Source organism: Streptomyces sp. NBC_01077, from assembly GCF_045162855.1.
In the GTDB taxonomy this organism is placed as follows: domain Bacteria; phylum Actinomycetota; class Actinomycetes; order Streptomycetales; family Streptomycetaceae; genus Streptomyces.
In genome coordinates, this window is record NZ_CP108669.1 from 4609056 (window position 1) to 4666726 (window position 57671).

Genomic DNA, 57671 nt, shown 5'->3' on the forward strand with positions numbered 1-57671 from the left:
CCGCCTTCGGGATTCGAACCCGAGACCTACGCATTACGAGTGCGTTGCTCTGGCCAGCTGAGCTAAGGCGGCACGCCGTCCGAACCCATGGTGGGTGCAGCAGCGACGCCAAGTCTACACAGTTTCGCGGGGTGCTCCGACCACCCCCGGAGAGGGCCTATGAGCAGCGCTTTCCCTCCGCCGGAGGGGTGCCTTCCAGGAGGTAGGTGTTGATCGTCGTGTCGACGCAGTCGCTGCCCCGGCCGTACGCCGTGTGGCCGTCGCCCTCGTAGGTGAGGAGGGTGCCGGAGGAGAGCTGGCCGGCCAGGGACTGGGCCCACTTGTACGGGGTGGCCGGGTCGCGGGTGGTGCCGACGACCAGGATCGGGGCGGCGCCCTCGGCGGTGATGCGGTGGGGGCCGCCGGTGGGCGGCGTCGGCCAGGAGGTGCAGTTGAGGGCTGCCCAGGCGAGGCCCCTGCCGAAGATCGGGGAGGCCTTCTCGAAGGACGGGACGGCCTTCTCGGCGTCGGCGGGGTCCGTGTAGGCGGGCGGCAGGTCCAGGCAGTTCACGGCCGCGTTGGCGAACATCAGGTTGGCGTACGTGCCGTCCGCCTCGCGCTCGTAGTAGCTGTCGGCCAGGGCGAGCAGGCCCGAGCCCTCGCCGCCGATCGCCCCGGTGAGGGCCTCGCGCAGCTGGGGCCAGGCGCCCTCGTCGTACATCGCGGCGATCACGCCGGTGGTGGCGAGGGACTCGCCGAGCGCCCGGCTCTCGCCGGTGGGCACGGGCTCGGCGTCCACGTCGCGGAAGAACTTCTTCAGCGCCGCGCCGGCCGCCGGAACCGACTCGGTGCCGAGGGGGCAGTCCGGCTTGCTCACACAGTCCGCGGCGAAGGCCCGGAACGCGGTCTCGAAGCCGCCGGTCTGGTCACGGTTGAGATCGATCGCCGGCAGCGCGGGGTCCATCGCCCCGTCGAGGACGAGGCGGCCGACCCGGCCCGGGAACAGCTCGGCGTACGTGGCGCCGAGGAACGTGCCGTACGAAGCCCCCACGTAGCTGAGCTTCTCGTCGCCGAGCACCGCCCTCAGGATGTCCATGTCACGGGCCGTCTCGACCGTGGAGACGTGCGGCAGGATCGTCCCCGACTTCTTCGCGCAGCCGGCCGAGAACTCCTTGAAGGCCGCGCTCAGCGCGTTGACCTCCGCGCTGTCGTCGGGCGTCTGGTCGACCTGCGTGAACGTGTCCATCTGGGGACCCGTCAGGCACTCGACCGGCTCGCTGCGCTCGACTCCGCGCGGGTCGACGGCCACCATGTCGTAGCGGGCGCGGACGGGTGCGGGGTAGCCGACGCCCGCGTACCCCTCGAGGTAGCCGACGGCGGAGCCGCCGGGGCCGCCCGGGTTGACCAGGAGCGAACCGAGCCGCTTGCCGGGGCCGGTCGCCCGGGCACGCGAGACGGCCAGGTCGATCTGCTCCCCGCCCGGCTTCGCGTAGTCCAGCGGCGCGCGCAGGGTGGCGCACTGGAAGCTCGTGACGCCGCAGTCACGCCATGTCAGCTTCTGGGAGTAGTACGTCTTCAGGGCCTCGGGCGAGGCGGCGGCCGCGGCCGCCGGGGCCGAATGGGCCGACGGGGCGGCCGATGGCGTGCGGGACGCCGCCGCGTCGCTTCCGCCCGAGCAGCCGGAGAGGATCAGCCCGGCGGCCGCCAGGGCCGTGGCGGACGTACGGAGCAAACGCCTGGAGTCCATTCCCGGAGCGTATCCGGAGCGGTACGCACCGTGTCCAATCGGATGTCGCGGACATCCTTCCCAGTCCCGAACCCAGTCCCGAAACCCAGACCGAGCCCGAACCCAGTCCCGGACCTAGCCCGAACCCAGTCCCGAACCCAGTCCCGGACCTAGCCCCGGAGCGCCATCGTCATCGCCTCCACCGCGAGCAGCGGAGCCACGTTCCGGTCGAGGGCCTCGCGGCAGGCCAGGACCGCCTCGATACGCCGGAGGGTGCGCTCCGGCGTGGTGTCGCGGGCGATCCGCTCCAGCGCGTCCCGCACGTCCGTGTTGGCGAGGGCGCTGCGCGAACGCAGCTGGAGCGCCAGGACATCGCGGTAGAAGCCCGTCAGGTCGGTGAGCGCGAGGTCCAGGCTGTCGCGCTGCGTACGCGTTCTCCGCCGCTTCTGCCGCTCCTCCAGCTCCTTCATCGCCCCGGCCGTGCCGCGTGGCATCCGCCCGCCCTGCGCCGCGCCGAGCGCCGCCTTCAGGTCCTCGGTCTCCTTGACGTCGACCTCCTCCGCGACCTGCTTCGCGTCCTCGGCGGCCGCGTCCACCAGCTCCTGGGCGGCCTTGAGGCAGCCGCCGACGTCCTCGACCCGCAGCGGCAGCTTGAGGACGACGGACCGGCGCGCGCGGGCCCGCTCGTCGGTGGCGAGCCGCCGGGCCCGGTCGATGTGCCCCTGGGTGGCGCGGGCGGCGGTGTGTGCCGCCTCGGGGTCGATGCCGTCACGCCGCACGAGCACGTCGGCGACGGCCTCCACGGACGGGGTGCGCAGGGACAGGTGCCGGCAGCGGGAGCGGATCGTGGGCAGCACGTCTTCGAGGGAGGGGGCGCAGAGCAGCCAGACCGTGCGCGGGGCGGGCTCCTCGACGGCCTTCAGGAGGACGTTGCCCGCGCCCTCGGTGAGCCGGTCGGCGTCCTCCAGGACGATGACCTGCCAGCGGCCGCCCGCCGGTGAGAGCTGGGCGCGGCGGACGAGGGAGCGGGTCTCCTTCACACCGATGGAGAGCAGGTCCGTACGGACGATCTCCACGTCTGCGTGGGTGCCGACGAGGGTCGTGTGGCAGCCGTCGCAGAAGCCGCAGCCCGGCGCGCCGCCCAGGGCGCGGTCGGGGCTCACGCACTGCAGCGCGGCGGCGAACGCCCGCGCCGCGGTCGCCCGCCCGGACCCCGGCGGGCCGGTGAACAGCCAGGCGTGGGTCATCTTCGAGCCCTCGGGGTCGGGGCCTCCGGCGGCATGGGCGGTCACGAGCGCGTCGGCGTCCCGCGCGGCCGCGGCGAGCTGCTCCTCGACCTTCGCCTGTCCGACCAGGTCGTCCCATACGGCCATGTCTGCCCCTCCTCAGGTACGCCCTCCATTGTGGGGCAGTCCTCTGACAACCCCCGCCGGGCGGAGAGAGGGCCGCACGCCGGATGCCGGATGCCGACCGGATGCCGACCGGATCAGGCCTCGGCGCGGGGAGCCGAGGGTCAGCGGCGGTGCCGGGGGGTCAGCGGCGGTGCCGGGGGGTCAGCGGCGGCGCCGGGGGCCCTCGTCCTCGTCGTCGTGCGGGCCGAACAGTTCGTCCGCGAGCGTCGGCAGATCGTCGAGCGGGGTCTCCTCCGCCCAGTCGGAGCGGCGGCGGGGCCGGCCGTTCTCGTCGAGCTGAGGCAGCTCACGGGTCCGGTCGTTCGCGCCCTGCGGCTGCTGCCGAGCGGGCCGCGCGTCCCGGAAGATGCCCTGCGGCACCCGGTCGGCCGGGTCGGACGCCGAGGTGTCCCGTACGGGAGGCAGCACGGCGGTCGCCTCGGTGTCCTTCTCGGTCCGGGTGCGCTTCTCCGTCCCGGTGGCCTGTACGGCGGGCAGGACGGCCGTCTCGTCGGCGCCGCGTGTCTCACGGACCTGGGGCAGGACGGTGGTCTCCGCCTCCGGCTTCGTGATCTTCACGATCGGCGTGGCGACGGTGATCTCGTCGGGCGAAACGGTCGGAGCGTCCGGCTTCCGGTCCTGTCGCGGATCCGTCGGCGCGGCCGCCGTCCGCGGGTCGGCCGTCACCCCCGCGTCCGGCTTCACGATCGGCGTCGGCTGGGTGACCTCGTTCGCCGAGAGTTCGACCGCCGCGGCCGTCTCCCGAGCGGCCTCGGCCTCTGCCGCGGCCTTCGCCTCGGCGGCCGCCCTGGCCTCGGCCGCCGCCTTCCTCTCGGCCGCCGCCCGCTCCCGGGCGACCTTCGCCGCCTCGGCCCGCTGGGCCGCGGCCAGTTCCGCGGCAGCCCGCTCGGCCGCCGCCCGCTCCGCCGCCGCCTTGGCGGCCGCCTCGGCCGCGATCTTCTCGGCGGCGGCCTTCGCCGCGGCCTCCTCCGCCGCCTTCGCGGCAGCCGCGGCCTCGGCCATCCGGCGGGCCTCCTCGGCGCGGAGCAGGGCCTCTTCCGCCTTGCGCTGCTTCTCCAGGCGGCGTTCCTCCGCCTCGGCCCGCAGCCGGGCCTCTTCCTCGGCCTCCTTGCGGAGTCGTTCCTGCTCCTCCAGGCGGGCCTTCTCCTCGGCCGCGAGCCGCCTGCGCTCCTCCTCGGCGGCGGCTTCGGCGGCGATCCGGGCCTCCTCGGCCTTGCGCCGGGCCTCCTCCGCCTGCCGTTCGGCCTCCAGGCGGCGCGCCTCTTCCTCCTCGCGCCGCTTGCGCTCCTCCTCCTCGGCACGGAGCTTGGCGAGCTGCTCCTGGCGCTCGCGCTCCAGGCGCTCCTCCTCGGCCTTGCGGGCGGCCTCCTCCTCGGCGCGGCGGCGCGCGTCCTCCTCGGCCTTCCGGCGGGCCTCCTCGACGGCCTTCACCTCGGCCTCGGAGAGCGGCAGCATCCGGTCGAGCCGGTGGCGTACGACGGTGGTGACGGCCTCGGGCTCCTGGCCGGCGTCGACGACGAGGTAGCGGCTGGGGTCGGCGGCGGCGAGGGCGAGGAATCCGGCCCGTACGCGCGCGTGGAACTCCGGCGGCTCGGACTCCAGGCGGTCGGGCGCCTCGGTGAACCGTTCCCGCGCGGTCGCCGGGGAGACGTCGAGGACCACGGTCAGGTGCGGGACGAGCCCGTCGGTCGCCCAGCGCGAGATACGGGCGATCTCGGTCGGGGACAGGTCACGGCCCGCGCCCTGGTAGGCGACGGACGAGTCGATGTACCGGTCGGAGAGGACGATGGCGCCCCGCTCCAGGGCGGGCCGGACCAGGGAGTCGACGTGTTCGGCACGGTCGGCCGCGTACAGCAGGGCCTCGGCGCGGTTCGAGAGCCCCGCCGACGACACGTCGAGGAGGATCGAGCGGAGGCGCTTGCCGATGGGGGTGGCGCCGGGTTCGCGGGTGACGACGACCTCGTGGCCCTTGGCCCGGATCCACTCGGCGAGTGCCTGGACCTGGGTGGACTTGCCGGCTCCGTCGCCGCCCTCCAGCGCGATGAAGAAGCCGGTCGGGGAGGGCGCCTGCACGGGGTCGGAGCCGCGCAGCGCGTCGCGCAGGTCGCGGCGGAGCGGGACGCCCGCCCGGTCGTCGGTCTTCGCGAGGACGAGCGCGGCGACCGGCAGCAGCAGGGCGCCGATGAGGGCGAGCGTGAAGGCGGCGCCGCCGTGCGCGAAGACGAAGTCGCCGGAGGCGAGGCGGTGCGGTCCGATCGCGGCGGCGAGCAGCGGCGCGGCGAGCGCGCCGATCGCCATGCCGACGCGGGCGGTGGCCTGGAGGTGTTCGGTGGTCCGGGCCCTGCGGGGCTCCTCGGTCTCCTGGTCGACGAGGGTGTGGCCGGTGTTCGCGGCGACTCCCGCCGCGTATCCGGCGAGGGCGGCGAGGAACAGCACGGTCGCCGTGTCCGGTACCAGGCCCATCGCGATCAGCGCGACCCCGGTGACGGCGGTCACGAGTGCGAGCAGCCGACGGCGGGACAGGACGGGCAGGACGGAGCGGGCGGTCCGGATGCCGACGGCGGTGCCACCGCTGAGCGCGAGGATCAGCAGCGCGTACGTGACGGGGCCGCCGCCCAGGTCGTACGCGTGGAGTACGGCGACGGACGCGGCCGCGGCGATGGCCCCGGCGATGGTGGCGCAGGTCAGGACGAGCAGCGACAGGGCTCCCGTGCGGCCCTTCTCTGCGCTTCCCACGGCGCCCTTCTCGGTGCTTCCAGCGGCGCCCTTCTCTGCGCTTGCCGCGCCGCTCTTCTCGGCAGCCGGCCGGCGCAGGCCCTCCAGGGGCGAGCGAGGCCGCGGCGTCTCCCCGCCGGGCAGCGCCATCGCGTACAGCACGGTGACGGAGGCGGCGAAGAGGCCGGCGGCGACGTACGAGCCGAGGGCGGCCTGGTGCAGCGAGAACCAGTCGATCCCGGTGCCGAGCAGATCGCCGATCAGTGTGGCGACGAGCAGCACGGCGGCCGCGGCCGGGACGGCGAGGAAGCCGGTGCGCTGGGAGAGCCGGCGCAGCGCGCCGAGGTGGTCGGGCAGCGGCCGTACGGCCCCGCCCTCGATCGGCGGGGCGGGCAGCAGCGCGGGCGCGGCGCCCTCGCGGCAGATCGTCCAGAGCCGCTCGGCCGCACCGGTGACGAAGACGGTGCCGAGCAGGTACCAGAGGGCGCTGTCGGGGGTCCAGTCGATCCACAGCGGTGCGATGACGAGCAGCGCGATCCGGATGCCGTCGGCGCCGATCATGGTCCAGCGCCGGTCGAGCGCGCCTCCGGGACCGGTGAGCGCGGTCAGCGGGCCGAGGAGGACGGCCCCGAAGAGGACCGAGGCGAGCAGGCGGGCGCCGACGACGGCGGCCACGGCGAACGCGGCACCCCGGTAGCCGCCTCCGAACGCGCCCTCGGACACGGCCGCCTGGAGGCCGAGGAGGACGAGGACGAGCAGGGCGAGCGCGTCGCCGGTACTGCCGACGAGTTGAGCGCTCCACAACCTGCGCAGCGGCTGATGGCGCAGGAGAGCGCGTACGGCACGCTCCCTGGAATCCGCGACGAGTGCGGCGTCGGAATCGCCGAGGCGGTCTGGCTGCTCTGCTCGCGTCATCCGTCCACCCTATCCGGACGGCCTTGCTCCCCGCGGCCTCCGCCCGAACATCCGGACGAGCCTGTGACAGGACGAACGGGAGAACGAACGGTGGGGGTGGAGGCACCTGCCTCCACCCCCACCGTTCTCGTTCTCGGAAGGACTGCTCCTTCTCGGAAGAACTACTCCGGCTTCGCCGCCGCCGTCTTCTTCGCGGCGGTCGTCTTCTTGGCCGTCGTCGTCTTCTTCGCGGCCGTCTTCTTGGCGGTCGTGGTCTTCTTCGCCGCCGTCTTCGTGGCCGTCTTCTTCGCGGTGGTGGCCTTCTTGGCCGGGGCCTTCTTGGCGGTCTTCTTCGCCGGTCCCTTGGCCCGCTTCTCCGCGAGGAGCTCGTAACCGCGCTCCGGCGTGATCGTCTCCACGCTGTCGTCGGTCCGCAGGGTGGCGTTGGTCTCGCCGTCCGTCACGTACGGGCCGAAGCGCCCGTCCTTGACGACCACGGGCTTCTCGCTGACCGGGTCGGTGCCCAGCTCCTTCAGCGGCGGCTTGGCCGCGGCCCGGCCCCGCTGCTTCGGCTGGGCGTAGATCGCGAGCGCCTCGTCGAGGGTGATCGTGAAGAGCTGCTCCTCCTCGGTGAGCGACCGCGAGTCCGTGCCCTTCTTCAGGTACGGGCCGTAGCGGCCGTTCTGCGCGGTGATCTCGACGCCCTCGGCGTCCGCGCCGACGACCCTGGGCAGGGACATCAGCCGGAGCGCGTCCTCCAGGGTGACGGTGTCGAGGCTCATCGACTTGAAGAGGGAGGCCGTGCGCGGCTTCACCGCGTTCTTGCCGGTCTTCGGGGTGCCCTCGGGCAGGATCTCCGTGACGTACGGGCCGTAGCGGCCGTCCTTCGCGACGATCTGGTTGCCGCTGACCGGGTCGGCGCCCAGCTCGAAGTCGCCGCTCGGCTTGGCGAGCAGTTCCTCGGCGAGCTCGACGGTCAGCTCGTCGGGTGCGAGCTCCTCGGGGACGTCGGCGCGCTGGTGGCCCTCGGCCTCCTTCTCGCCGCGCTCGACGTACGGGCCGTAGCGGCCGACGCGGAGCACGATGTCGTTGCCGACGGGGAAGGAGGAGATCTCCCGCGCGTCGATGGCGCCGAGGTCGGTGACGAGCTCCTTGAGACCGCCGAGGTGGTCGCCGTCGCCGTTGCCGGCGTCCGCCGCACCGCCGGAGGCGGCCGTACCGCCTTCGCCGGCCCCGAAGTAGAAACGCTTCAGCCACGGCACGGACTGGGCCTCACCGCGCGCGATGCGGTCGAGGTCGTCCTCCATCCGGGCGGTGAAGTCGTAGTCGACGAGCCGCCCGAAGTGCTTCTCCAGGAGGTTGACGACGGCGAAGCTCAGGAAGGACGGCACGAGGGCCGTGCCCTTCTTGAAGACGTAGCCGCGGTCGAGGATCGTGCCGATGATCGACGCGTACGTCGACGGGCGGCCGATCTCGCGCTCTTCCAGCTCCTTGACCAGCGAGGCCTCGGTGTAACGGGCCGGCGGCTTGGTCGCGTGGCCGTCCACCGTGATCTCGTCGGCGGTCAGCGCGTCGCCCTGGGCGACCTGCGGCAGGCGCCGCTCGCGGTCGTCGAGCTCCGCGTTCGGGTCGTCGGCGCCTTCGACGTACGCCTTCATGAAGCCGTGGAAGGTGATGGTCTTGCCGGACGCGCTGAACTCGGCGTCCCGGCCGTCGGAGGCCCGGCCGCCGATCTTCACGGTGACCGAGTTTCCGGTCGCGTCCTTCATCTGGGAGGCGACGGTCCGCTTCCAGATCAGCTCGTACAGCCGGAACTGGTCGCCGGTCAGGCCGGTCTCCGCCGGGGTGCGGAAACGATCACCCGAAGGGCGAATCGCCTCGTGCGCCTCCTGCGCGTTCTTGACCTTGCCCGCGTAGACGCGCGGCTTCTCCGGCAGGTAGTCGGCGCCGTACAGCTGCGTGACCTGCGCCCGCGCCGCCGAGACGGCGGTGTCGGAGAGGATCGTGGAGTCCGTACGCATGTAGGTGATGAAGCCGTTCTCGTACAGCTTCTGCGCCACCTGCATGGTCGCCTTCGCACCGAAGCCCAGCTTGCGGCTCGCCTCCTGCTGGAGGGTGGTGGTCCGGAAGGGGGCGTACGGGGAGCGGCGGTACGGCTTCGACTCGACCGAGCGCACCGCGAACGCGGTGTCGGCGAGCGCGGCGGCCAGGGCGCGGGCGTTCGTCTCGTCCAGGTGGAGGACGCTCTCGCTCTTCAGACGGCCGTCGGCGCCGAAGTCACGACCCTGCGCGACCCGCTTGCCGTCGACCGCCGCGAGGCGCGCGACCAGCTGCGACGGGTCGGAGGCGTCGCCGGTGCGGCCGGTGGCGAAGGTGCCGGTGAGGTCCCAGTACTCGGCGGAGCGGAAGGCGATGCGCTCGCGCTCCCGCTCGACGACGAGGCGGGTGGCCACCGACTGGACGCGGCCCGCCGACAGCTTCGGCATGACCTTCTTCCACAGGACCGGCGAGACCTCGTAGCCGTACAGCCGGTCGAGGATACGGCGGGTCTCCTGGGCGTCGACCATGCGCTGGTTCAGCTCGCGCGGGTTGGCGACGGCCTCGCGGATCGCGTCCTTGGTGATCTCGTGGAAGACCATCCGGTGGACCGGGACCTTGGGCTTCAGGACTTCCTGGAGGTGCCACGCGATGGCCTCGCCCTCGCGGTCCTCATCGGTGGCGAGGAAGAGCTCGTCGGATTCGGCGAGGAGCTCCTTGAGCTTCCTGACCTGAGCCTTCTTGTCGGCATTGACGACATAGATGGGCTGGAAGTCGTGCTCGACGTCGACGCCGAGGCGGCGCACCTCGCCGGTGTACTTCTCGGGCACCTCGGCGGCGCCGCTGGGAAGGTCCCGGATGTGCCCGACGCTCGCCTCGACGACGTAGCCGGGGCCGAGGTAGCCCTTGATCGTCTTCGCCTTGGCAGGCGACTCGACGATGACGAGTCGGCGGCCGCCGTGTGCGGCTTCGCTGGTCGGGGACAACTTCGCTCTTCTCTCCGGATCGACACTCTCTGGCACGTACGGCGCTGGCACGCACGGCAGCGGCACGGACGGTGACGCTCCCGTCGCTGCGGAGTGTGACGGTACAACCCGCCCCCGTGTCAAACGGCGAAAGCCCGCAACGGCCACTCGAACGGTAACCCGAGTCCTGGCATTCCTGCCGCCCGGACTCCCGGTCGGGCGGGGCGCGACATGATCGCGACGGGATCGGGAGAGGTGCCCGGGAGGGGTCAGAGGCGGCCGAAGCACCAGACGCCGAGGGCGAGGAAGGCGGCGCCGAAGAGGCTCGTCAGCGCGACGGCGGCACGCGGGGCGACCCCGTGGGCGACGGGCTGACGGTGCAGTGTCCGCACGGCGGTCCACAGCAGCAGCGCGCCTCCGAACAGCGTGAACGCCGCCCCCGCGAAGATCGCCGGCCCGCTCTCCATGCCCGTACCCCGTTCCGTTCACGTGCGGTGTTGGTCTCCCGCAGCCGAGGCTGGCACCTCCCGGCGTCCTGGGTGCGAATTCCGGGTGAACGACGCGGAGCATCCCGAACGGTTTCACGAAGATGGCCGGTAGTGACCCACTCCTCACTTCTCGTACGTCTCGTACGTCTCGCCCTTCTCGCCTCTCGCCTCTCGCCTCTCGCCTCTCGCCCTCCTCTTCCGTCACATCGTGTCGAGGGTGGCCCGGCGCCGGCTGCCCCGCTCGAAGAGACCGAGCAGGACGACGGCGAGCAGCCCCCAGCCGGCGCCCACGGCGAGCTCGGCCCCGAGCAGGGATCCGTCGAGACCGGCGCCGGCGGTCAGCCCGCGCGCCGCGTCCGCCGCGTGGGTGAGCGGCAGCAGCTCGCCGGCGGCCCGCATCCACTCCGGCAGCGTCTCCCGGGGTACGGCCGCGCCGGTCAGCAGGAGCAGTACGGAACTGGCCACGTTCGACACCAGGAACACGTCACGGAAGCGGAGCCCGAGCGCGCCCAGCGCGAGCCCGAACGCCGAGCAGGCGCCGGCCGCGGCGAGCAGCACCAGACCGAGACCGGGCAGCGCCCCGGCGGGCACGGGCAGCCCGAGGACGAGCGAGGCGGCCGTGAGCACGAAGGCGCTGACGAACAGCCCGTTGAGCACGTACGGCAGGGCACGCCCGAGCCACAGCGGGACCCGGTGCCGGGGCGAGAGCAGGACCGCGCCGAGCGTGCCGTACCGGCGCTCGTTGGCGACGGCCATCGTGCCGCCGTACACGCAGGAGGCGGAAGCCGCGAGGACGGCGTTCCCCACGAGGTGGAAACGGTCGTCGGCGACCCCCAGTTCCCTGCCCAGGTAGACGAAGAAGAACACCTGGAGAAGCGGCCCGACCAGCAGGGTTCCGATGAACATCGGCGGGGTCGTCCAGTTGAAGAGCGCCCGGTAGGAGATCGCCCCGCCGACGACGACGAGCCGCGCGGTACCGAGGAAACGGAACATGTGTGTCGGGCCTTTCGGGATTCGGGTTTTCAGGTTTTGCGTGCGGGGTTCGGGCTTCGGGGTTCGGGCTTCGGGTTTCGGGCTTCGGGTTTCGGGCTTCGGACGGGGGCTCAGGTGAGGGCGAGGGTGGCGGCGGCGCGCGCCCGGCGCTCCACCCGCCCGAGGACGAGGACGGCGGCCAGGGCGTACCCGGCCCCGAGCACGGCGGCGGTGAGCAGCGGCGTGAGCACGTCGCCGCCGGAGGTCGCCGCGTGCACGGCCCGCGCGCCCCAGGTCGTGGGCAGCGCCCAGGAGACCGGATGGGTCCAGGCGGGCAGCACGGTGATGGGCACGAGCAGCCCGGACAGCAGCCAGACGGGGGTGTCGAGCGGGTTGGCGAGCGCGTTGGCGTTGCGCAGCAGGACGAAGGTGGCGGCGAGCAGGAGCCCGGTCATGCCGAGCGCGAGGACGCACACCGGGACGGCGACCAGGAAGAGCAGCGGGTGCGCGAAGTCCAGCGGAACGTCGAAGAGCAGCACGCCCCACAGGAGCGTCGCGCCCATCGCGTACGTGCCGATGACGGCGGTCGCGAGGGTGATCGGGAGCAGGACGAGCGCGAGCGGCGTCGGCGCGACGACCAGGGTCTCCAGCGTGCCGAGCCAGCGCTGGTTCTGCACCGCGCCGCCCGAACCGAAGAGCACCGAGCCCCAGATGCCCATGAGTCCGGCCCCGACGGAGGCGGTGAGCAGCCGGTCGGGGTCTCCGGCGGCGCGGAACAGATGGACGGCGAGGGTCGCGTAGACGAGGGGGACGAGGACGGCGAAGGTGATCTCGATCGGGGAGCGCGACATGTACGAGACGTGCGTACGCACCCCGACGAGGATCAGTCGCGGAACGCGCCTGAGGAGGGCGGTGTCGACGTTCACCCCGACACCACCTCCGCCACGGCACCGCCCGCCGCCTCCTCCACGATCGCGATGTAGGCGTCCTCCAGGGAGGGTTCGCGGCTCGTGACCCGGCCGATCCGTACGCCGTCGAGCGCGGTGAGGACCGGTCCGTGCAGCTCCGCGGCCCCCCGCCCGGTCTGCACGGTCACGGTCTGCAGCGCGCCCCGGTCGTCGGCGGACACACCCCGCACGCCCGGGACCCGCCGCAGCCGGTCGAGCCGCTCCTCGTCCACGCCGTACGCCTCGATCTCCAGCACGTCCCGTTCCCGCACGAGGGACTTGAGGCTGTCGGGGGTGCCGAGGGCGCGGATCCGGCCGCCCGCGATGACGGCTATCCGGTCGCAGAGCTCGTCGGCCTCGGCCATGTAGTGGGTGGTGAGGAGGACGGTCGTACCGGCGGCGGCCAGGTCGGCGACCGTGCGGCGCAGGTCGCGGGCGGCGACGGGGTCGACACCGATGGACGGCTCGTCGAGGAAGAGCACCTCGGGGCGGTGGAGCAGACCGCGGGCGATGTGGAGGCGCTGCCGCATGCCGCGCGAGTAGCCCTCGACGCACTCCTTCTCCCGGCCCAGGAGGCCGACCAGGTCGAGGAGTTCGGCGATGCGGCGCTTCTGCTCGCGGGCGGGGACGCCGTACAGCTCGGCGAAGTAGCGGAGGTTGTCGAGTGCGGAGAGCCGGTCGTACAGGCCCCGGTCGCCGCCGAAGACGTACCCGATCCGACGGCGTACGGCGACGGGGTCACGGGCCACGTCGTGGCCGAACACCCGGGCCGTGCCGGAGGTCGGCAGGAGCAGGGTGTTGAGCATCTTGATGGTGGTGGTCTTCCCGGCGCCGTTGGGCCCCAGGAGGCCGAACAGCTCCCCCGGGGCCACGTCGAACGTGACCCCCCGGACGGCCTCGGTCTCGGTCCGCCGGGACTTCGGCCACCCGGTCCTGCTGGTGTAGGTGCGGCGCAGCGCGTCCGCCTCGATTGCGAGCATGCGCCGGACGGTAGGAGCCCGCGGAGGGGTGGGGCCATCGATTCGGGAGCCCCCGAATCGTCAGGCCACGGCCGTCTCTCGAACCCGGACGGGGCTCATGCCAGCGCGTGCAGCACGTCGAGGCTCACGCCACCGCGCGCAGCACGCCCTCCCCGGCGAGCAGCGCGAGCAGTGAACGGCCGGTGTCCGTCAGCTGGTAGTACACCGAGCGTCCGACCCGGTGCCGGGTCACGACACCCGCCTCCGCGAGCACCGAGAGGTGCTCGGAGACCGTGCTGGGTGCGAGGCCGAGGCGGTCGGCGAGGCCGGCCGTGGTCAGCGGCCCGCCCAGCTCGCGCAGGACCGCCGCCCGGCCCCGGCCGAGCATCAGCCCGAGCCGGTCCTCGGCGACGGGCTCGGGCGGTTCGCGCAGGGCGGCGGCGCCCCGGGCCTGGAAGGTGACCGCGAACACCTCGGGATCGTCCGTCGAGTACAGCCGGCAGCCCTCGGCGAAGACCAGCGGCACGAGAACGAGCCGCCGCTCTCCGGGCGCGTACTCCGCCTCGATGTACTTGGTCAGTTCGAGTACGGGAGGCTCCCACCGCGCCCGCGACTCCAGGCCGGTGAACAGCGCGTCGATCCCCTCGGTCGCGAACGTCCGGGCGCGGACGAGCACTTCGTCCTCGACGAGTCGCCGCATCGTCGGCCAGTACGGTTCGATCGCGCCCTCCCAGTAGGCCCCGTACGCGTCGGCGAGCGCCGCGCAGGCGGCCTCCGGGTCCTTCAGATACGGCCGCAGGAAGGGCGCGTCGGCCATGCCGGGGTAGCAGACGGCCGCCTGTTCGCGGACGAACGCCGGGTCGGTGGCCCGCAGCAGGGCGAGTTCCTCCTGGACATGGACCGTGCCGACGGGGCGGGGCAGCAGGAAGTCGGAGACCACGTACCGCTCCTCGGCGAACAGGTCCCACAGCGGCCGGAGCCGGTCGTCCTCGCGCCACACCTCCCGGGCCTGCCCGACCCACTCCTGGTACGGCCAGGAGGGGCGGCGGTGCGGCAGCGCGAGGTGCATCGAGCAGAACGCGTCCCGCAGCGGGCTGATCGCGATCCGGGTCGCCCCGAGCGAGGCCTCGTCCAGCTCGATCCGTATCAAGCCCGGTCCTCCCCGGAAACGCCCTCCGCGGAGGCCTCGTCCCCGACGGGCAGCAGGAAGCCCTCTTCCACCAGCAGTCGGATCGCCTGCGGGGTGCGGTCCCGCAGTATCACCGGGTCCTCGCCCATCAGCTGCCCGATCGCGTCGAGGATGCGGCCCGCGCTGAGGGTGCCGTCGCAGACCCCGGCGAACCCGGCGCCGACGTGGTCGACCCTGGTGGCGCGGCGCATGCCCCGGTTCTGCCGGAGCACGACGTGCTCGGGGTCCTCGGCGCCGGGAAGCCCGACCTGCTCCTGCACCACCTCGGGCGCGAGCGTGAACCGGTCGGCGAGCAGCGCGGCGTCGTCGCGGGCGCGCAGATAGTCCTGGCGCTCGAAGTGGGCGCGGACGGTGGGGCCGAGGGGCTGCTCGACGGGGTGCGGCCACTCCTCGACGAGGATCGACGGCTCGACGGAGCCGGAGGCCAGGGCCTCGTTCCGCCGGATCGTGATCCAGCCGAAGCCCACCGCGCGCGTCTTGCGGGCCTCGAACTCGTCGAGCCAGCGCCCGTACGCCTCGCCGTACGCGTCCGGGTCGCCGCGGTGGTCGCCACTGTCCCGCAGCCAGAGCTCGGCGTACTGGGTGATGTCCTGGACCTCGCGCTGCACGATCCACGCGTCGCAGCCCGCGGGCACCCAGGACCGCAGCCGGTCCTGCCACTCCTCGCCCTCGACGTGCTGCCAGTTGGCGAGGAACTGGGCGTATCCGCCGTCGTTGAGCCGCTCGCCCGCCTCCTGCACGAGCGTGCGGCACAGGTCGTCGCCACCCATCCCGCCGTCCCGGTAGGTGAGCCGGGCGCCGGGGGAGATCACGAACGGCGGGTTGGAGACGATCAGGTCGTACGTGTCCCCGTCGACCGGCTCGAAGAGCGAGCCCGTGAGCAGCTCGGCCTCCCGGGCCCCGGAGAGCGCGAGCGTGAGCCGTGTGAAGTCCAGGGCACGCGGGTTGAGATCGGTGGCGGTGACCAGGGTGGCGTGCTGTGCGGCGTGCAGCGCCTGGATGCCGGAGCCTGTGCCGAGGTCGAGCGCGGAGGACACCGGCGTACGGACCGTGATGCCGGCGAGCGTGGTGGAGGCGCCGCCGACACCGAGGACGACCCCCTCCTCCTTCGTCCCGATCCCGCCGGCTCCGCCGACGGCGCAGCCGAGGTCGGAGACGATGAACCAGTCCTCGCCGTCGGGCCCGCCGTACGGCCGGATGTCGACCGTCGCGGACACGGTGTCGTCCTCGCGGACCACCCAGCCGTCGGCAAGGGCCTCGTCGAGCGGGAGCGCGGCGGCGGCCCGCTCGTGCCCGACGGTCTGCTGGAGGAGGAAGAGCCGGACGAGGGTCTCCAGCGGGGAGTCACCGCGGGTGGCGCGCAGCGCGGGCACGGTCTCGCTGCGCGCGAGCGCCGCGTAGGCCGGGGCGCCGAGCAGGTCGAGGAGTCCGTCGGCGGTGAAGTCGGCGGCGAGCAGCGTCTCGCGCAGACGGGCGGCGTGCGCGGGCACCGGGAGGCGGGGAGGAAGGCTGGTCGTACTCACTGCTCCATTGTGACCGCCGCCACCGACAACCGGGCGGCCGACCCGGCGACGGACGGCGGATCGCCGCTCGTCGCCAGGCCTGCCCGGGTGGAATCCCGGGTGGAATCCCGGGTGGGACTACTCCTCGGTCTTGGCCGACGAGGTCTTCTCGGCCGGCTTCGTGGAGGACTTCCCCGAGGGCTCGGAGGAGTCCGAGCCCTTGGCGGAGGAGCCCGAGGCGGTGGATCCGGGCTTCGGAGCCGCCGAGCCGGAGGCCTTCGGCGGGGTCGAGGCCGTGGGCTTCTGGCAGCCGGGCTGCTTGGCCATCGCCTGGCCCAGCTCGCCCTCCTCCAGCTTGGACAGGGCGTTCTGGTCCATCTTCTCGATCTTGGTCAGACCGTCCGCGACGCCCTGGAGGCCGTCCGCGAACTTCTGCTGGTTCGTCGGGTCCAGCGCGTCGACCTGCTTCTTGAGGCCCTCGTACGCCACCGCGGTCGCGTTGAGCTCCTTGATCGCGTCCTGCTGGACCTTCTCGCCGTTCTCGACGGGCGGGGCGCCCGCGCTCTCGACGGCCTTGGCGAGTGCCCGGTCCGCGTTGGCGATGTCCTGGAACGCCTTCGAGTCGGCGGCCTGGATCTCGGCGGGCTTGCTGTCCGCGGCCGTCGAAATGATGATCTGGTGGGCGTCGGCCCGCTTCTGGATCTGAGGCTTCGCCTGGTCGCAGAACGTCTTCGCCCAGTCGTCCACCTTGTTGCCCTCGTCGTCGCTGCAACCGGACAGCGCGAGCACGAGTACCGCGCCGCCGGACAGTGCGGCCGCAAGCTTCTTGTTCACCGGATCGGTCCCTTCCAAGGCTCTCGGCCCCGGAACATACACGCCGAACGGGCTACTTCCACCTTTCGTACGACGGATTCACCCCGTATTGCAGTCTTTTGAACCAAGGGAGAGACCGCTCACGCACCCCGGACGCGCCCGGAAATGAGACGGACACCACGTCGGACACCATGCCGGACACCATGTCAGGACACCGTCACGGAACGCTTCTTGGAGACCCGCACGGCAGCGATGACGACGAGCAGCGCGACCCCCGCGACCGCCGCGCGAAGACCGGCGCTGGCATCGCCCCCGTAACTGAACCGCACGACCGCCGGGGCGATGAGCAGCGCGACCAGGTTCATCACCTTCAGGAGCGGGTTGATCGCCGGCCCCGCCGTGTCCTTGAACGGGTCGCCGACCGTGTCCCCGATGATGGTCGCCTCGTGTGCCTCGCTGCCCTTGCCGCCGTGGTTCCCGTCCTCGACCAGCTTCTTCGCGTTGTCCCAGGCGCCACCGGAGTTGGCGAGGAACACCGCCATCAGCGCACCCGTACCGATCGCGCCGGCGAGGTACGCACCGAGCGGGCCGACGCCCAGCGCGAAGCCGACCGCGATCGGGGCCAGCACGGCGAGCAGTCCGGGCGTGGCGAGTTCGCGCAGCGCGTCCTTGGTGCAGATGTCGACGACCCGTCCGTACTCGGGCTTCTCGGTGAAGTTCATGATCCCGGGGTGCTCGCGGAACTGCCGCCGCACCTCGTACACCACCGATCCCGCCGACCGGGACACCGCGTTGATCGCGAGTCCGGAGAACAGGAAGACGACCGCCGAGCCGAGGATGAGGCCGAAGAGGTTGTTGGGCTGGGAGATGTCCATCGAGAGTGTCAGCCGGTCCGCCGTCGCGCCGACCTCGGCGACCTCGGCGACCGAGGTCGCGATGGCGTCCCGGTACGAGCCGAACAGCGCCGAGGCGGCGAGTACGGCGGTGGCGATGGCGATGCCCTTGGTGATGGCCTTCGTCGTGTTGCCGACGGCGTCGAGATCGGTGAGGACCTGGGCTCCGGCACCCTGGACGTCCCCGGACATCTCCGCGATGCCCTGGGCGTTGTCGGCGACCGGGCCGAAGGTGTCCATGGCGACGATCACGCCGACCGTGGTGAGCAGGCCCGTACCGGCGAGGGCGACCGCGAACAGCGCGAGCATGATCGAGGAACCGCCGAGCAGGAACGCCCCGTACACGGTGAGCCCGATCAGGATCGCCGTGTACACGGCGGACTCCATGCCGAGGGCCACACCCGCGAGGACGACGGTCGCGGGGCCGGTGAGCGAGGACTTGCCGACGTCCCTGACCGGCCGCCGGCTCGTCTCCGTGAAGTAGCCGGTGAGCTGCTGGATGAGCGCGGCGAGGACGATGCCGAGGGCGACGGCGACCAGGGCCAGGACCCGGGGATCACCGGCGTGGTCGCGGATGCCCGGCTCGGTGACGCCCGCGAGCTCGGCGTAGGACGAGGGCAGATACGCGAACGCGGCGACGGCGACTCCGGCGAGCGAGATCACCGCGGAGACGAGGAAGCCGCGGTTGATCGCGGTCATCCCGCCGCGGTCGGAGCGCCGCGGGGAGACGGCGAAGATGCCGATCACCGCGGTGATCACGCCGATCGCGGGCACGATCAGGGGGAACGTCAGGCCGTGGTCGCCGAAGGCCACCTTGCCGAGGATGAGCGCGGCGACCAGGGTGACGGCGTACGACTCGAAGAGGTCGGCCGCCATGCCCGCGCAGTCGCCGACGTTGTCGCCCACGTTGTCGGCGATGGTGGCCGCGTTGCGGGGGTCGTCCTCCGGGATGCCCTTCTCGACCTTGCCGACCAGGTCGGCGCCGACGTCGGCGGCCTTGGTGAAGATGCCGCCGCCCACGCGCATGAACATGGCGATGAGCGCGGCACCGAGTCCGAATCCCTCCAGGACCTTGGGCGCGTCGGCGGCGTAGACGAGGACGACGCACACGGCCCCGAGCAGCCCGAGGCCGACCGTGCACATGCCGACGACCCCGCCCGTCCGGAACGCGATCCGGGTGGCGCGGTGTGCCACCTCCGTCAGGTTCTTCTCGGGTTCGCCCTCGGCCGGGGTGGCCTCCCGGGCGGCCGCCGCGACCCGCACGTTGGCCCGTACGGCGAGCCGCATGCCGATGTACCCGGTGACCGCCGAGAACAGCGCCCCCACCAGGAAGAACAGGGAACGTCCGGCGCGCTGCGACCAGTTGTCCGCGGGCAGCAGCATCAGCAGGAAGAACACGACGACCGCGAAGACGGCGAGGGTCCGCAGCTGCCGCGCGAGGTAGGCGTTGGCCCCCTCCTGCACGGCGGCGGCGATCTCCCTCATCTTCTCGGTGCCCTCACCGGCCCTGAGCACCTGGCGGACGAGGAGCCGCGCGACGACCAGCGCGGCGAGGGCGACGGCGCCGACGACGTACACGATCGTCCGGTTCCCGCTCGTGAGCACCGCCGCGGCGAGAGAAGTGGGGTCCATGGGGACGGATCATAGGGAGGCAAACCGGCGCATACGGGGATGCCGCAGACCCCCGCGCGGATGCACCAATCCGGCGGGCGGTCCGGGAACGGCCCCTGGACAACGAGAAGAGGCCCTGCGGGGCAGGGCCTCTTCTCGTCGCGCTTCTCGCTGTCGGGACAGCGAGCGTGTACGGGTCAGGACAGGACGTCCGCCGAACTCACCGGCCAGCTCATCCGGATGGTGCCGCCGTCCTCGCCGGCGCTCACCTCGACATCGTCGACGAGCCCGCGGATCACCGCGAGCCCCATCTCGTCCTCACCGTCGGCGTCGTCGAATTCCTCGGCCGGGGCCGCGGCCCGCGCGCCGGGGACACCGGCGGCATCTGCCGCCGCGACCCCCGCACCCGGGACCTCGTCGCCGACTTCGATGGAGAACGTCTTCTCCTCCTCGGTCAGCACGACCCTGATGGGCGTCGTGACGTCGTTGCTGCGGTGCAGCCCGACGGCACGCGAACACGCCTCGCCCACGGCGAGACGCACCTCGTCGAGGACCGCCTCGTCCACGCCGGCCCGGCGCGCGACCGCGGCCGCCACCAGGCGGGCCGTACGGACGTGCTCGGGCTGAGCGCTGAAGCGGAGTTCAACGGTGGCCATGCGAACCCCCTGGGCTCAGTCGACGGCGTTGACGGCCTCGTCGACCGAGGTGTGGATCGGGAACACCTTGGTGAGACCCGTGATCCGGAAAATCTTCAGAATGCGCTCCTGGTTGCAGACCAGACGCAGCGAGCCCTCGTGCGCACGAACGCGCTTCAGGCCGCCGACGAGCACACCGAGGCCCGTGGAGTCGAGGAAGTCCACGCCCTCCATGTCGACAACCAGGTGGTAGCTGCCGTCGTTCACCAACTCGACCAACTGCTCGCGCAGCTTGGGCGCGGTATACACATCAATCTCGCCACCGACCTCGACGACCGTACGGTCGCCACCAGCGCCGGACACATTGCGAGTCGACAGGGACAGGTCCACGGATCCTCCAGCACCTTGCTATCGAACGATCGTCCCCACTGGGTCTCCCGGGCGGAGTCAGGGAACTGATCGCCAGCCGCGATGGCATTCAATCACTTACCAGCAGCCATGCACGACGCCTTGGAAGCATTGTCCGTCATGGCAGTGACACACTCGGTGCCGATGGCCAAGAATCAGCGCCCCCGTCGACCCGCCGGGGACACGGGCAGTCGCCCCTCCCCCGGCATGATCCTCGACCGGCTCTCCTCGGGCGAGAGCCGGGCCGCGCGCATCACTCATACGGAGCACATGCCCGCCCGGGAGGGTCGTCATGCCGTCTGGCCGCACCGCATCCGTCCGGAGGTGATCGCGGCGATCCAGACGGCCGGGATCGAGCACCCCTGGGCGCATCAGGCGGAGGCCGCCGAGCACGCCCTGGACGGCGAGTCCGTGGTGATCGCCACCGGAACCGCCTCGGGCAAGTCGCTCGCCTACCTCGCCCCGGTCCTGAGCACCCTCCTGGACGGCTCGGAGGCCCCGAACGGGCGCGGGACCACCGCCCTGTACCTCTCGCCCACCAAGGCCCTCGCCGCCGACCAGCGGCGCGCCGTCCGGGAACTGGCCGCCCCGCTCGGCAACCGGATCCGCCCCGCCGTCTACGACGGCGACACCCCCGTCGAGGAACGCGAGTGGGTCCGCCAGTACGCGAACTACGTGCTGACCAACCCCGACATGCTGCACCGGGGCATACTCCCCTCCCACCCCAGGTGGGCCTCCTTCCTGCGCTCCCTGCGCTACGTCGTGATCGACGAGTGCCACACCTACCGGGGCGTCTTCGGCTCCCACGTCGCCCAGGTGCTGCGGCGACTGCGCCGGATCTGCGCCCGGTACGGCTCCGAGCCGGTCTTCCTCCTCGCCTCCGCCACCTCGGCCGAACCCGCCCTCGCCGCCGGCCGCCTCACCGGCCTGCAGGTCACCGAGGTCTCCGACGACGCCTCCCCGCGCGGCGAGCTGGTCTTCGCCCTCTGGGAGCCGCCGCTGACCGATCTGCACGGCGAGCGCGGCGCGCCCGTACGCCGCACCGCCACCGCCGAGACCGCGGATCTGCTGACCGACCTGACCCGCCAGGGCGTCCGCTCGGTCGCCTTCGTACGCTCCCGGCGCGGCGCCGAACTGATCTCGGTGATCGCCCAGGAACGCCTCGCCGAGACCGACCGCTCACTGGCCCGCCGGGTCGCCGCCTACCGCGGCGGCTACCTGCCCGAGGAGCGCCGGGCCCTGGAGCGGGCCCTGCACTCCGGCGAGCTCCTCGGCCTGGCCGCCACGACCGCCCTGGAGCTGGGCGTGGACGTCTCGGGCCTGGACGCGGTCTTGATCGCCGGCTACCCGGGCACCCGGGCCTCCCTCTGGCAGCAGGCGGGCCGCGCCGGCCGCTCGGGCGAGGGCGCCCTCGCGATCCTGATCGCCCGCGACGACCCGCTGGACACCTTCCTGGTCCACCACCCGGAGGCGATCTTCGACCAGCCGGTCGAGTCGACCGTCCTGGACCCCGACAACCCCTACGTCCTCGCCCCCCATCTGTGCGCCGCCGCCGCGGAGCTCCCGCTCACCGAACCGGACCTGGCCCTCTTCGGCCCGGCCGTCCCCGACCTGCTGCCCCAGCTGGAGGGCGCCGGCCTGCTGCGCCGCCGCTCCACCGGCTGGTACTGGACGCGCCGCGAGCGGGCCGCCGACCTCACCGACATCCGGGGCGGCGGCGGCAGCCCTGTCCGGATCGTGGAGTCCGGCACCGGCCGGCTGCTCGGCACCGTCGACGAGGCCGCCTCCCACACCGCCGTCCACGAGGGCGCCGTCCACCTCCACCAGGGCCGCAGCTACCTGGTGCGGGAGCTCGACCTCAAGGACTCCGTGGCCCTCGTGGAGGAGGCCGTCCCGCCGTACTCCACCACCGCCCGCGACACCACCTCCATCACCGTCCTGGACACCGAGACCGAGATCCCCTGGGGAGCCGGCCGCCTCTGCTACGGCTCCGTCGAGGTCACCAACCAGGTCGTCTCCTTCCTGCGCCGCCGCCTGATCACGGGCGAGGTGCTCGGCGAGACCAAGCTCGACCTCCCGCCCCGTACCCTGCGCACCCGGGCCGTGTGGTGGACGGTCACCGAGGACCAGCTCGACGCCGCCCGGATCACCCCGGAGATCCTCGGGGGCGCCCTGCACGCCGCCGAGCACGCCTCCATCGGCATGCTGCCGCTCTTCGCCACCTGCGACCGCTGGGACATCGGCGGGGTCTCCGTACCGCTCCATCCCGACACCCTGCTGCCCACCGTCTTCGTGTACGACGGCCACCCGGGAGGCGCGGGCTTCGCCGAGCGCGCCTTCCACACGGCCCGGGCCTGGCTGACGGCCACCCGAGAGGCCATCGCCTCCTGCGAGTGCGAGGCGGGCTGCCCGTCCTGCATCCAGTCCCCGAAGTGCGGCAACGGCAACGACCCCCTCCACAAGCGCGGCGCGGTCCGCCTCCTCACGGAAATCCTGCGGGAGGCGCCGGAGGCCCCGCCCGCGACCTGATCTGCGGCCGGTAGGGGCCACGTACGGCCCGGGCGGTCACCTCGGCGATCTCACCCCGCACCGCGCATCCCACCAGCTCGGCGCCCTGCGCGGCGGCCACCCGGGAGGCGGCGGCACAGGCCTCGGCCTCGCCCCACAGCGCCCGGTCGGCAGCGGCGAGCGCCGCCAGGTCGGCCGCCCCACCGGCCCGGTGCCGGGCCGCCACCGCCTGCCCGAGCGCGAGCACCGCCCCGAACACCACACACAGCGCACAGGCCGCGAACGCCACCCACACGGTCGCCGCACCCCGGTCGCTCCGAAGGGCTGTACGGCGCCCACCCCGGGCCCGGACACCCCCGGCCCGGACACCCCAGGCTCGGACGCCCCAGGCCCGGACGCTTCGGAAGTCCGCCCGGCGGCCGGCCCGGCCCCGCGTCTCGGCCGTCACGGCGGGCCCCCGTTCTCCGAGGTGTCCGGTGCCGGACCACCGGCCATCGTGTCCTCCGCCAAGGCCGCCGCGTCCGCGCGCAGGGTCAGGCCCATCCCCCGTGGGCCCGGGGCCGCCGCCTCCACGGTCACCCGCCACAACTCCCCCGACCGTGTCACCGAGACCCGGGCGCCCTCGGGTGCGGCCGCCCGCGCGGCCGCCTCGGCGGAGGCCACGGGCTCGGAGCGGGCCGCGACGCGTGCCCCCGCCCGCGCCGCGTCCACGCAGCGGATCTGCGCCGCGGCCGCCGCCAGCGCCCAGAGCAGGGTCACCGTGAAGAGGGCGAGGACGGGCAGCACCATCGCCGCCTCCACGGTCACGAAACCCCGGTCAGAACGGCGCATCGAGAGCCTTCCCGATCACCGACTCCAGCGCTCCCGAGACCGCGCCACTGGTCACGATCTTGTACAGCACCGCGGCGAACCCCGCCGCCGCGATCGTTCCCACCGCGTACTCGGACGTGGTCATCCCCGCGTCCCCGCGCGCGGCCGCCCGACGCGCCCGCCACCAACCGCCCATCGCCACCTTGCCGGCCATGCCAACCTCCCCGATCCGTCCTGCTCGTTCGCGTCGTTCTCGTCGTTCGCGTTGTTCTCGTCGTTCTCGTCGTGTCATGTCGCTCACCCGTCCAGAAGGCCCGTCGCCAGGCCGATCACCACCGGGGCCACTCCCACCGCCAGGAAGGCCGGCAGGAAGCAGAGCCCCACGGGCCCACTGATCAGGACCTGCGCGCGGCGCGCCCTGGCCGCCGCCGTACGGGCTCGGGCCGACCGCAGCGCGGCCGCGTGCCGTGCCACGGCCTCCGCCGCGGGCGCCCCCGAGGAACCGGCCCGCTCCATGCAGCGGGCGAGACCCGAGGCGCCCGGTATCGCGCCGAACCTCCGCCACACCTCGGCCGGTTCGCCACCGAGCCGCAGCTCGGCCGCCGTACGGGTCAGGCGCTCGCCCAACGGGCCGCCCAGGGACCGCCCGACGGCCTCCGCCGCCTCCCCGGGCCCGGCTCCGGCCGAGGCACAGGCCGCCAACAGATCCGCGGCCAGCGGAAGATGCCGTGCCGCCTCGTCCTCCGCGTCCGTCGGCGCGGCCGACCCGCTCGTCGTGCCCCGCCGCACCCCTGCGGCCACCAGGACGCCGGCCGCCAGCCCGCCGAACGCCCCGAACAGCACCCAGCCGAGGCCGGCCGCCCCCAGTGGCCCCACCCAGCGCCCCACCCGCTGCGGCATCCGTGGGCGCCGCTTGGGCGGCGGTGGAGCGGGGGCCGGAAGCAGACCTCTCAACCGCCGCCGCATCCCGCGTACCCGTCGCCCGCGCACCAGCTCCCACGCGCCCTGCGCACCCCAGGTCACTGCCAGGAGCACAACTGTCGACAGTCGCAAGACCTCCATCACTGCCGCTCCCCTCCTCGCACGATCCGCGCGGCCCACCACAGCCCGGCCGCCTCCAGAGCCCCGCCCACGACGAGGCAGCCCAGACCCGCCGGTGTGTGCAGCAGCACCCACAGCGGGTCCGCGCCAAGGGCCGCACCAAGGGCGACACCGGCCAGCGGCAACACCGCGAGAACCGCCACCGTCGCCCAGGCCCCGGCCAGTTCGGCGCGCAACCGCTCCCGCTGCTCGCGGTGGTCCCGCAGGGCCGATTCGAGCCGGTCAAGACCGGCGGCCAGGCCCGCACCGCCGTCCACGGCCACCTGCCAGCAGGCCGCCATGCCCGCGAGTCCGTCGGCGCCGTCCTGCGCGGCCGCCCTCCGCAGGGCCTCCGGCACGTCCCCGCCGAAGCGGGCCGCCGCGAGCACCGCCGCCTCCTCCCCACCGAGGGCGCCCGTCTCCCGGGCCGCGAACGACAGGGCCTGCGCGGGCTGCCACCCGGCTCTCAGCTCCCCGACGACGGCCCCGCAGAGCGCCACCACCCGTTCGGCCCGCGCCTCGCGTTCCTTCCGGCGCTCGGCCTCCCGCAGCCGCCGCCCGACCACCGGCACCGCGACCGCCCCCGCCACCAGCGGCAGCGGCGACTCACCGAGCAGCGCGAGAACTCCCGCGACCGGCAGACACAGCCACGCCCGCCGCCCCCGCAGCACGGCCCACCAGCGCGCGGCCGCCTCGGCCCACACAGCACGGACACCGGCAGCCCCGGGGAGGCCGGAAACCCCTTCGACGAGCACCGTCCGCGCCCTCCCCATGCCCCGCCGCCACTCGGCCACCTCCCACAACGCCAGTGCCACGCAGACCGCCGACGCCACGGGGGCCACGTCCCGTACGGACAACCCCGTCGTGATCACGATCCCCCTCCGATCAGCGACCTCAGCCGCTCCCAGCCCCGCTCCCGCACGAACCCCGAGGCGCCCCACCGCAGCGCGGGAACCGTCCGCACCAGGCCGTCCCGGTCCCGCTCCAGGACGTGCACCTCGGCGATCCGCCGCCGCCCGTCCCGGTCCCGCGCCAGATGGAGCACCACCGACAGGCCGGCCCCCAACTGGCTGTGCAGGGCGGCCCGGTCGAGCCCGGCCGCCGTCCCCAGGGCTTCGAGCCTCGCGGGTACGTCCGCCGCAGTGTTGGCATGGAGCGTTCCCGAGCCCCCTTCATGGCCGGTGTTGAGAGCGGCGAGCAGATCGACCGCCTCGCCACCCCGGACCTCGCCGACCACCAGCCGGTCCGGCCGCATCCGCAGCGCCTGCCGGACCAGGTCCCGCAGGGTCACGAGTCCGGCGCCCTCCTGGTTCGCGGGCCGCGCCTCCAGGCGCACCACGTGCGGGTGGTCGGGCCTCAGCTCCGCCGAGTCCTCGGCGAGGACGATCCGCTCCCGCTCCCCCACCAGGCCGAGCAGGGAGGCGAGCAGGGTGGTCTTCCCCGTCCCCGTCCCACCGCTGACCAGGTACGACACCCGGGCGTCGATCAGGGCGCGCAGGATCGGGGCACCCCCCGGCGGCACCGTGCCCGCCGCCGCCAGCTCCTCCAGGGTGAAGGCACGCGGGCGCACCACCCGGAGCGACAGGCAGGTCGAGCCGACCGCCACCGGTGGCAGCACCGCGTGCATCCGGGTGCCGTCGGGCAGTCGCGCGTCCACCCAGGGCCGGGCGTCGTCGAGCCTGCGGCCGGCCACCGCCGCGAGCCGTTGCGCGAGCCTGCGTACGGCGGCGGCGTCGGCGAAGGACACCGGGGCCCTTTCGAGGCCGGCGCCCCGGTCCACCCACACCCGGTCGGGTGCCGAGACCAGGACATCGGTGACGGCCGGGTCGGCGAGCAGCGGTTCGAGCGGCCCGCTGCCGATCAGCTCGCACCTCAACTCCTCCGCCACACCCAGCACTTCCGCGTCGCCCAGCAGCCGCCCCTGAGCCCGCAGCGCCGCCGCGACCCGCGCCGGCGTGGGCTCGGAGCCGCTCGCCGCGAGCCGCTGCCGCACGGCGTCGAGCAGACCCGCACCGCCGGCACCCGCACCCCCGGTCATGCCGAACCGCCAGGGGCGAGAGCACGTACCCAGAAGGCGTCGCAGAACCGGCCGAGCGGACCACGGGGCTCGGCACCCGGCGGCACGCCTGCGTCCTGGTCCGCCACGATCCCCGGGTCGTAAGGGAGTTCACCGGCGAGTGGCAGCCGCAGGGCGTCGGCGACCCACCGCTCGTCGAGCCCCGCCGCGTACGGTCCACGGACCACCGCCCGTAGGTCGCGCACGCCCAGGGCGAGGGTCGAGGCCACCCGGTGGGCGGCCGCGACGGCCCTCAACTCACCTGGCACAACAAGTAGTCCGAGGTCGAGCTGGGCCAGGGCCTCGACAGCCGCCGGGTCGGTTCCGCGCGGCAGGTCGACCACGACGACTCCACCCCGGCGGCGGGCGGCGGCGAGCACGGACCGCACGGCCTCGGCCGGCACCGGCGCCGCGGGCTCCCTGCCCCAGCTGAGCACCCGAACCCCCCGCACGGACGGCAGGGACTCCTCCAGGGCGCCTCCGGCCAACCGGCCCTTCGAGGCGACGAAGTCGGGCCAGCGCCGGCCCTCCTCGCGCTCGCCGCCGAGCAGCACGTCGAGTCCCCCGCCCAGCGGGTCGCCGTCGACGAGCAGGGTGCGCCGCCCGGTCCGCGCGGCGGCCAGCGCGAGACCACAGGCCAGGGTGGAGGCGCCCGCACCCCCTCGGCCGCCGACGACCCCGACGGTCAGGGCCGGCCGGCCCACGCCCTCGGCCGCGTCGGCGATGCGGTCGACGAGGAGGCTCTCGGCGTCCGGCAGCCGCAGCACGCACTCGGCGCCGATCTCGACGGCCAGTCGCCACACCCCCGGATCGGCCTGTCCTCGCCCGACGAGGACCGTCCCGGGGCGGCGGGCGGCTCCCCGGCAGCGGACCGCGGCGTCGTCGCCGACCAGGACGAGGGGTGGGTCGGTCCAGCTCGCCCGCCGCTCCGGCACCCGGTGGTGCACCTCGGGCTCGACCCCGGCCGCGGCGCACAGCCGCAGCAGGTCGTCGAGCAGCCCGAGGTCCTCGGTGACGATCAACGGCCCCGTGCGGCGAGGCTCTTCGGAGCCGTCGGCCTCCGGACCGGTCGGCGCCGAAGTCCGGTCCGCACCCCTCGGCGCCGCGGTCCACGTCGTACCCCTGGCCCCGGAAGTCCTGGATGCCTCCATGACACCCACCCCTCTCGTGATTCCTGCTCTTCGCGAACTTCGCGACAGGAATCACCGTGGGGCCGTACCGAAAATCCTGGGGATCTTGCTGAAAAACTGTGGATATCCGAAGCCCTGTGAATATCTTCGTCACCCCTCGGGGGACTCCCCGGAACGCAACCCGCCGGTTACTGTGAGTGATGAATCGAGAGCTCGGCGGAGCGTCGGCCGAGGTGTGGCCGGCGGCCGGAAGGAAGGGAACGGACGATGTCTCACAGTGCCAAAACGGCTCCGGACATGCGACGACCCCCGCCGGGGGGGAGAGCGGGGGTCGTCTCTCCGGCCGACTCGGGGGGGGAGGAGCCGGACCGGGTTAGCACGGTCGCGAACGATCCGTGACTTCCATGGTGTACCCGAGAGCCTTCTCAGGCAAACCCACGCGCCCCGGCGTACGCCGAATGGCGGGCACCTATGCTCAGGCTTGTGGAAAACCACTCCTTGCCGCGCACAGCCGCCTTCTTTGACCTGGACAAGACGGTCATTGCGAAGTCCTCGACGCTGACCTTCAGCAAGTCCTTCTACCGGGGCGGACTGATCAGCCGCCGTGCCGCCCTGCGGACGGCCTACATCCAGTTCGTCTTCCTGGCAGGTGGGGCCGATCACGACCAGATGGAGCGGATGCGTGAATATCTTTCCGCGCTCTGCAAAGGCTGGAACGTGGCCCAGGTGAAGGAGCTCGTCGCCGAGACCCTTCACGACCTGATCGACCCGATCATCTACGACGAGGCCGCCTCCCTCATCGAGGAGCATCACGCCGCCGGCCGCGACGTCGTGATCGTCTCGACCTCGGGCGCCGAGGTCGTCGAGCCGATCGGCGAGATGCTCGGCGCCGACCGGGTCGTCGCCACCCGGATGGTGGTCGGCGAGGACGGCTGCTTCACCGGTGAGGTGGAGTACTACGCCTACGGGCCGACGAAGGCCGAGGCCGTCCGGGAACTCGCGGAGTCGGAGGGCTACGACCTCTCGCGCTGCTACGCGTACAGCGATTCGGCGACCGACATCCCCATGCTGGAGGCCGTCGGCCACCCGTACGCGGTCAATCCGGACCGGGCGCTGCGCCGGGAGGCCGTGGCGCGGGAATGGCCGGTCCTCGCGTTCGAGAAGCCGGTGCGGCTCAAGCAGCGGCTGCCCGAATTCCGGATGCCGCCCCGCCCCACGCTCGTCGCCGCGGCGGCGGTGGGTGCGGCGGCCGTGGGGGCCGGACTCGTCTGGTACGCCGCGCGGCGAAGGCAGGCAGCGCTCGCCCATCGGCTCGCGGATGGCTTTGCCCGAATTTGAGCAATGACCAGAGAAGTGGAGCCAGCACTTTCGCTTCTACCCCGACAGGAGTAGAAAGGAATCAGGCCCGCGAGACCGAGGACATCCGAGAGGATCACCTGTTGAGCATGAAGGCCCCACGGACCTAGCACAGAAACCGAGCACCCACGCGACGTCGACCCGTCGATTACGGGCCAGCCGCACCAGGCCACGGGCAAAGTTCCCGGCCTGATGGGCACATATTCGAGGACGCATGGTAACTGGGTAGACGTGCCAGCGGCGGTACCAGAACTGGTGCCGCCGCAACCCGTTCCGGGCCCCGCGAGGGGCCCGGATTCGTTTGTCCGAGGCCGATTCGGTGCGCGCCCCGCTGTTTCGGCCGCGCCGTGGTGCTTCAAGACCTGCCGCGCCGATTCAGGACCCGCCGCGCTGCTTCAAGACCCGCCGCGCTGCTTCAGGACCCCGCCCGCGCCGTGTCAGGCCGCGCCGCGCTGCAGCGCCTCGCAGACGGCCGTCGACTCCCGGACACCGAGCTCGACCGAGCGCCCGCAGTGCGCGATCCAGCCGCCCACGCCCTCCGGGGTCCCCGACAGGTACCCCTCGAACGCGGCGAGGTACGCGGCCCGCCCCTGCTCCGCGTGACCGACCTCCGCCGGGCAGATCGCCTTCGGGTCGAGACCGCTGCCGACCAGCGCGATCCGCTCGGCCGCCCGCGCGACGAGGCCGTTGTACGACGTGAAGGGGCGCAGCGCGAGCAGCTCGCCGTGCACCACTGCGGCCGTCACGAGCGCGGGGGCCTCGCCGCCCGCGACAATCAGCTCCGCCAGGCCGTCGAGCCGTCCGCCGACCTCGGCGGGCGACGGCAGCGGAGCCGTGACCAGCGGTTCGTCGACCGTCTCGCCGTCCAGCCGGGGCCGCCCCACCGATTCGCCCGGGTCGCCCGCGGCGACCAGGTGGAGCCGGGCGAGGACCCGCAGCGGCGACTGGCGCCAGATGGAGAGCAGCTGCCCGGCCTCGGCGCCGAGCCGAAGCGCGGCGCCGACCGTGCGGGCCTCGGCGTCGGAGCCGAAGTCGGTGCGGCGGCGGACCTCTTCCAGGGCCCAGTCGGCGCCGGACAGGGCGGCCGAGCCCCGCGCCCCGCGCAGGGCCGCCTCGGAGGAGATCTCGTTGCTGCGGCGACGCATCACACGGTGACCGTAGACCCGGTCGACGGCCTTGCGTACGGAGTCCACCGCGTCGGCGACGCCCGGCAGGGAGCCGAGGGCGGCCAAGGGGTCAGAGGCGTGCGTACTCATAAGTAGGGAGGCTACGCGCCCCGGCGGCCCGCCCCACGATGGAGTGGTCTTCTTCACGCATCCCGACCACGCGGCGCGTTCATACCACTACCCTAGGTGAACATGAAGATCGCTTTCGTGGGGAAGGGCGGCAGCGGCAAGACCACGCTGTCCTCGCTCTTCATCCGCCACCTCGCCGCCAACGAAGCACCGGTCGTAGCCGTCGACGCCGACATCAACCAGCATCTGGGCGCCGCGCTCGGCCTGCCCGACACGGAGGCCGCCGCGCTGCCCGCGATGGGCGCGCACCTGCCGCTCATCAAGGAGTACCTGCGGGGCAGCAACCCGCGGATCGTCTCCGCCGACACGATGATCAAGACGACGCCGCCCGGGGAGGGTTCGCGGCTGCTGCGGGTCCGCGAGGAGAACCCGGTGTACGAGGCCTGCGCGCGGACGGTCCCGCTCGACGACGGCGAGATCCGCCTGATGGCGACCGGGCCCTTCACGGAGTCGGACCTCGGGGTCTCCTGCTACCACTCGAAGGTCGGCGCGGTGGAGCTCTGCCTGAACCACCTGGTCGACGGCGCCGACGAGTACGTGGTCGTCGACATGACCGCCGGCTCGGACTCCTTCGCCTCCGGCCTCTTCACCCGCTTCGACATGACCTTCCTGATCGCCGAGCCGACCCGCAAGGGCGTCTCGGTCTACCGCCAGTACAAGGAGTACGCGCGGGACTTCGGCGTCGCGCTCAAGGTCGTCGGCAACAAGGTGCAGGGCCAGGACGACCTCGACTTCCTGCGCGCGGAGGTCGGCGACGACCTGCTCGTGACGGTGGGCCACTCGGACTGGGTCCGCGCGATGGAGAAGGGCCGCCCGCCCCGCTTCGAGCTCCTGGAGGCGGACAACCGCATGTCGCTCCAGGCCCTCCAGGACGCGGCGGACGACTCGTACACCGACCGCGACTGGGACCGCTACACGCGCCAGATGGTCCACTTCCACCTGCGCAACGCGGAGAGCTGGGGCAACGCCAAAACCGGGGCCGACCTGGCTGCGCAGGTCGACCCCGAGTTCGTGCTCGGCGAACCGATGGCCGCGGCGCAGCTCGGCTGACAGCACCCGTCGCCCACGACGGACGGAGTCCGGCGCAGCACCACGAAGCCCGGAAGGCGCCCCGGGCGCCGAGCGGCGCGAGGGGGGCGAAAGAGAGGGGCCCGGGGCCGACCTGGCTGCGCAGGTCGACCCCGACTTCGTACTCGCCGAACGGCTCAGTGCCGTTCAGCCTGCTTGGCGCCGGCCGCCGGGGCGCCGGCAGGGGCCGCCGGCACCGCCGGCTGGGGGGCGAGGAAGGCCTTCCAGCCGGCCGGCGGGGCCTCGCCGACCTTCAGGGTGCGCATCTTGGCGACGACGTCGGGGTCCTGGGCGTCCAGCCAGTCGGCGAGCTGACGGAAGGACACGCACTTGACGTCCTTCTGCACGCAGACCGTGGCGATGGTCTCCTCGACGGCCCGCATGTAGGTGCCACCGTTCCAGGACTCGAAGTGGTTGCCGATGACGAGCGGCGCGCGGTTGCCCCGGTAGGAGCGCTCGAAGGCCTGCACGAGGCCGTCCCGCATCTGGTCGCCCCAGTGCTCGCGCTGGGACGGGTCGCCCTGGGTGGTGCCCGGGGACTGGTTGACCAGGAAGTTGTAGTCCATGGACAGCGTCTGGAAGGCGCGGCCGGGGACCGGCACGAGCTGCAGCGACAGGTCCCACAGGCCCAGGTCCTTCTTGGGCCAGATCTGGTCGTTGACGCCGCTCGTGTCGTAGCGGAAGCCCAGCTCCGCCGCCGCCTGGACGAAGTTCTTCCGGCCTTCGAGGCAGGGGGTGCGGGCGCCGACGAGTTCCTTGTCGTAGTCGAAGGGCAGCGGCTGCTCCGCGCGCAGGCCCGAGTTGGTCTTCCAGTTCTTGACGAAGGACTTGGCCTGCTTGATCTCGCTCTTCCACTCCTCGACGGACCAGGTACCGACGCCGCCCTCGGCCCCGCAGAAGTGTCCGTTGAAGTGGGTGCCGATCTCGTTGCCCTCCTGCCACGCCCCGCGCAGTTCGCGGACGGTGGCACGGATGCCCTCGGTGTCGTTGAAGCCGATGTCGGAGCGCCCGGCGCTGTGCTGCGGCGGGTCGTAGAGCTCCCGCTTCTCCTCGGGCAGCAGGTACACGCCGCTGAGGAAGTACGTCATGGTGGCGTCGTACTTCTTGCCGACCGTGCGGAAGTGGGAGAAGAGCTTCTGGCTGTCCTCGCCGGCGCCGTCCCACGAGAAGACGACGAACTGCGGCGGGGTCTCGCCCGGCTTGAGGCGCTGCCAGGCGGGCTGGCGGGGCTGGGTGCCGGTGAAGGCGGTCGAGCCGTCGCCGATGAGGCGGACCGCGTTCGGCGGAGCCGCGGCCGGCTCCTTCTTGGCGCCCGCACCGCCCGGCTTGCCCTTCGTGGCGGTGCCGTCGGAGCCCGAGCAGCCGGCGAGGCCGGTGATCAGGGCGACGGCGAGGGCAGCGGCGGCGAGCGCCTTCCTCTGGGCTGTGGTCCTTCTCCCGGCGGCTGTCATCCGCCCACCTCTCCTCGGTTCCGTACGAGCGGCGTCAACGTCGCACCGCGACAGCCGGAGAGATGAAACGACAAGCGGCAATCCGTTCAGCCTTCACCGGAACCGGTGAATCATTGCCCTGTTTGCCCCGAAAATAATGCCAGAGACTTTACTCTCCATTACGATCCATTTACCGAGCGTTGATCCTCGCCCCGCGGGATCCCGCCGGGAATCCCGCCGCTGCACGCCGTGACCCACGGCCGCGAGCCCCCCACGTTCGTCCCGCACGAACCGCGACCGCGCTGCCCCGGAGGAGACGGGAATGACCCTCTGCACCCCTGCCCGCACAACCAACCGGCCCCGCGTCCAGCGGCCCCACAGCCCGCCGGAGCCGCCACGCCGCTTCCGTATCGCCGGCGCCGACCTCTCCGCCTCGGTCGCCGTCTTCCTGATCGCGCTGCCCCTCTCGCTCGGCATCGCGCTCGCCACCGGAGCACCGCTCCAGTCCGGCCTGGTCGCCGCCGCCGTCGGCGGTCTGGTGGCCGGCCGGTTCGGCGGCTCCCCGCTGCAGGTGAGCGGCCCCGCCGCCGGCCTCACCGTGGTGACCGCCGAGCTCATCCAGCTGTACGGCTGGCGCACCACCTGCGCCATCACCGTGCTCGCCGGGCTCGTCCAACTCGGTCTGTCCGCCCTCAGGGTGGCCCGCTCGGCGCTCGCCGTCTCGCCCGCGATCGTGCACGGGATGCTGGCCGGCATCGGCGTCACCATCGCCCTCGCCCAGCTCCACATCGTGCTCGGCGGCACCCCGCAGAGCTCCGCCGCCGACAACGTCCTCGTCCTGCCCGCCCAGTTGGCGCACATCCACCCGGCGGCGCTCGGCATCAGCGCCCTCACCGTGGCCGTGCTCCTGTGCTGGCCCCGGCTGCCGGGCCGGGCCGGGAAGCTCGCACGAAAGGTCCCGGCCGCGCTCGTCGCGGTGACCGGGGCGACGGTGGTGGCGGCGCTCGCCGGGCTCACCGTCCCGCGCGTCGACCTGCCCTCCTGGAGCAGTCACGCCCTGCCCGGTCTGCCCGAGGGACCGGTGCTCGGCATCGCGGCCGGGGTATTGACGATCACCCTGGTCACGAGCGTGCAGTCGCTGCTCTCCGCCGTCGCGGTCGACAAGCTGGTCGCCGCCCGCCCGGACGGCGGTCGGGGTGTCCCACGCTCCGTCCTCGACCGCGAACTCGCCGGTCAGGGCGCTGCCAACGTGGTGTCCGGGGCGCTCGGCGGACTGCCGGTCGCCGGCGTCGCGGTCCGCAGCGTCGCCAACGTATCGGCGGGTGCTGTGAGCCGCGCCTCCACGATGCTGCACGGCCTGTGGGTCGTGCTCGCGGCCCTGCTGCTCGTGCCCGTGCTGGACCTGATCCCGCTGCCCGCGCTCGCCGCCCTGGTCATGGTGGTCGGCATCCAGATGGTCAGCATCACCCACATCCGTACCGTCACCCGGCACCGCGAGGTCGTCGTCTACGCGGTGACGCTGTCCGGAGTCGTCCTCGTCGGCATCCTGGAGGGCGTCGCGCTGGGCATCGCCGTGGCCATCGCGGTCGCCCTGCACCGGCTCACCCGCACCCGGATCACCCGCGAGGAGCGGGACGGGCGCCACCTGCTGCACGTCCGGGGCCAGTTGACCTTCCTCGCCGTGCCCCGGCTGAGCCGCGCCCTTCACCAGCTGCCCCACGGATCCGATGTGGTGGTCGAGCTCGACGGCTCCTTCATGGACCACGCCGCCTACGAGACGCTGAGCGACTGGACCGCCGGGCACCTCGCCCACGGCGGCACGGTCGAGACGACCGGCCCCTCCGGTACCCGGATCGCCGAGCCCGACCCCGCGACGGCCTCCGCCGCCGCGCACACCTGCTGCCGTCCCTGGAACCCGTGGCACAACCACCAGTGCGGCGAGCAGCCGGCCGACCGGCCCGACGAGGCCGTGGAGCCCCCTCGTACGACGGCTCTGAAGCTGGCCAGCGGCATCGGCAAGTTCCAGCGGAACACGGCCCCGCTGGTACGGGACGAGCTGGCGCGGCTCGCGAGGGAGGGCCAGACCCCTTCGCAGCTCTTCCTGACCTGCGCCGACTCCCGCCTCGTCACCAGCATGATCACGTCGAGCGGTCCCGGCGACCTGTTCACCGTGCGCAACGTCGGGAATCTCGTCCCCCTGCCGGGCGAGGAGAGCGGCGACGACTCGGTGGCGGCGGCGATCGAGTACGCGGTGGAGGTGCTGCGGGTCGAGTCGATCACCGTCTGCGGCCACTCCGGCTGCGGCGCGATGCAGGCCCTTCTCAACGGCGGCCCGGACGACCCGCCGACCCCGCTCCGTCGCTGGCTCCGCCACGGCCGGCCCAGCCTGGAGCGGATGGCGAGCCGGAGACACGCCTGGGCCCGGATCTCCGGACGGCTTCCGGCCGACGCGGTCGAGCAGCTCTGTCTGACCAACGTGGTCCAGCAGTTGGAGCACCTGCGGGCGTACGAACCGGTGGCGCGGCGGCTCGCCGAGGGCACGCTCACACTGCACGGCGTGTACTTCCACGTGGGCGAGGCGCAGGCGTATCTCCTCTCCGGGACGGACGAGGTGCACAGCTACGACGACGTCTTCACCCAGGTCATGCCGACGGAGCCGCTGGAGACGGCGCGCGCGTCCTGAAACGGGCGTCGGCGAGACGGCGCGCGCGTCCTGAACCTTCCGCTCCCCCCGTCCGTGAGACTGTGTGGCCCCTTCTCCCACCGCTCGGGAAGAAGGGGCCCCCGCACGTCGGACAACTCACAGGTCTAAACCAATTGCCTGGATGCTCTTGTCACCCGGGCCTCCGACTGATGAGCTATGACGCGGGACACATACGCACAGAGGACGCCCTGGGAAAGGGAGATGTCGTGAGCAACGAAAGCCTGGCCAATCTGCTTCGGGAAGAGCGTCGATTTTCGCCGCCCGCCGAGCTGGCCGCGCACGCCAACGTGACGGCGGAGGCGTACGAGCAGGCCAAGGCGGACAGGCTGGGCTTCTGGGCCGAGCAGGCCAAGCGCCTGACCTGGGCCACCGAGCCGACCGAGACCCTCGACTGGTCGAACCCGCCGTTCGCCAAGTGGTTCGCGGACGGCGAGCTGAACGTCGCGTACAACTGCGTCGACCGGCACGTCGAGGCCGGGAACGGCGACCGGGTCGCCATCCACTTCGAGGGCGAGCCGGGCGACAGCCGCTCGATCACCTACGCCGAGCTCAAGGACGAGGTCTCCAAGGCGGCCAACGCGCTGACCGAGCTGGGTGTCCGGAAGGGCGACCGGGTCGCCGTCTACCTGCCGATGATCCCCGAGGCGGCCATCACGATGCTGGCCTGCGCCCGCGTCGGCGCCGCCCACTCGGTGGTCTTCGGCGGATTCTCGGCCGACGCCGTGGCCTCCCGCATCCAGGACGCCGACGCCAAGCTGGTCGTCACCGCCGACGGCGGCTACCGCCGCGGCAAGCCGAGCGCCCTCAAGCCGGCCATCGACGAGGCCGTCGCCAAGTGCCCGCAGGTCGAGCACGTCCTCGTGGTCCGCCGTACGGGCCAGGAGACCGCGTTCGCCGAGGGCCGCGACGTGTGGTGGGACGACATCGTCGCCCGCCAGTCCGCCGAGCACACCCCGGAGGCCTTCGAGGCGGAGCACCCGCTCTTCATCCTCTACACCTCCGGCACCACCGGGAAGCCGAAGGGCATCCTGCACACCTCCGGCGGCTACCTCACCCAGGCCGCGTACACCCACCACGCCGTCTTCGACCTCAAGCCGGAGACCGACGTCTACTGGTGCACCGCCGACATCGGCTGGGTCACCGGGCACTCGTACATCGTCTACGGCCCGCTGGCCAACGGCGCGACGCAGGTCATGTACGAGGGCACCCCGGACACCCCGCACCAGGGGCGGTTCTGGGAGATCGTGCAGAAGTACGGCGTCACGATCCTCTACACGGCGCCCACCGCGATCCGCACGTTCATGAAGTGGGGCGACCACATCCCCGCGAAGTTCGACCTGTCCAGCCTCCGGGTCCTGGGCTCGGTCGGCGAGCCGATCAACCCCGAGGCCTGGGTCTGGTACCGCGAGCACATCGGCGCCGGAAAGACGCCGATCGTGGACACCTGGTGGCAGACCGAGACCGGCGCGATGATGATCTCGCCGCTTCCGGGCGTCACCGAGACCAAGCCGGGCTCCGCCCAGCGCGCGCTGCCGGGCATCTCCGCGACCGTCGTCGACGACGAGGCCAACGAGGTGCCGGACGGAGGTGGCGGCTACCTGGTCCTCACCGAGCCGTGGCCGTCGATGCTCCGCACCATCTGGGGCGACGACCAGCGCTACATCGACACGTACTGGTCCCGCTTCGAGGGCAAGTACTTCGCCGGTGACGGGGCCAAGAAGGACGAGGACGGCGACATCTGGCTGCTCGGCCGGGTCGACGACGTCATGCTCGTCTCGGGTCACAACATCTCGACCACCGAGGTCGAGTCGGCCCTCGTCTCGCACCCGTCCGTCGCCGAGGCGGCCGTCGTCGGCGCCGCCGACGAGACGACCGGTCAGGCGATCGTCGCCTTCGTCATCCTGCGCGGTTCGGCCAGCGAGGACGAGAATCTGGTCGCCGAGCTGCGCAACCACGTCGGCGCGACCCTCGGCCCGATCGCCAAGCCGAAGCGGGTCCTGCCGGTGGCGGAGCTGCCGAAGACCCGCTCGGGCAAGATCATGCGCCGTCTGCTGCGCGACGTGGCGGAGAACCGTGAGCTGGGCGATGTCACGACCCTGACCGACTCGTCGGTCATGTCGCTCATCCAGACCCAGCTGCCGGCCGCCTCCAGCGAGGACTGAGCCCCGGCCCGTACGACGCGAACGCCCGCCCCGATCCACTGGGGGCGGGCGTTTCCCGTTCCCGGACGGTTCCCGGACGGCTCCCGGACCGTTCCCGGGCACCTCACCCCGAGGGGACGAAAGGGGCAAAATTCCCTAAAGTAATTCTCGCCGGACACAACCCACGCTCGTTAGGTAAAGTAAGGACCGCGTCAGCGACGCGACAAGAAAACCTAGGTGCGCCGGGAAGTCTGGTCGGCATGTGCTCAGTCCTGCCCACCGACCGGAGGTTTTCCCCGTGGCCGCGCCCGCACCCACCGACCGCAAGTTCCTCGGCCGTCTCTCCCTGCCCGAGCGCCGGTACCTCACCGACGCCCTGCGCACCGAGACCGTCGGCGGTGTGCTGCTCCTCGTCGCCGCCGTCGCCGCCCTCGTCTGGGCCAACACCCCGCTGAGCGAGAGCTACGAAAGCGTCAGCGACTTCCACATAGGCCCCGCCGCCCTCGGCCTCGACCTGTCGATCCAGCACTGGGCGGCCGACGGCCTCCTCGCGATCTTCTTCTTCGTCGCCGGCATCGAGCTCAAGCGCGAGCTCGTCGCGGGCGAACTGCGCGACCCCAAGGCCGCCGCGCTCCCCGTCATCGCCGCGATCTGCGGCATGGCAGCGCCCGCCCTCGTCTACGCCCTGGTCAACACCCTCGGCAACGGCTCGATGGACGGCTGGGCCGTCCCCACCGCGACCGACATCGCCTTCGCGCTCGCCGTCCTCGCCGTCATCGGCACCTCGCTGCCCTCCGCCCTGCGCGCCTTCCTGCTCACCCTCGCCGTCGTCGACGACCTCTTCGCGATCCTGATCATCGCGATCTTCTTCACCGACGACCTGAACTTCGCCGCGCTCGGCGGCGCCGTCGCCGGACTCGTCGTCTTCTGGGTGCTCCTCCACAAGGGCGTCCGCGGCTGGTACGTGTACGTCCCGCTGGCCCTGGTCATCTGGGGCCTGATGTACAACAGCGGCGTCCACGCCACCATCGCCGGTGTCGCCATGGGCCTGATGCTGCGCTGCACCACGCGGGAGGGCGAGAAGCACTCCCCCGGCGAGCACATCGAGCACCTCGTCCGCCCGCTCTCGGCCGGCCTCGCCGTCCCGCTGTTCGCACTCTTCTCGGCCGGCGTGAGCATCTCCGGCGGCGCGATCCACGACGTCTTCACCCAGCCCGTCACCCTCGGCGTCGTCCTCGGCCTCGTCGTCGGCAAGGCGGTCGGCATCTTCGGCGGCACCTGGCTCGCCGCCCGCTTCACCCGCGCGGAGCTCAACCCCGACCTGGCCTGGCCGGACGTCTTCGCCGTCGCCTCCCTCGCCGGCATCGGCTTCACCGTCTCGCTGCTCATCGGGGAACTCGCCTTCGCCGGGGACCCCGTCCTCACCGACGAGGTGAAGGCCGCGGTCCTCATCGGCTCGCTCATCGCGGCCGTCCTCGCCTCCGTCCTGCTGAAGCTGCGGGTCCGCAGGTACCAGGTCCTGGTCTCCGACGAGGAGCGCGACGACGACCACGACGGCATCCCCGACATCTACGAGCAGGACAACCCGGCGTACCACCTGCGGATGGCCGAGATCTACGAGAAGAAGGCCGCCGAACACCGTGAGCGCGCCCAACTGGCGGGGGCACCGCGCGACGGGGCCGACCGTCCGGCATGATCTGAGTCGGACCGCGTAGAAGAGAACTCGGACCGCAGAAGAGAAGAGGGAGCACCGATGAGCGACCCGTTCGACGGAACCGAGCGCAGCCTCGGCCAGCTGGTCGCCTCGGCGACCGCCGAGATGTCCGCGCTGGTGCACGATGAGATCGCCCTGGCCAAGGCCGAGATCCGACAGGACGTCAAGCGCGGCGCGATCGGCAGCGTCGCCGGCATCGCCGCCGGGGTGGTGCTGCTGTTCTCGCTGCCGATGCTGAGCTTCGCGCTCGCGTACGCCATCAACACCTGGACCGGCGGGCACAACGGCAACGGGGGCTGGAACCTCATCTGGTGCTTCCTGCTCTCCTTCGCGGCGAACGTGCTGATCGCGGGCCTGCTCGGGTTCCTCGCGTACGCCAAGTTCAAGAAGGTCAAGCCGCCGGAGAAGTCCATCGCCTCCGCCAAGCAGACCGCCGCGATCATGCAGAACGCGAAGCCGCACCCCCGTCCGGCGCAGCGCCCGGCGCTGGACAAGGCCTCCGCTGTGGCACGCTCGTCCGTATGACCCTCCCCGAGAGCAGCAACGGCGGGCCCGTCCGACTCGACGGGCCGTGGACCCATCGCGACGTGGCCGCCAACGGCGCCCGCTTCCACATCGCCGAGATGGGCGACGGCCCGCTGGTGCTGCTCCTGCACGGTTTCCCGCAGTTCTGGTGGACCTGGCGCCACCAGCTGCCCGTCCTGGCCGAGGCCGGGTTCCGGGCCGTCGCGATGGACCTGCGCGGGGTAGGCGGCAGCGACCGCACCCCCCGGGGTTACGACCCCGCCAACCTGGCTCTCGACGTGACCGGCGTGATCCGCTCCCTGGGCGAGCCGGACGCGGCGCTCGTCGGGCACGACCTGGGCGGCTACCTCGCCTGGACAGCGGCCGTCATGCGGCCCAAGCTGGTGCGCCGGCTCGTGGTCTCCTCGATGCCGCACCCGCGCCGCTGGCGTTCGGCGATGCTCTCCGACTTCGCCCAGTCCCGGGCCGGTTCGCACATCTGGGGCTTCCAGCGGCCGTGGCTGCCGGAGCGTCAGCTGGTCGCGGACGACGCGGAACTCGTGGGCGAGCTGATCCGGGACTGGTCGGGACCGCAGCCGCGGCTCAGCTCGGACGAGCAGGCCATCGAGGTGTACCGGCGGGCGATGCTGGTCCCGTCGACGGCGCACTGCTCGATCGAGCCGTACCGCTGGATGGTGCGCTCCCTGGCCCGCCCGGACGGCATCCAGTTCAACCGGCGCATGAAGCGGCCGGTGCGGGTGCCGACGCTCCATCTGCACGGCTCCCTGGACCCGGTGATGCGGACCAGGAGCGCCGCGGGGTCGGGCGAGTACGTGGAGGCGCCGTATCGCTGGCGGCTCTTCGACGGCCTCGGTCACTTCCCGCACGAGGAGGACCCGGTGGCCTTCTCGACGGAGCTCGTCAACTGGCTGAAGGACCCCGAGCCCGACCGCTGAAGGAGCCGGGGCGACCTCTGAACGAGCCGGGCCGGCCGCTGACGGTCCCTCTGCCCGCTCCGGTGCGTACAGACTTCCTTCGAACGGCCATGTGCCTCGCGCATACTCCAATTGGCGGGGCCCCGGGCGGTTACCGACCTTGGGCCCCGGGCAGACGTCGAGGTATGGGCTGGACGCACGACTACGGTGACACGACAGCACGCAACCGCCGCTCGGCCGCTGGGCAGGGCTCTCGCGAGGGGGCCGGCCCGCCGGACCCGGGCGGTGCGCACGCCGCGGGAGGGGTGGGGATCTCGCGCATCCTCCGCCGCCGGGCCCGCTGGGTCTCGGCCAGGCTCCGGCATCCCCGCGACACGCCTTAGGGCCTGTCCGGGACCGATGGGCTCTACAGGGCGCAGGCCTGGGTGTCGACCTGCTGGTCGGCGGTCCTGCCGAGCTCGATGTCCTCGCGGATCTCGTCGACGGTCAGGGCGTAGCCGGTGTTCACGTCGTCGAGGGAGCGGGCGAAGATCACGCCGGACACCTCGCCCTCCGCGGTGAGGAGCGGGCCGCCGGAGTTGCCCTGGCGGACCGTCGTGTACAGCGAGTACACGTCCCTGCGCACCTCGCCCCGGCGGTAGATGTCGGGCCCGTCCGCGTTGATACGGCCCCGGACGCGCGCCGAGCGCACGTCGTACGAGCCGTTCTCGGGGAATCCGGCGACGATCGCGCCGTCGCCGCTGCGGGCGTCCTCGTCGGCGAAGGTCAGCGGCGTGGCCTTGAGGTCCGGCACGTCCAGGACGGCGATGTCGCGCTGCCAGTCGTAGAGGACGACCTTGGCGTCGTAGAGCTTGCCCTCGCCGCCTATCTGGACGGTCGGCTCGTCGACGCCGCCGACGACATGGGCGTTGGTCATGATCCGGCGGTCGTCGAAGACGAATCCGGTGCCTTCGAGGACCTTGCCGCAGCTCTGCGCGGTGCCGACGACCTTCACGATGGAGCGCTGGGCGCGTGCGGCGACCGGGCTCTCGGCGAGCGCCGGGTCGGGGGGCATGACCGGGGTGATCGGCTCGTTGGCGAAGGGGCTGAAGACCGGCGGGAAGCCGCTGCGGGCCAGCGTGGAGCTGAAGTCGTCGAACCAGCGGGACGCCTGATCCGGCATCACCTCCTCGACCCCGAGCAGGACCTTGGAGTTCCGCACCTCCTTGCCCAGGGTGGGCATCGTGGTACGGGCCAGTCCGGAGCCGATCAGCCAGGCCACGAGCAGCATCGCGACGACGTTGACCAGGGCGCCGCCGGTGGCGTCGAGGGCGCGGGCGGGTGACCAGACGATGTGGCGGCGCAGCTTGTTGCCGAGGTGGGTGGTGAAGGCCTGGCCGACGGAGGCGCAGACGATCACCACCATCACGAAGACGACCGTCGCCGTGGTCGAGACCTCGCTGTTGTCGGTCAGCTGGTCCCAGAGGATCGGCAGCAGCAGCACGGCGACGAGACCGCCGCCGAGGAAGCCGATCACCGACAGGATGCCGACCACGAATCCCTGGCGGTAGCCGATGATCGCGAACCACACGGCGGCGAGCAGCAACAAGATGTCCAGCACGTTCACCGTCAATTGCCTCGCAGATTCGTTTCCGGTCGCCGGGGATCAGCCAGTCCGCCGGGGTTCAGCCTGTCATGAGCGCCAGTCGAGCGGGACCTGCTTGGACCGGTCCCAGGGTCGCTCCCAGCCGGAGAAATGCAGGAGGCGGTCGATCACTCCGGCCGTAAAACCCCAGACCACAGCGGACTCGACCAGGAAACCGGGGCCGAGGTGGCCGCTCGGGTGGGCCGTGGTCACCCGGTTCGCCGGATCCGTGAGATCCGCCACGGGCACGGTGAAGACCCGGGCGGTCTCACCGGGGTCGACGACTCCGACGGGGCTGGGGGCGCGCCACCAGCCGAGGACCGGGGTGACGACGAAGCTGCTGACCGGGATGTAGAGCTGGGGCAGGACGCCGAAGAGCTGGACGCCGGCCGGGTCGAGTCCGGTCTCCTCCTGGGCCTCGCGCAGGGCGGCGCGCAGCAGCCCGCCGTCCGCCGGGTCGCCGTCCTCGGGGTCGAGGGCGCCGCCGGGGAAGGAGGGCTGTCCGGCGTGCGAGCGCAGGCTGCCGGCCCGCTCCATGAGCAGCAGCTCGGGGCCGCGCTCGCCCTCGCCGAAGAGGACGAGGACGGCGGACTGGCGCCCGGCGCCGCTCGCGGGCGGCAGGAAGCGACTCAGCTGCTCGGGCTCGACCGTGCGGGCGGCCCGGTCGACGGGCCCGAGCCAGTCGGGCAGCCCGTCCCGGCTGATCAGCCCGCCGGTACCGGGCCCGTGGATCTCTTCATCAGTGCGCGTCATAGACACCCCCGAGTTTCACAACGCGATCGACGCACGGGTTCGTTCCCTCTGGAGCTCGTACGGGATCCCGGGGGAACCGGAGCCCGTACGGGATCCCCGGGGGCCCGGAGCCAGTAAGGGATCCGGTGCGGCCCGGGCTCAATCGCTCGCACCCAGCGGGGGCGCCGGGCGGCCCGGGTAGCCGGGTGGAGGGTCGAGCCGCTGGCCGGGGAAGCCGCCCATCTCGTACTTGAGCAGCTTCTTCGCCTTCTCGGGGTCGGTCTCGCCCTCCCCGTACGACGGGCAGAGGTAGGTGATCGGGCAGGCGCCGCAGGCCGGCTTGCGGGCGTGGCAGATACGGCGGCCGTGGAAGATCACCCGGTGCGAGAGCATCGTCCACTCGCTCTTCGGGAAGATCGTGGCGACCTCGGCCTCGATCTTCACGGGGTCGTCGGACTCGGTCCACTTCCAGCGCCGGACGAGCCGCATGAAGTGGGTGTCGACGGTGATGCCGGGGACCCCGAAGGCGTTGCCGAGGACGACGAAGGCGGTCTTGCGGCCGACGCCGGGGAGCTTGACGAGGTCGTCGAGGCGGCCGGGGACCTCACCCCCGAAGTCGTCCCGGAGGGCGGCGGCGAGGCCCATGATCGACTTGGTCTTGGCGCGGAAGAAGCCGGTGGGGCGGATGAGCTCCTCGACCTCCTCGGGCACGGCGGCGGCGAGGTCCTCGGGCGTGGGGTACTTCGCGAAGAGGGCCGGGGTGGTCTGGTTGACCCGCAGGTCGGTGGTCTGCGCCGAGAGGACCGTGGCGACGAGGAGCTCGAAGGGGTTGCGGAAGTCGAGCTCCGGATGGGCGTACGGGAAGACCTCGGCGAGCTCGCGGTTGATCTTGCGGGCCCTGCGGACCATCGCGAGCCGCGACTCGGGCTTGGCGGGCTTCCCGGGCTTCGTGAGCTCGGAAGGCTTCACGGACGGGGCGGGCTTCACGGGCTTGACGGGCGCGGCGGACTCCGTAGACTTCCGATTTGCGGCTTTCGCCCGTTTCGACACGCCGCGTTCGCCCACAGCGGAATTACCTTCGGCCGACACTCTTTCAGCCCCCTTGGCCTGCGCTCTCACCGGCGAGTTGGACACCCGGCCAGCCTAGGGGCCACCACCGACATCCGCCCCGGGCGTGGCCGATCAGCCCCCAATCGGGCCCCTGACGTACGGACGGGCGGCTCGGTACGTCAAACTTGTTGTGATTGATCGCACTGTTTTGTGCGTCCGGCATCATGGGACCCAGGTCCCCTGAGCAGGTCGACAGTATGGAGAGAACTCGTGGACGACGTTCTGCGGCGCGCCCCGCTCTTCGCGGCGCTCGATGACGAGCAGGCTGCCGAGCTGCGCGCCTCGATGAGTGAGGCGACGCTCGCCCGTGGCGACGCGCTCTTCCACGAGGGCGACCCCGGCGACCGCCTGTACGTGGTCACCGAGGGCAAGGTGAAGCTGCACCGCACTTCCCCCGACGGCCGGGAGAACATGCTGGCCGTCCTCGGACCCGGCGAACTCATCGGTGAGCTGTCGCTCTTCGACCCGGGCCCGCGCACCGCGACCGCGACCGCGCTGACCGAGGTCAAGCTGCTCGGCCTGGGCCACGGCGACCTCCAGCCCTGGCTGAACGCCCGCCCCGAGGTGGCCACCGCGCTGCTGCGCGCCGTCGCCCGCCGACTGCGCAAGACCAACGACCAGATGTCCGACCTGGTCTTCTCCGACGTCCCGGGCCGCGTCGCCCGCGCGCTCCTCGACCTGTCGCGCCGCTTCGGCGTGCAGTCGGAGGAGGGCATCCACGTCGTCCACGACCTCACCCAGGAGGAGCTCGCCCAGCTGGTCGGCGCCTCCCGCGAGACGGTCAACAAGGCGCTCGCCGACTTCGCCCAGCGCGGCTGGCTGCGTCTGGAAGCCCGCGCCGTGATCCTGCTCGACGTGGAGCGCCTCGCGAAGCGCTCGCGGTAGGCACGCGCGTACGTACGGCACACCCGTACGCACGCTCGTGCGCTCGCTCGTACGTGAAAAGGCCGCCCCGGCCGATGCGGACCGGGGCGGCCTTTCGCGTGTCTCCGAACGGTCAGCGCTTCGAGCCGTCCACGATCACCGGGGCGGAGGAGCCGTTCGCGCAGGGCACGGTGTAGATCGGGTTCTTCGCCGCGGCCTCCTTGAACGCGTCGATGCACTGGTTCATCAGGACCCGGTCCGTCAGCGAGTCGTTGAGGATCTTGTTGGCGCGGGCGATGCCCTCCGCCTCGATCCGGCGCCGGTCGGCCTCGGCCTTGGCGGTACGGGCGGCCTCGGTGGCCCGCTCGGTGGCCTGCTGCTGCTGGATCTTGCGGTCGATCTGGGCCTGGAGCGAGTCCGAGGGCTTCACGTTGCGCAGGTTGACCGTGGTCACGTCGATGCCGCGCGGGGTCAGCCGCTCCTTGATCAGGGTGCCGATCTCGGCGTTGATCTTCTCCCGGTCGGAGGCGTAGCCCTGCTCGCTGGTGTAGCGGGCGAAGACGTTACGGACGATCTCCCGGCTGTCGGGGAAGACGAGGCGCTGCTGAATGGAGTCCTCGCTGCCCGCGAGCTTGTAGAGCTCCACGGCCTTGGACGGGACGACGGCCCACTTCACCGTCACCTCGACGTACATGACACCGCCCTGCGAGGAGCGGACCTCGACCACGTCCTTGTCGGAGAGGTTGAGGTCGACGGGGCGGGTCGAGAAGGTCGTGACGTTGGTGAAGGGCGACTTCACGTGCATGCCGGAGGTCATGGGCGAGCCGACCTTGCCGAAGGCGACCGGCACGCCGACCTCGTACGCGCTGATCACGTACGTCATGCTCACGATCAGCGAGAACAGGCCGGCCAGGACCGCGCCGAGGGCGCCGAACTTCAGCCCCTTGGAATCGTTGGCGCGGCCGACGAAAAAGAGCACCACTGCGGCTATGACCAGCAGGATGGCGATGACGAACACGGGCGTTCCCCCCGAAAGCTACGGCCAGAAGTAAGCGGAGCGTAAAGCACAGGTCAAGAGGACCGACGCGCCGGGGTACCGCTCGGTTCCGGATCGTGACAACTCCGCCCCGCCGCTCAGACCAGGCCCCGCTCCCTCAGGTACTCCAGCTGCGCCCGTACGGACAGCTCGGCCGCCGGCCACAGCGAGCGGTCCACGTCCGCGTACACGTGGGCGACGACCTCCGCCGGCGTCCGGAAGCCGCTCTCGACCGCCGTCTCGACCTGGGCGAGCCTGCCCGCCCGGTGCGCGAGGTAGAACTCCACCGCCCCCTGCGCGTCCTCCAGGACCGGCCCATGCCCCGGCAGGACCGTGTGCACCCCGTCGTCGACGGTGAGCGAGCGCAGCCGCCGCAGCGAGTCCAGGTAGTCGCCGAGACGCCCGTCCGGATGGGCCACCATCGTCGTCCCGCGCCCCAGGATCGTGTCCCCGGTCAGCACGGCCCGGTCCGCGGGCAGGTGGAAGGAGAGCGAGTCCGAGGTGTGGCCGGGCGTCGGGACGACCCGCAGCTCCAGGCCGCCGACGGTCACCACGTCCCCCGCGCCGAGCCCCTCGTCGCCGAGCCGCAGCGCCGGGTCGAGGGCCCGTACGGCCGTCCCGGTCAGCTCGGCGAAGCGGCCGGCGCCCTCCGCGTGGTCCGGGTGGCCGTGGGTCAGCAGCGTGAGCGCGACCCGCTTGCCGAGCTTCTCGGCGGTGTCGATCACATGGCGCAGATGGCTGTCGTCGAGCGGGCCCGGGTCGACGACGACGGCGAGGTCGGAGCCGGGCTCGGAGAGGAGCCAGGTGTTGGTGCCGTCGAGGGTCATCGCGGACGGGTTCGGCGCGAGCACGTTCACCGCGCGGGCGGTCGCCGGCCCGGAGACCACGAGCCCGCGCGGCTGACCGGGCAGGGCTGCGGCATCGCTCATCGGGCGCCTCCCATCGGGATGATCTTGGTGAACTCCTCGTGCCCGGGCCAGCTCAGGACGAGCTCGTCGCCGTCCAGACGCGCCTGCGCGAGCACCGGGGTCATGTCCTGCTCCCGTGCCCCCGCGAGGGCCTCGGCGGCCGTGCCGTACGGCTCCAGGGTGCGCAGGGTCGAGATCGTCGGCGGCATCATCGTCAGCTCACCCCGGTCGTAGCCGGCCGCGGCCTCCGCCGGGCGGATCCAGACGGTCCGGTCGGCCTCCGTGGAGGCGTTCCTGGTGCGCTGCCCGGCCGGAAGGGCGGCCACGAAGAACCAGGTGTCGTACCGGCGCTGCTCGAACTCCGGGGTGATCCAGCGGGCCCACGCGCCGAGCAGGTCGGAGCGTACGACGAGCCCGCGCCGGTCCAGGAAGTCGGCGAAGGACAGCTCCCGCGCGACGAGCGCCTCCCGGTCCCGCTCCCAGTCCTCGCCGGTGGTGTCGCCGACGACCGCGCCCTCGGTCTCCCCGGCGAGCAGGACGCCCGCCTCCTCGTACGTCTCGCGTACGGCGGCGCAGACCACGGCCTGGGCCTGCGCGGGGTCGTCGAGGCCGAGCCTGGCCGCCCAGGTCTCCAGCGAGGGCCCCGCCCAGCGCACCGGGTGCTCGTCGCGCGGGTCGACCCCGCCGCCGGGGTAGGCGTACGCGCCGCCCGCGAAGGCCATCGAGGCGCGGCGGCGGAGCATGTGGACGTCGGGCCCGGCGGCCCCGTCCCGCAGCAGCAGGACGGTGGCGGCGCGGCGCGGGGTCACCGGCGTGAGCTCACCGGCGGCGAGGGCGCGGATACGGTCGGGCCACTCGGGCGGGTACCACTGACCATTCGACATGGCCGGATGCTATGCGCAAGTACTTGAATGCACGAGAGCCGGTTCCCGCCGGGTGGGCCCTTGCGGGCCCGCGCGGTAGAACCGGCTCTGCGTCGCGTACGGAGGTACGGCGGAGGGTCAGGCCTCGACCAGCTCCACCTGGACCTCGACCTCGACCGGGGCGTCGAGCGGCAGTACGGCCACGCCGACGGCGCTGCGCGCGTGCACGCCCTTGTCGCCGAGGACCGCGCCGAGCAGCTCGCTGGCCCCGTTGATGACGCCCGGCTGACCGGTGAAGTCGGAGGCCGAGGCGACGAAGCCGACGACCTTCACGACCCGCTTGATCCGGTCCAGGTCACCGGCGACCGACTTCACGGCCGCGAGGGCGTTCAGCGCGCAGGTGGCCGCGAGCTTCTTGGCCTCCTCGGCGGTGACCTCGCCGCCGACCTTGCCGGTCAGCTGGAGCTTGCCGTCCACCATCGGGAGCTGGCCCGAGGTGTAGACGTACACGCCGGACTGCACGGCCGGCTGGTAGGCGGCCAGCGGCGGCACGACGGCCGGCAGGGTCAGGCCGAGTTCGGCGAGCTTCGCCTCGACGGCCCCGCTCACGACTTGGCCCGCTTCAGGTAGGCCACGAGCTGCTCGGGGTTGTTCGGCCCGGGCACGACCTGGACGAGCTCCCAGCCGTCCTCGCCCCAGGTGTCCAGAATCTGCTTGGTCGCGTGCACCAGAAGCGGCACCGTGACGTACTCCCACTTGGTCATGGGCCCGACTGTATCCGCTGCCGCGGGGCGGCTCTCCGAGGCAGCCCTGATCCGGACCGATCGGCAGGACACCCCCTAGGGGACTTCTCCGGGGCGGCCTCCTGATTGGGCACCGCCGCCAGTGGTTAGGCTCGACAGCGTGAGCAGGCTCCAGGTCGTCAGCGGCAAGGGCGGTACCGGTAAGACGACGGTCGCCGCCGCCCTCGCGCTCGCCCTCGCGACGGAGGGCAAGCGCACCCTTCTCGTCGAGGTCGAAGGCAGACAGGGCATCGCACAGCTCTTCGAGACGGAGGCCCTTCCGTACGAGGAGCGCAAGATCGCCGTCGCCCCGGGCGGCGGGGAGGTGTACGCGCTGGCGATCGACGCCGAGCGCGCACTCCTCGACTACCTCCAGATGTTCTACAAACTGGGCGGGGCGGGGCGGGCCCTGAAGAAGCTCGGCGCGATCGACTTCGCGACGACGATAGCGCCGGGCGTACGGGACGTCCTGCTGACCGGCAAGGCGTGCGAGGCGGTCAGGCGGCGCGAGAAGAACGGCGGCCACACCTACGACCACGTGGTCATGGACGCGCCGCCCACCGGCCGCATCACCCGCTTCCTCAACGTCAACGACGAGGTGGCGGGTCTGGCGAGGATCGGCCCGATACACAACCAGGCGCAGGCCGTCATGCGGGTCCTCAAGTCCCCTGAGACGGCGGTTCACCTGGTGACGCTCCTGGAGGAGATGCCGGTCCAGGAGACCGCGGACGGCATCGCGGAGCTCCGCGCGGCCGAACTGCCGGTGGGCCGCGTCGTGGTGAACATGGTCCGGCCGCACGTCCTCGACGAGGCGGCGGTACGGGCCGCCTCCGGCGACCACCGGGACGCGATCGCCAGGACGCTCGCCTCCGTCGGCGTCGCGGGCGGCACGACGCTGGTGGAGCCGCTCCTCGACCAGGCGACCGAGCACGCCCGGCGGGTGGAGCTGGAGCGGACGCAGCGCGCGGTCCTGGACGACATCGGCGTCCCCGCGTACGAACTCCCCTTCCTGGGGGACGGGGCGGACATCGCGGGGCTCTACCGGCTGGCGAAGGAACTGCGGAAGCAAGGGGTGGGCGCGTGACGGAGAAGTCCCCCGACGGTCGCGACTCGACATCCGACGGTCGCGACACGGCCCCCGAGACGCACGGGCTCGACGCCGTCCCCGTCCTGGAGCTCGACCAGCTGATCGACGACCTCGGCACCCGCATCATCGTCTGCTGCGGCGCGGGCGGGGTCGGCAAGACGACCACGGCGGCCGCCCTCGGCGTACGGGCGGCGGAGCGCGGCCGGCGGGTCGTCGTCCTCACCATCGACCCGGCCCGCCGCCTCGCCCAGTCGATGGGCATCGACTCCCTCGACAACACCCCGCGCAAGGTCGACGGAATCAAGGGCTCCGACGGCGGCGAACTGCACGCGATGATGCTGGACATGAAGCGGACCTTCGACGAGATCGTCGAGGCGCACGCAGAGCCCGACCGGGCGCGGGCGATCCTGGAGAACCCCTTCTACCAGTCCCTGTCGGCCGGATTCGCCGGTACACAGGAGTACATGGCGATGGAGAAGCTGGGCCAGCTCCGGGCCCGCGACGAGTGGGACCTGATCGTCGTGGACACCCCGCCGTCCCGGTCCGCGCTGGACTTCCTGGACGCGCCGAAGCGGCTCGGGTCGTTCCTCGACGGGAAGTTCATCAAGCTGCTCATGGCGCCGGCGAAGGTGGGCGGCCGGGCGGGGATGAAGTTCCTCAACGTCGGCATGTCGATGATGACCGGGACCCTCGGCAAGCTGCTGGGGGGTCAGTTCCTCAAGGACGTGCAGACGTTCGTCGCGGCGATGGACACGATGTTCGGCGGATTCCGGACCCGCGCCGACGCCACGTACAAGCTGCTCCAGGCCCCGGGCACGGCCTTCCTCGTGGTGGCCACGCCGGAGCGGGACGCGCTGCGGGAGGCCGCGTATTTCGTGGAGCGGCTGGCCGCCGAGGAGATGCCGCTGGCCGGCCTCGTCCTCAACCGCGTCCACGGCAGCGCCGCCGCCCGGCTTTCGGCCGAGCGGGCGCGGGCCGCGGCGGAAAATCTTGACGAGGGGCGCATTGTGGATCAGGGGCGCGGGAAGACTGACCGAGGTGGCTCCCCGGCCACCGAGCACGAGCCGTCCGACCTCGCCACCGCCGCCACCGCACCACCCGTACCCGAGGCTGCCCCCACAGCCGCACCGGCACAGGAACCAGCCGTAGACGACGCAGACGTACGACAACTCACCGCGGGCCTTCTACGCCTGCATGCCGAGCGCATGCGGGTGCTCGCGCGTGAGCAGCGCACGCGCGACCGCTTCACCGCGCTTCACCCCGAGGTGGCGGTGACCGAAGTGGCCGCCCTGCCCGGCGATGTGCACGACCTCGCCGGGCTGCGGGCCATCGGCGACCGGCTCACGGCCGGGCGCGCGAGCCCGGCCTGATCGGCTGGAGACCCCTGGGCCGCGGCTACCCCACCGCGGCGTACGCCTCGTACGTCGCGTCGTCCTCGATCGCCACGGGCAGCAGGCCCGCTCCCCGCTCGTACTCCGTGCGCGCGGTCTCCAGGAGCCGGCGCCACGAGGTGACGGTCGGCCTGCGGCGCAACAGTGCACGTCGTTCGCGCTCCGTCATGCCGCCCCACACGCCGAACTCCACGCGGTTGTCGAGGGCGTCGGCGAGGCACTCGGTCCGCACCGGACATCCGGTGCACACCGCCTTTGCCCTGTTCTGCGCCGCTCCCTGCACGAAAAGTTCATCCGGATCGGTAGTGCGGCAGGCCGCCTGCGCACTCCAGTCAGCTACCCAGCCCATACCGGCGCCGTCCTCTCCCGAATCGAGGCTCCCCCACGGCGACAGCGGCATATTCACCGCTGCCAGTTGGGACGTTACGGAAGGTGGGCACAGCGCAACACCCCCTTCGGGCCCAATCTTGGATGGCCCGAACGGACTATGCGTGCGCGTCAGATCACCCAGGGGAGTGATCGAAGGACATGCGTGTGATAGCGGACATATCACCTGGATACGTCCTTCTTTGACGGGGCCACATCGGGCACCGCGTGACGCATGAGCCGGAATCGGACACGAGGTCCCCATGTTTCGGGGTCACGGGAATTCATGCCGAAGTCACACCCGGGTCTTGATGCCAGACCACACTGCTGTGACAGTTGGGAGCAGCTTAGGCCAAGGCATATACGTGTGTCCGGCGAATGAGAACGTAGGCTGCCCCCATGGCAAAGAAGCGCTCCGGCGGTGGTCTGACCGGGACCCAGCAGGCCGCCAAGTTCCTCGGTGTCAGTGTGCTCGCGGGAGCCGTGCTGGCGGGCATCGCCCTGCCCGCGGCCGGCGCACTGGGTCTGGCGGCGAAGGGCACGGTCGAGGGGTTCGACGAGATCCCCTCCAACTTGAAGACCCCGCCGCTGAGTCAGCGCACCAAGATCCTCGACGCCGAGGGCGGGCTGATCGCCACGGTGTACTCGCGGGACCGGACGGTCGTCCCGCTCGACAAGATCTCCCCGTACATGCAGAAGGCGATCGTCGCGATCGAGGACGGCCGCTTCTACGAGCACGGGGCGATCGACCTCAAGGGTGTGCTGCGCGCGATCAACCGCAACGCGCAGTCGGGCGGGGTCTCGCAGGGCGCGTCGACCCTCACCCAGCAGTACGTGAAGAACGTCTTCGTCGAGGAGGCCGGTGACGACCCCGAGAAGGTCGCGCAGGCCACCCAGCAGACCATCGGCCGCAAGGTCCGCGAGCTGAAGTTCGCGATCCAGGTCGAGGAGGAGCTGGGCAAGAAGAAGATCCTGGAGAACTACCTCAACATCACGTTCTTCGGGCAGCAGGCGTACGGCATCGAGGCCGCCTCCCAGCGGTACTTCTCCAAGCGCGCCGCCGACCTGAGCCTCGGCGAGGCGGCGATGATGGCCGGTCTCGTCCAGTCGCCCAGCCGCTACGACCCGATCAACGACATCCAGGAAGCCACCAAGCGCCGCAACGTGGTCCTCCAGCGGATGGCCGACGTCAAGGACATCAGCCAGGCCGAGGCGGACAAGGCGAAGGCGGCCCCGCTCAAGCTGAAGGTCAGGACGCCGAAGAACGGCTGCATCACCGCCGTCAGCGGCGCCGGTTTCTTCTGCGACTACGTCCGCAAGACGATCCTCAGCGACCCGATCTTCGGCAAGACGGCCGAGGAGCGCCAGAAGCTGTGGAACCTGGGCGGTCTCACCGTCAGGACCACGCTCGACCCGCGGGCCCAGGCCGCCGCCAACGAGGCCGCCGTCGCGAAGATCAACAAGGACGACCCGGTCGCCGCCTCGGTCGTGCAGGTCCAGCCCGGCACCGGCAAGATCGTGTCGATGGGCCAGTCCCGTCCGTACGGCCTGGACCAGAAGAAGCACGAGACCACGCTCAACCTCGCCGTCAGCAACCGGATGGGCGGCAGCACCTACGGCTTCCAGGTCGGTTCGACCTTCAAGCCGATCACCGCCGCCGCGGCCCTGGAGAAGGGCATCAGCCCCGCGCAGCCCTACACCACGCCGTGGAAGATCACGCTGGACAAGAGCTCCTTCCTCACCTGCAAGGGACGGCCCTCCGGCTACGACAAGTGGGACCTGCAGAACGAGGTGGAGTCCGAGGCCGGCACCTGGGACATGACCAGCGCGCTCGGCAAGTCCATCAACACCTACTTCGCGATGCTCGAGCAGCAGACCGGTCTGTGCGAGACGGTCCAGATGGCGAAGAAGCTGGGCTACGAGCGCGGCGACGGCAAGCCGATCGAGGAGAACGCCTCGATCACCCTCGGCGGCGAGGTCAGCACCCCGCTGTCGATGGCGAGCGCCTACGCGGCCTTCGCCAACCGTGGCCAGTACTGCACCCCGATCGCCATCGAGTCCGTCCGGGCCGCCAACGGCGACAAGCTCAACGTGCCGGACACCAAGTGCACGCGGGCGATGAGCGAGCGCACCGCCGACACCATCAACCAGATGCTGAAGGGCGTCGTCGAGGACGGTACGGGTACGAGGGCCGGCCTCAGCGACCGCGACAACGCGGGCAAGACCGGTACGACGAACGACCGCAAGGACGCGTGGTTCGTCGGCTACACCCCGAACCTGTCCACGGCCGTCTGGGTCGGTGACGACATCGGCGAGAAGAAGTCGATGTACCGCATCACCATCGGCGGCGAGTACTACGACAAGGTCTGCGGTGGCTGCCTCCCCGGCCCCATCTGGCGGATCGCCATGACGGGCGCCCTCGACGCCTCCGAGACGCCGAGCTTCGCCCCCATCTCCGTACCGCGGGCCGAGAAGCCCAAGGACAAGGAGGAAGGGGACGAGGGTCCGAACAAGCCGGGCAAGCCCGGGAAGCCGGGCGACAACAAGCCGACCAACCCGTTCCCCGGGATCACACTCCCGCCGGGCATGATCGGCGGAGCCGGCAACGACAACGGCCGCGGCGGAAACCGCTGACGGCACGCGGATACGAGGAAGGGCGCCCCAACTTCGGTGGGGCGCCCTTCCTCGTACAGCCGGCTCTCGGGGATCAGCCCGCGAGGAGCTTCTTCACGGAGGCGGCGACCCGGCCGCCGTCGGCCTGGCCGGCCACCTTCGGGTTCACGATCTTCATGACGGCGCCCATGGCGCGCGGGCCCTCGGCGCCCGCCGCCTTGGCCTCCTCGACGGCCGCCGCGACGATCGCGTCGATCTCCTCGTCGGTGAGCTGCTTCGGCAGGTACGCGTCGAGGAGGACGCCCTCCGCCTTCTCCCGCTCGGCGGACTCGAGGCGACCGCCCTGGGTGAAGGCGTCCGCGGCCTCGCGGCGCTTCTTCGCCTCCTTGGCGATCACCTTCTGCACCTCGTCGTCGGAGAGTTCGCGCTTGGTCTTGCCCGCGACCTCCTCCTTGGTGATCGCGGTGATGGTCAGCCGCAGGGTCGAGGAGCGCAGTTCGTCGCGCTCCCGGATCGCGGCGTTGAGGTCGGCCTGGAGCTTCGCCTTGAGCGTGGTCATGGGGTCAAGTGTGGCAGGTGCGCCACCCCACCCGCCCGCGCATTTACGCCCGGAGGGTCTGCGACGATGGGGGAATGCGCGCACGGTACGGGATCCCCCTGAAGATCACGGCAGGCCTCACGGCGACGGCCGCCGCCGGAATCGTCTACGCGGCGGGCTTCGAGGCCCGCTCGTTCCGGCTCCGCCGAGTGACGGTCCCGGTGCTCCCGCCCGGCATGAGCGACCTGCGGGTCCTCCAGGTCTCCGACATCCACATGGTGAGCGGCCAGCGCAAGAAGCGGGCCTGGCTGCAGTCCCTCGCGGGCCTCCGCCCGGACTTCGTCGTCAACACCGGCGACAACCTCTCCGACACGGACGCGGTGCCGGAGGTCCTCGACGCGCTCGGCCCGCTGATGGAGTTCCCGGGCGTGTACGTCTTCGGCTCCAACGACTACTACGGGCCCACGCTCCGCAACCCCGGCCGCTACCTGAAGGAGAAGGTGCAGGGCCGGCACGGCCTCAACGGCAACAAGCCGGTCGTCGGGGCGGTCCACAACCCCTGGGAGGGGATGCGGGACGCGTTCGACGCGGCGGGCTGGGTGGACCTCACCAACACCCGCGGCCGGCTCAAGCTCCCCCAGGCCGACCTCGCGTTCACCGGCCTCGACGACCCGCACATCAAGCGCGACCGGTACGAGCGGGTGGCCGGCGGCCCCGACGCGGACGCCGACTTCACGGTGGGCGTGGTCCACGCCCCGTACCTGCGCTCGCTCGACGCGTTCACGGCCGACGGGTACGAGCTGATCCTCGCCGGGCACACCCACGGCGGGCAGCTGTGCATCCCCTTCTACGGGGCGCTCGTCACCAACTGCGACCTGGACACCGACCGGGTGAAGGGACTCTCCACGCACACGGTCGCCGACCGGACGTCCTACCTCCACGTCTCGGCGGGCTGCGGCACCAACCGCTTCACCCCGGTCCGCTTCGCCTGCCCCCCGGAAGTCACGCTGCTGACGCTGACGGCACGCAGGTAGCCACCACTCCGCGCGGGATCGACCCCCTCCTCCTCGACTGGGGCCCCCGACCACCTACGGTGCGGGGCATGCCCGACCACTTACGGTGGGGGCATGCTCACGCCGAACCGCGCGTCCGCCGTCCCGGCCTCCGTCGTGCTCCCCACCACTCGCAGGCCGTACGCCGCCGCCTTCCGCGGCATGATCGCGCTCGCCGCGGCGACGGGCCTGATCATCGAGTGCCTCTACGGGAACGTGCTCGTCGTCCTGAGCTTCTTCACCATCTGGTCCAACATCCTGGTCGCCCTCGTCCTCGCTTGGGGCGCCGTCCGCGCCTGGACCCGCCGTCCGCCGCTGCCCGCGGTGTGGACCGGTGGTGTCGTGCTCTGCATCACGGTGGTCGGCCTCGTCTTCCACCTGGTCCTCGACAACCCGGCGAGCGAGTTCAACCAGGCCGCCGAGATCGCCCGGCTCACCGGCGCGAAGGCCGTCGCCAACCAGCTCCTCCACACCGTGACCCCGATCGGCACGGCCCTGGACTTCCTGCTGCTCACCGCCCCCGGCGCGCTGCGCCGGCGCCACGCCGCCCAGTGGCTGGCGATCCCGGGCCTCTACCTCGCCTTCGCGCTGATCCGCGGCGCCCTGCTCTCCCCCGGCGCCCCGACCCGCTACACGTACCCCTTCCTCGACGTCACCGCCCACGGCTACGCCGGCGTCCTCACGAACGCGGTCGTCCTCGGCGCGGCCTTCTACGCGCTGGGCCTCGCCATCGTCGGCCTGGACCGCATCCGACCTGCGCCGCGACCCCCCGAAAACCGGATTTCGTCTCAGCGCGCGCGTGGGCTAAAGTAATCGATGTCGCCGCGACGTGAACAACAGAGCAGCGACATCGGGGTGTAGCGCAGCTTGGCAGCGCGCTTCGTTCGGGACGAAGAGGTCGTGGGTTCAAATCCCGCCACCCCGACAGCCGTAAGACCAGGTGAGGCCGGTACTGATCTCAGTACCGGCCTCACCTGTTTCTGTCTGCGTGTCCATCTGCGTGGCTACCGCTTCTCGCGTGTCTACGGCTGCTGCGGATCGGCGCCGAAGATCCCGTCCATGACCACGGCACCGGCCTGGATCACGGGCCGGATCTGCTTCCGGTAGACCTCCTCCGTCACAGTCGTCCCCGAATGGCCGACGAGGCGGGAGATCACTTCCGGCGGGACGCCACGGTCGGAGAGCAGAGACACGAAGCTGTGCCGTGCGGGCGCCGGTCAGCAGGGCGATCACCTTGTCCCGGGCCATGGCGCGCTTGACCTCCTTGACCGTGTAGTTGGTGGGGGGCGATCGCGAGACCGTCCTCGTGGTCCCGCAGCACCTCCTTGAGCTTGCTCTTGGCCTCCGTCCTGGTCTTGCCACTCCCCAAGGCGGATTGCATGCGCCGGAAACGGAGGGGAAGCCGGTGGGATGGCAAGAGGCTGGCAACACCGAGGTCCACATCCCGTTGGCGCTGCTTACCGAGACGATGAAGGAATTCGGCATCACCGTGGACTACGACGAGGCCGAACTGGAGCGCCGGCTCGGCCCGCGGCCCGAGTCGACCGAGTACTAGAGCGCGAGGTCGTGGGGAGCTGTTACAGGTTTCTCCACCTCATCAAGGCACCCGCCACCGTGGCTGATGAGCATGTCGTCGGGACGCCAGGCCCGCGCCCGCTCCACATACGTGTGGGTCGACGGCAGACGGGATGGGAGTCGGGGAGAGTGGTGGGTCATGACTGCCGACTGCCGCCCTCGCCTCGGTTCCGCCAGGCGCCAGAGCGCGACTGCTGGTCAGGTTGGCGTGGTGGGAACTGTCAGGGCGGACGGGGCGAGCACCCACAGCAAGG

Annotated in this window: 49 protein-coding genes, 2 tRNA genes and 1 pseudogene (2 of these 52 cut by a window edge); 16 read left to right on the plus strand and 36 right to left on the minus strand. The window is 72.0% G+C overall.

Annotated elements, in window-relative coordinates:
• The 15 genes from OG462_RS20575 to OG462_RS20645 form a co-directional block, all read right to left on the minus strand.
• Window positions 1–72, minus strand: a tRNA-Thr gene (locus OG462_RS20575) (it extends 2 nt beyond the left edge of the window).
• 85 nt (window positions 73–157) lie between these two features.
• A complete protein-coding gene (locus OG462_RS20580; protein ID WP_406059559.1) occupies window positions 158–1726 on the minus strand; it encodes an alpha/beta hydrolase in 1569 nt (522 codons plus the stop codon).
• 149 nt (window positions 1727–1875) lie between these two features.
• Window positions 1876–3078 (minus strand): DNA polymerase III subunit delta', encoded by a 1203-nt coding sequence (locus tag OG462_RS20585; RefSeq protein ID WP_406059561.1) that lies wholly within the window; start codon window positions 3076–3078, stop codon window positions 1876–1878.
• A gap of 180 nt (window positions 3079–3258) precedes the next feature.
• The gene (gene tmk / locus OG462_RS20590; RefSeq protein ID WP_406059563.1) at window positions 3259–6747 is read right to left on the minus strand and encodes a dTMP kinase; all 3489 of its coding nucleotides are present in this window, start codon (window positions 6745–6747) and stop codon (window positions 3259–3261) included.
• Between the two features lie 161 nt (window positions 6748–6908).
• The gene (gene topA / locus OG462_RS20595; protein ID WP_406059565.1) at window positions 6909–9749 is read right to left on the minus strand and encodes a type I DNA topoisomerase; all 2841 of its coding nucleotides are present in this window, start codon (window positions 9747–9749) and stop codon (window positions 6909–6911) included.
• Between the two features lie 248 nt (window positions 9750–9997).
• The gene (locus OG462_RS20600) at window positions 9998–10195 is read right to left on the minus strand and encodes a hypothetical protein (protein ID WP_406059567.1); all 198 of its coding nucleotides are present in this window, start codon (window positions 10193–10195) and stop codon (window positions 9998–10000) included.
• Between the two features lie 222 nt (window positions 10196–10417).
• Window positions 10418–11209, minus strand: coding sequence for an ABC transporter permease (locus tag OG462_RS20605; RefSeq protein WP_406059568.1), 792 nt, complete (start codon window positions 11207–11209; stop codon window positions 10418–10420).
• Between the two features lie 110 nt (window positions 11210–11319).
• Window positions 11320–12114: an ABC transporter permease gene (locus OG462_RS20610; protein ID WP_406059570.1), complete on the minus strand. Its 795-nt coding sequence runs from the start codon at window positions 12112–12114 to the stop codon at window positions 11320–11322.
• A complete protein-coding gene (locus OG462_RS20615) occupies window positions 12111–13115 on the minus strand; it encodes an ATP-binding cassette domain-containing protein (protein ID WP_406059571.1) in 1005 nt (334 codons plus the stop codon). Before OG462_RS20615 ends, OG462_RS20610 begins: the two co-directional genes overlap by 4 nt.
• Before the next feature lie 124 nt (window positions 13116–13239).
• The gene (locus OG462_RS20620) at window positions 13240–14244 is read right to left on the minus strand and encodes an ArsR/SmtB family transcription factor (RefSeq protein WP_406059573.1); all 1005 of its coding nucleotides are present in this window, start codon (window positions 14242–14244) and stop codon (window positions 13240–13242) included.
• Complete coding sequence (locus tag OG462_RS20625; RefSeq protein ID WP_406059575.1) at window positions 14241–15806, minus strand: methyltransferase; 1566 nt, start codon at window positions 15804–15806, stop codon at window positions 14241–14243. The genes OG462_RS20620 and OG462_RS20625 overlap by 4 nt, the downstream gene beginning before the upstream one ends.
• A gap of 117 nt (window positions 15807–15923) precedes the next feature.
• Window positions 15924–16619: a small secreted protein gene (locus tag OG462_RS20630; RefSeq protein WP_406059577.1), complete on the minus strand. Its 696-nt coding sequence runs from the start codon at window positions 16617–16619 to the stop codon at window positions 15924–15926.
• A 185-nt stretch (window positions 16620–16804) separates the two neighbouring features.
• Window positions 16805–19123: a sodium-translocating pyrophosphatase gene (locus tag OG462_RS20635; protein ID WP_406059578.1), complete on the minus strand. Its 2319-nt coding sequence runs from the start codon at window positions 19121–19123 to the stop codon at window positions 16805–16807.
• Between the two features lie 176 nt (window positions 19124–19299).
• Window positions 19300–19758, minus strand: a complete 459-nt coding sequence (locus OG462_RS20640; protein ID WP_187621729.1) for an ATP-binding protein — start codon at window positions 19756–19758, stop codon at window positions 19300–19302.
• Window positions 19759–19773: 15 nt separating this feature from the next.
• Window positions 19774–20127, minus strand: coding sequence for an STAS domain-containing protein (locus OG462_RS20645; protein ID WP_015034520.1), 354 nt, complete (start codon window positions 20125–20127; stop codon window positions 19774–19776).
• A gap of 81 nt (window positions 20128–20208) precedes the next feature.
• On the opposite strand from OG462_RS20645, the gene OG462_RS20650 reads away from it, so the two are divergent.
• A complete protein-coding gene (locus OG462_RS20650; RefSeq protein ID WP_406059581.1) occupies window positions 20209–22674 on the plus strand; it encodes a DEAD/DEAH box helicase in 2466 nt (821 codons plus the stop codon).
• Here OG462_RS20650 and OG462_RS20655 read toward each other — a convergent pair.
• The 7 genes from OG462_RS20655 to ssd all read right to left on the minus strand — a co-directional run bounded on the left by OG462_RS20655 (window position 22628) and on the right by ssd (window position 27750).
• Complete coding sequence (locus tag OG462_RS20655) at window positions 22628–23101, minus strand: Rv3654c family TadE-like protein (protein ID WP_406059583.1); 474 nt, start codon at window positions 23099–23101, stop codon at window positions 22628–22630. The genes OG462_RS20650 and OG462_RS20655 overlap by 47 nt on opposite strands.
• Window positions 23098–23484, minus strand: coding sequence for a TadE family type IV pilus minor pilin (locus OG462_RS20660; protein ID WP_406059584.1), 387 nt, complete (start codon window positions 23482–23484; stop codon window positions 23098–23100). The genes OG462_RS20655 and OG462_RS20660 overlap by 4 nt, the downstream gene beginning before the upstream one ends.
• On the minus strand, window positions 23471–23677 hold the full coding sequence (locus OG462_RS20665) for a DUF4244 domain-containing protein (protein WP_406059586.1): 207 nt from the start codon (window positions 23675–23677) through the stop codon (window positions 23471–23473). Before OG462_RS20665 ends, OG462_RS20660 begins: the two co-directional genes overlap by 14 nt.
• A gap of 83 nt (window positions 23678–23760) precedes the next feature.
• The gene (locus OG462_RS20670) at window positions 23761–24525 is read right to left on the minus strand and encodes a type II secretion system F family protein (RefSeq protein WP_406059588.1); all 765 of its coding nucleotides are present in this window, start codon (window positions 24523–24525) and stop codon (window positions 23761–23763) included.
• Window positions 24525–25316 carry a type II secretion system F family protein gene (locus tag OG462_RS20675; RefSeq protein WP_406066629.1) on the minus strand — a complete coding sequence of 264 codons (792 nt, stop codon included), beginning with the start codon at window positions 25314–25316 and terminating at the stop codon, window positions 24525–24527. The genes OG462_RS20670 and OG462_RS20675 overlap by 1 nt, the downstream gene beginning before the upstream one ends.
• 95 nt (window positions 25317–25411) lie before the next feature.
• Window positions 25412–26581: a TadA family conjugal transfer-associated ATPase gene (locus OG462_RS20680; protein WP_406059590.1), complete on the minus strand. Its 1170-nt coding sequence runs from the start codon at window positions 26579–26581 to the stop codon at window positions 25412–25414.
• Window positions 26578–27750 (minus strand): septum site-determining protein Ssd, encoded by a 1173-nt coding sequence (gene ssd, locus OG462_RS20685; protein WP_406059592.1) that lies wholly within the window; start codon window positions 27748–27750, stop codon window positions 26578–26580. Before ssd ends, OG462_RS20680 begins: the two co-directional genes overlap by 4 nt.
• A gap of 450 nt (window positions 27751–28200) precedes the next feature.
• Between ssd and OG462_RS20690 the strand changes: the two genes are divergently transcribed.
• Window positions 28201–29067: an HAD family hydrolase gene (locus OG462_RS20690; RefSeq protein WP_406059593.1), complete on the plus strand. Its 867-nt coding sequence runs from the start codon at window positions 28201–28203 to the stop codon at window positions 29065–29067.
• A 455-nt stretch (window positions 29068–29522) separates the two neighbouring features.
• On the opposite strand, the gene OG462_RS20695 is transcribed toward OG462_RS20690, so the two are convergent.
• On the minus strand, window positions 29523–30341 hold the full coding sequence (locus OG462_RS20695) for an oxidoreductase (protein WP_406059595.1): 819 nt from the start codon (window positions 30339–30341) through the stop codon (window positions 29523–29525).
• Between the two features lie 102 nt (window positions 30342–30443).
• Between OG462_RS20695 and OG462_RS20700 the strand changes: the two genes are divergently transcribed.
• Window positions 30444–31430 carry an ATP-binding protein gene (locus OG462_RS20700; RefSeq protein WP_406059597.1) on the plus strand — a complete coding sequence of 329 codons (987 nt, stop codon included), beginning with the start codon at window positions 30444–30446 and terminating at the stop codon, window positions 31428–31430.
• Window positions 31431–31585: 155 nt separating this feature from the next.
• Here OG462_RS20700 and OG462_RS20705 read toward each other — a convergent pair whose 3' ends face one another.
• Window positions 31586–32899, minus strand: a complete 1314-nt coding sequence (locus OG462_RS20705; protein ID WP_406059598.1) for a hypothetical protein — start codon at window positions 32897–32899, stop codon at window positions 31586–31588.
• Window positions 32900–33200: 301 nt separating this feature from the next.
• On the opposite strand from OG462_RS20705, the gene OG462_RS20710 reads away from it, so the two are divergent.
• The 5 genes from OG462_RS20710 (at window position 33201) to OG462_RS20730 (ending at window position 40897) form a co-directional block, all read left to right on the plus strand.
• Window positions 33201–35561, plus strand: a complete 2361-nt coding sequence (locus OG462_RS20710; RefSeq protein WP_406059599.1) for a SulP family inorganic anion transporter — start codon at window positions 33201–33203, stop codon at window positions 35559–35561.
• Between the two features lie 227 nt (window positions 35562–35788).
• On the plus strand, window positions 35789–37744 hold the full coding sequence (gene acs, locus OG462_RS20715) for an acetate--CoA ligase (RefSeq protein ID WP_406059601.1): 1956 nt from the start codon (window positions 35789–35791) through the stop codon (window positions 37742–37744).
• 277 nt (window positions 37745–38021) lie between these two features.
• Complete coding sequence (nhaA, locus tag OG462_RS20720; RefSeq protein WP_406059603.1) at window positions 38022–39419, plus strand: Na+/H+ antiporter NhaA; 1398 nt, start codon at window positions 38022–38024, stop codon at window positions 39417–39419.
• 57 nt (window positions 39420–39476) lie between these two features.
• Window positions 39477–39962, plus strand: coding sequence for a phage holin family protein (locus tag OG462_RS20725; protein WP_406059605.1), 486 nt, complete (start codon window positions 39477–39479; stop codon window positions 39960–39962).
• On the plus strand, window positions 39959–40897 hold the full coding sequence (locus OG462_RS20730) for an alpha/beta fold hydrolase (RefSeq protein WP_406059606.1): 939 nt from the start codon (window positions 39959–39961) through the stop codon (window positions 40895–40897). The genes OG462_RS20725 and OG462_RS20730 overlap by 4 nt, the downstream gene beginning before the upstream one ends.
• 385 nt (window positions 40898–41282) lie before the next feature.
• On the opposite strand, the gene OG462_RS20735 is transcribed toward OG462_RS20730, so the two are convergent.
• The 3 genes from OG462_RS20735 to nth form a co-directional block, all read right to left on the minus strand.
• Window positions 41283–42482, minus strand: coding sequence for a MarP family serine protease (locus tag OG462_RS20735; protein ID WP_406059607.1), 1200 nt, complete (start codon window positions 42480–42482; stop codon window positions 41283–41285).
• 66 nt (window positions 42483–42548) lie between these two features.
• Window positions 42549–43253, minus strand: coding sequence for an NUDIX hydrolase (locus OG462_RS20740; protein WP_406059609.1), 705 nt, complete (start codon window positions 43251–43253; stop codon window positions 42549–42551).
• A 138-nt stretch (window positions 43254–43391) separates the two neighbouring features.
• Window positions 43392–44321 (minus strand): endonuclease III, encoded by a 930-nt coding sequence (nth, locus tag OG462_RS20745; protein ID WP_406066630.1) that lies wholly within the window; start codon window positions 44319–44321, stop codon window positions 43392–43394.
• Window positions 44322–44552: 231 nt separating this feature from the next.
• Here nth and OG462_RS20750 point away from each other — a divergent pair, with 231 nt between their 5' ends.
• The gene (locus tag OG462_RS20750; protein WP_015034542.1) at window positions 44553–45227 is read left to right on the plus strand and encodes a Crp/Fnr family transcriptional regulator; all 675 of its coding nucleotides are present in this window, start codon (window positions 44553–44555) and stop codon (window positions 45225–45227) included.
• A gap of 112 nt (window positions 45228–45339) precedes the next feature.
• Here the strand turns inward: OG462_RS20750 and OG462_RS20755 are convergent, their stop codons facing one another.
• The 5 genes from OG462_RS20755 to OG462_RS20775 all read right to left on the minus strand — a co-directional run bounded on the left by OG462_RS20755 (window position 45340) and on the right by OG462_RS20775 (window position 48777).
• A complete protein-coding gene (locus OG462_RS20755; RefSeq protein WP_406059611.1) occupies window positions 45340–46224 on the minus strand; it encodes a prohibitin family protein in 885 nt (294 codons plus the stop codon).
• Window positions 46225–46340: 116 nt separating this feature from the next.
• Window positions 46341–47171, minus strand: coding sequence for an MBL fold metallo-hydrolase (locus OG462_RS20760; RefSeq protein WP_406059613.1), 831 nt, complete (start codon window positions 47169–47171; stop codon window positions 46341–46343).
• Window positions 47168–48034, minus strand: coding sequence for an NUDIX hydrolase (locus OG462_RS20765; protein WP_406059615.1), 867 nt, complete (start codon window positions 48032–48034; stop codon window positions 47168–47170). Before OG462_RS20765 ends, OG462_RS20760 begins: the two co-directional genes overlap by 4 nt.
• A gap of 117 nt (window positions 48035–48151) precedes the next feature.
• Entirely contained in the window at window positions 48152–48622 is a 471-nt protein-coding gene (locus OG462_RS20770) for a RidA family protein (RefSeq protein WP_406059617.1), read from the minus strand.
• Window positions 48619–48777 carry a DUF4177 domain-containing protein gene (locus tag OG462_RS20775; RefSeq protein WP_015034547.1) on the minus strand — a complete coding sequence of 53 codons (159 nt, stop codon included), beginning with the start codon at window positions 48775–48777 and terminating at the stop codon, window positions 48619–48621. Before OG462_RS20775 ends, OG462_RS20770 begins: the two co-directional genes overlap by 4 nt.
• Window positions 48778–48916: 139 nt before the next feature.
• Here OG462_RS20775 and OG462_RS20780 point away from each other — a divergent pair, with 139 nt between their 5' ends.
• Both OG462_RS20780 and OG462_RS20785 read left to right on the plus strand, forming a co-directional pair.
• Window positions 48917–49879: an ArsA family ATPase gene (locus OG462_RS20780; protein WP_406059619.1), complete on the plus strand. Its 963-nt coding sequence runs from the start codon at window positions 48917–48919 to the stop codon at window positions 49877–49879.
• Window positions 49876–51252, plus strand: a complete 1377-nt coding sequence (locus OG462_RS20785; RefSeq protein ID WP_406059621.1) for an ArsA family ATPase — start codon at window positions 49876–49878, stop codon at window positions 51250–51252. Before OG462_RS20780 ends, OG462_RS20785 begins: the two co-directional genes overlap by 4 nt.
• Window positions 51253–51277: 25 nt before the next feature.
• Here the strand turns inward: OG462_RS20785 and OG462_RS20790 are convergent, their stop codons facing one another.
• Window positions 51278–51622 carry a WhiB family transcriptional regulator gene (locus tag OG462_RS20790; protein WP_015034550.1) on the minus strand — a complete coding sequence of 115 codons (345 nt, stop codon included), beginning with the start codon at window positions 51620–51622 and terminating at the stop codon, window positions 51278–51280.
• Window positions 51623–52038: 416 nt separating this feature from the next.
• Between OG462_RS20790 and OG462_RS20795 the strand changes: the two genes are divergently transcribed.
• The gene (locus OG462_RS20795) at window positions 52039–54273 is read left to right on the plus strand and encodes a transglycosylase domain-containing protein (protein WP_406059623.1); all 2235 of its coding nucleotides are present in this window, start codon (window positions 52039–52041) and stop codon (window positions 54271–54273) included.
• Between the two features lie 73 nt (window positions 54274–54346).
• On the opposite strand, the gene OG462_RS20800 is transcribed toward OG462_RS20795, so the two are convergent.
• Complete coding sequence (locus OG462_RS20800) at window positions 54347–54811, minus strand: GatB/YqeY domain-containing protein (protein WP_406059625.1); 465 nt, start codon at window positions 54809–54811, stop codon at window positions 54347–54349.
• Between the two features lie 74 nt (window positions 54812–54885).
• On the opposite strand from OG462_RS20800, the gene OG462_RS20805 reads away from it, so the two are divergent.
• The 3 genes from OG462_RS20805 (at window position 54886) to OG462_RS20815 (ending at window position 56767) form a co-directional block, all read left to right on the plus strand.
• The gene (locus tag OG462_RS20805; protein WP_406059627.1) at window positions 54886–55824 is read left to right on the plus strand and encodes a metallophosphoesterase; all 939 of its coding nucleotides are present in this window, start codon (window positions 54886–54888) and stop codon (window positions 55822–55824) included.
• Between the two features lie 93 nt (window positions 55825–55917).
• Window positions 55918–56655: a Pr6Pr family membrane protein gene (locus tag OG462_RS20810; protein ID WP_406059628.1), complete on the plus strand. Its 738-nt coding sequence runs from the start codon at window positions 55918–55920 to the stop codon at window positions 56653–56655.
• Between the two features lie 38 nt (window positions 56656–56693).
• A tRNA-Pro gene (locus tag OG462_RS20815) sits at window positions 56694–56767 on the plus strand.
• Between the two features lie 97 nt (window positions 56768–56864).
• Here the strand turns inward: OG462_RS20815 and OG462_RS20820 are convergent.
• Window positions 56865–57059, minus strand: a pseudogene (locus OG462_RS20820) (site-specific integrase); the annotation flags it as partial.
• A 188-nt stretch (window positions 57060–57247) separates the two neighbouring features.
• On the opposite strand from OG462_RS20820, the gene OG462_RS20825 reads away from it, so the two are divergent.
• Complete coding sequence (locus OG462_RS20825) at window positions 57248–57397, plus strand: hypothetical protein (protein WP_406059630.1); 150 nt, start codon at window positions 57248–57250, stop codon at window positions 57395–57397.
• A 218-nt stretch (window positions 57398–57615) separates the two neighbouring features.
• On the opposite strand, the gene OG462_RS20830 is transcribed toward OG462_RS20825, so the two are convergent.
• A protein-coding gene (locus tag OG462_RS20830; protein WP_406059632.1) for a hypothetical protein crosses the window boundary here: on the minus strand, window positions 57616–57671 show its final stretch. The gene runs 637 nt beyond the window's last position; only the last 56 of its 693 coding nucleotides appear in the window; its start codon lies off the right edge, out of view — the gene reads right to left on this strand; its stop codon occupies window positions 57616–57618.

Coding starts and splice junctions, on each gene's coding strand:
- OG462_RS20635 (WP_406059578.1), bottom strand. CDS start 19,123: ATGGACCCCACTTCTCTCGCCGCGGCGGTGCTCACGAGCGGGAACCGG.
- OG462_RS20650 (WP_406059581.1), top strand. CDS start 20,209: ATGGCATTCAATCACTTACCAGCAGCCATGCACGACGCCTTGGAAGCA.
- OG462_RS20705 (WP_406059598.1), bottom strand. CDS start 32,899: ATGACAGCCGCCGGGAGAAGGACCACAGCCCAGAGGAAGGCGCTCGCC.
- OG462_RS20800 (WP_406059625.1), bottom strand. CDS start 54,811: ATGACCACGCTCAAGGCGAAGCTCCAGGCCGACCTCAACGCCGCGATC.
- OG462_RS20725 (WP_406059605.1), top strand. CDS start 39,477: ATGAGCGACCCGTTCGACGGAACCGAGCGCAGCCTCGGCCAGCTGGTC.
- OG462_RS20640 (WP_187621729.1), bottom strand. CDS start 19,758: ATGGCCACCGTTGAACTCCGCTTCAGCGCTCAGCCCGAGCACGTCCGT.
- OG462_RS20805 (WP_406059627.1), top strand. CDS start 54,886: ATGCGCGCACGGTACGGGATCCCCCTGAAGATCACGGCAGGCCTCACG.
- OG462_RS20730 (WP_406059606.1), top strand. CDS start 39,959: ATGACCCTCCCCGAGAGCAGCAACGGCGGGCCCGTCCGACTCGACGGG.
- tmk (WP_406059563.1), bottom strand. CDS start 6,747: ATGACGCGAGCAGAGCAGCCAGACCGCCTCGGCGATTCCGACGCCGCA.
- OG462_RS20680 (WP_406059590.1), bottom strand. CDS start 26,581: ATGACCGGGGGTGCGGGTGCCGGCGGTGCGGGTCTGCTCGACGCCGTG.
- OG462_RS20790 (WP_015034550.1), bottom strand. CDS start 51,622: ATGGGCTGGGTAGCTGACTGGAGTGCGCAGGCGGCCTGCCGCACTACC.
- OG462_RS20585 (WP_406059561.1), bottom strand. CDS start 3,078: ATGGCCGTATGGGACGACCTGGTCGGACAGGCGAAGGTCGAGGAGCAG.
- OG462_RS20810 (WP_406059628.1), top strand. CDS start 55,918: ATGCTCACGCCGAACCGCGCGTCCGCCGTCCCGGCCTCCGTCGTGCTC.
- ssd (WP_406059592.1), bottom strand. CDS start 27,750: ATGGAGGCATCCAGGACTTCCGGGGCCAGGGGTACGACGTGGACCGCG.
- OG462_RS20690 (WP_406059593.1), top strand. CDS start 28,201: ATGCTCAGGCTTGTGGAAAACCACTCCTTGCCGCGCACAGCCGCCTTC.
- OG462_RS20580 (WP_406059559.1), bottom strand. CDS start 1,726: ATGGACTCCAGGCGTTTGCTCCGTACGTCCGCCACGGCCCTGGCGGCC.
- OG462_RS20760 (WP_406059613.1), bottom strand. CDS start 47,171: ATGAGCGATGCCGCAGCCCTGCCCGGTCAGCCGCGCGGGCTCGTGGTC.
- OG462_RS20700 (WP_406059597.1), top strand. CDS start 30,444: ATGAAGATCGCTTTCGTGGGGAAGGGCGGCAGCGGCAAGACCACGCTG.
- OG462_RS20605 (WP_406059568.1), bottom strand. CDS start 11,209: ATGTTCCGTTTCCTCGGTACCGCGCGGCTCGTCGTCGTCGGCGGGGCG.
- OG462_RS20795 (WP_406059623.1), top strand. CDS start 52,039: ATGGCAAAGAAGCGCTCCGGCGGTGGTCTGACCGGGACCCAGCAGGCC.
- OG462_RS20675 (WP_406066629.1), bottom strand. CDS start 25,316: ATGGGGAGGGCGCGGACGGTGCTCGTCGAAGGGGTTTCCGGCCTCCCC.
- OG462_RS20665 (WP_406059586.1), bottom strand. CDS start 23,677: ATGGCCGGCAAGGTGGCGATGGGCGGTTGGTGGCGGGCGCGTCGGGCG.
- OG462_RS20765 (WP_406059615.1), bottom strand. CDS start 48,034: ATGTCGAATGGTCAGTGGTACCCGCCCGAGTGGCCCGACCGTATCCGC.
- OG462_RS20775 (WP_015034547.1), bottom strand. CDS start 48,777: ATGACCAAGTGGGAGTACGTCACGGTGCCGCTTCTGGTGCACGCGACC.
- OG462_RS20670 (WP_406059588.1), bottom strand. CDS start 24,525: ATGGAGGTCTTGCGACTGTCGACAGTTGTGCTCCTGGCAGTGACCTGG.
- OG462_RS20740 (WP_406059609.1), bottom strand. CDS start 43,253: ATGACGCGCACTGATGAAGAGATCCACGGGCCCGGTACCGGCGGGCTG.
- OG462_RS20660 (WP_406059584.1), bottom strand. CDS start 23,484: ATGCGCCGTTCTGACCGGGGTTTCGTGACCGTGGAGGCGGCGATGGTG.
- OG462_RS20710 (WP_406059599.1), top strand. CDS start 33,201: ATGACCCTCTGCACCCCTGCCCGCACAACCAACCGGCCCCGCGTCCAG.
- OG462_RS20615 (WP_406059571.1), bottom strand. CDS start 13,115: ATGCTCGCAATCGAGGCGGACGCGCTGCGCCGCACCTACACCAGCAGG.
- OG462_RS20695 (WP_406059595.1), bottom strand. CDS start 30,341: ATGAGTACGCACGCCTCTGACCCCTTGGCCGCCCTCGGCTCCCTGCCG.
- OG462_RS20600 (WP_406059567.1), bottom strand. CDS start 10,195: ATGGAGAGCGGGCCGGCGATCTTCGCGGGGGCGGCGTTCACGCTGTTC.